The following is a 42,020-nucleotide window of genomic DNA, read 5'->3' as shown; positions in this document are numbered from 1 at the left end:
TCCGCGCACTGCCGCCGCTGCGCCGGCCCGCTCGCGCTGCCCGGCGGCTCCATCGACGGCCTGCCCAAGCCGCCCGCCTGCCGCTGGTGCGGCGTGCCGGACACCAACTTCCGTTGCGGCGCCTGCGGTTCCGTGCGACTGCGCGCCGTGGTGGTCGGCGCCAAACGGACCGCGGAAGAGCTCGGCCGCGCGTTCACCGGGGTGCCCGTGCGGACCTCCGGCGCGCAGGAGGTCCTCGCGACGGTTCCCGCCAAACCCGCGCTCGTGGTGTGCACGCCCGGAGCCGAACCAGTGGCAGTCGGCGGGTACGGCGCCGCTTTGCTGCTCGACGGCTGGGCGCTGCTGGGCAGGCAGGATTTGCGCGCGGGGGAGGAGACCCTGCGGCGCTGGATGGCCGCCGCCGCGCTGGTGCGCCCCGGTGCCCAAGGCGGCCGCGTGATCGTCGGCGCCGAGGCGGGGCTGGCCGTGGTGCAGGCGCTCGTGCGGTGGGACCCGGCTTGGCACGCGGCACAGGAGTTGTCCGAGCGGCGTGAGCTGGGGTTTCCGCCCGCCGTGCGGATGGCCAGTGTGGAGGGCACTCCGGATGCTGTCGCCAGCGTGCTCGGGGACCTGCCGTTGCCTGAGTCCGGTGAAGTGCTCGGGCCGGTGGCACTCGGTGAGAGTGATGATGACGGCAACTCCGAGCGGGAGCGGGCTTTGATCCGGGTCTCCCGGGCCGATGGGAAGGCGCTCGCGGCGGCTATTCACGCCGCGAGTGCGCGTCGTGATGCGCGGAAGGCTACCGAGCCGGTGCGGGTTCAGGTGGATCCGCTCGACTTGATTTAAGGGGCTTTTGGTTCCTTAGTGGTCGGTTTCGGAGGTTCTTCGGGGGTCTTGGTGATTTTTGTGTGTCCGAGCGTGGGACTCGCCCCCGTGAACGTGGAACTCGCACGCCCGAGTGTGGGACTCGCCGCGCGGCGTGCAGTTCCTCCGCGAGTCCCACACTCAGGGAGCCGAGTTCCACACTCAGGGAGCCGAGTTCCACACTCGAGCGAATCAGACCACGCTCCACCAACACCACCGAAGAACCTCCGAAAGTGACCACTTAGGTGCGGCAAGAAGCCTGTGTTTTTGGACGGCTCGCTTGCGTGCGCCGCTGGGTCGTTACTGGCAGTCAGCGGCGGTGCGGGTTTTGGTTGCGTCCTGAGGTGCGGTTAGAAGCCTGTGTTTTTTGGCCAGCGCGCTTACAAACTCGCGCCGCCAGGTCGCCCCGACTTCCAGCGTCAGTGCGGCTTTGTTTTTAGGGGGGCGACCTGCCGTCGCGAGTTGGGAGGCCCTGGCGGGCCTGAAAGAGGGCGCGCGGCGTGAAGTCTCCGCTCGCAGGGCTCGCGGAGACGCTGTGGTTGGGGACCACGCGGGGGTTGGGTTTTTGTGGTGGGTGTCGGGGGCGAGTCTGGAGTCATTCGTCTGGTTGGTGTCTTGATGACGCACGTCACGCGGGGCAGACTCTCGCCATGCCCGCGCACCGGATCGCCGTCGTCACCGCAGTCACCGCCCTGCTCGTCACCGCCGGCGCGGGCGCCGCGTCGGCCGCGCCACCGACGCCGGCCCAGACCCCCAAGTCCCCCGTCGCGGTGGGGTACCTCGGCGCGGTGTCCAGCATCGACGCCGACGCGACCGCGATCGGCACGAGAGTGCTGCGCGAGGGTGGCAACGCCGTCGACGCCGCGGTCGCCACGGCCGCCGCGCTGGGTGTGACGGACCCGTTCTCCGCCGGGGTCGGCGGCGGCGGGTTCCTCGTGTTCTACGACGCGCGGACCGGCAAGGTGCACACCCTCGACGGCCGCGAGACCGCGCCGAAGACCGCCGACGCGAACCTGTTCGTGGAGAACGGCAAACCGCTGCCGTTCGACGCCGCCGTCACCAGCGGCCTGGGCGTCGGCGTCCCCGGCACGCCCGCGACCTGGCAGGAGGCCCTGCGCAAATGGGGCACCCGCTCGCTGGCCAGGACCATCAAGCCCGCCGAGCAGCTCGCGAAGAACGGCTTCACTGTCGACCAGACCTTCCACGACCAGATCGCCAACAACGCCACCCGGTTCGCGGCCTTCCCCTCGACCCGCTCGCTGTACCTGCCCGGCGGCGCCCCGCCGGTGGTGGGCACCAGGTTCGCCAACCCCGACCTCGGCGCCACCTACGCCCAGCTCGCGGCCAAAGGCACCGACGCGCTCTACCGCGGCCAGCTCGGCGAGGACATCGCCAAGACCGTGCAGCGGCCGCCCGTCGACCCCGCCTCGACGCTCAAGGTCCGCCCCGGCAACCTCACCACCGGCGACCTCGCCGCGTACCGGGCGATCGAGCGTGACCCGACGCACACCGAGTACCGCGGGCTGGACGTCTACGGCATGCCCGCGCCGTCCTCAGGCGGGCTGACCGTCGGCGAGGCGCTCAACATCCTGGAGAACGTCGACGTCGCCAAGCTGAGCAAGGCCGACTACCTGCACTACTTCCTCGAGTCGACCCGGCTCGCCTTCGCCGACCGCAACCGCTGGATCGGCGACCCGGCCGTCAACGACGTCCCGGCCAAGGAGTTGCTGAGCCAGTCCTTCGCCGACACCCGCGCCTGCCTGATCAACCCGGACAAGGCGGGCACCAGCCCGCTCGCCCCGGCCGACCCGCGCAACCCGGCACCGTGCAAGGCGGGCACGACCGGCGCGCCGACGCCGTACGAGGGCGAGAACACCACGCACCTCACCGTCGCCGACAAATGGGGCAACGTCGTCGCCTACACGCTGACCATCGAGCAGGAAGGTGGCAGCGGCATCGTCGTCCCCGGCCGCGGCTTCCTGCTCAACAACGAGCTGACCGACTTCTCGTTCACCCCGGTCACCCCCGGTGTCCCTGACCCGAACCTGCCCGGCCCCGGCAAGCGCCCGCGCTCGTCCATGGCGCCGACCATCGTGCTCAAGCACGGCAAGCCGTTCTTCGCCACCGGCTCACCCGGCGGTGCGTCGATCATCACCACCGTCCTGCAGGTGCTGCTCGGCCGGATCGACCGCGGCCTGTCGCTCGAGGACGCCATCGCCGCCCCGCGCGCTTCGCAGCGCAACTCGGCCACGGCCCAGGTGGAACAGGCTTTCCTCGACCAGCCCGAGCTCGCCGCGTTGAAGGCGAAGGGCCAGGGCTTCTCGGCCGCGCCCGCCGAGATCGGCGCCGCGACCGGCGTCGAGCACCTGCGGGACGGCCGGTGGCTCGCCGCCGCCGAACCGGTCCGCCGCGGCATCGGCTCCGCCGCCGTCGTCCTGCCAGGGACGTGGCCCTGGGAGCGGTGATCGCCCGTGTCGTGAAGGCCGCCGCGTTCCGCCGGGGTGGCCTTCGCGGCACGTGCCGCGCGGCAGGTGGGGGCCAGGATTAGACTCACCGGCGATGTTCGCCCTGTCTGAGATACCCGTCCCCCCGGCCGAGGTGCGTTGATGCGCCTCGTCTTCGCCGGCACCCCCGAACCGGCCCTGCCCTCCCTTCGCGCACTGCTCGCGTCGGACAGACACGAGGTCGTCGCCGTGGTCACGCGGCCCGACGCGCAGGCAGGCCGCGGCCGCCGGGTCGTCCGCTCGCCGATCGGCGAACTCGCCGACGAGCACGGCATCGAGGTCCTCACCCCGCCCAAGGCGAGTGACCCCGCGTTCCTCGCCAGGCTGGCCGAGATCGCGCCCGACGCCTGCCCGGTGGTCGCCTACGGGGCGCTGCTCCCGCAGGCCGCGCTGGACATCCCGGCGCACGGCTGGATCAACCTGCACTTCTCGCTGCTGCCCGCGTGGCGTGGCGCCGCGCCGGTGCAGTCCGCCGTGCGTGCGGGCGACGAGATCACCGGCGCGTCGGCCTTCCGGATCGTGAAGGAGCTCGACGCGGGCCCGGTCTTCGGGATCGTCACCGAGAAGATCGCGCCGACGGACACCGCGGGCGTGCTGCTGGCCCGGCTCGCGGAGTCGGGTGCCGGGCTGCTGGTGTCCACGATGGACGGTATCGAGGACGGCACGCTCGTCGCGGTGTCCCAGCCCGCCGACGGGATCAGCCTCGCGCCGAAGGTCACCGTGGAGGACGCGCGAGTCTCGTTCGCGGACCCGGCGACCGCCGTGGACCGCCAGATCCGCGCGGTGTCCCCGGAGCCGGGCGCGTGGGCGGAGTTCCGCGGCGAGCGGCTGAAGCTCGGCCCGGTGACCGTGGTCGACGAGCCGGGACCGACGCCGGGGGAGCTGGTGATCGAGCGCAAGCGGGTACTGGTCGGAACGGCGACCAAACCCTTGCTGCTGGGTGAAGTGCAGGCGCAGGGCAAGAAGCGGATGGCGGCCACCGACTGGGCGCGAGGAACACGGATCGAGCAAGGGGAACGCCTGCGGTGAACGAGCACAGGGAACGACGGCCGTCCAGGCCGGGGAACGGCAGGCCCGCGCCGCGCAAGGAAAGTCCTTCGCGCCCGCCGGAGATCGATCCGGCCCGCCAGGCCGCTTTCGACGTCCTGCGGGCAGTCCGCGAGAAGGACGCCTACGCCAACTTGGCCCTGCCGGAGGTGTTGCGCTCCCGCCGGATTTCCGGCCGAGACGCCGCGCTCGCCACCGAACTGACCTACGGGACCTCACGCGCGCAGGGACTGCTGGACGCGATCATCGAAGCGTGCCTCGTGGACCGCAAACTGTCCAAAGTGGACGCGCTGGTGCTCGACGCGCTGCGCCTCGGCGCGTATCAGCTGCTGCGCACCCGCATTCCGCAGCACGCCGCCGTGACGTCCACTGTGGACCTCGTGCGCAACGAGGTCGGCACGTACATCACCGGGTTCGTCAACGCCGTCCTCCGCTCGATCTCCGAAAAGGATGAAGCGGCCTGGATGGAGCAGCTGACGCCGGACGTGGCGCTCGACCCGATCGGCGCGTACGCGCTGCAGACGGCGCACCCGCGCTGGGTCGCCCGCTCGTTCGCCGAAGCGCTGGGGGACAAGGGCGCCGAGCTGCTGGCGGCGCTGGAAGCCGACGACACCCGGCCCGAGGTGCACCTGGTCGCCAGGCCTGGTGAGCTCACCGCCGACGAGCTCGCCGCGATCACCGGCGGCGAAGTCGCGCCGTACTCGCCCTACGGTGTCCGCCTGCCCGCGGGCGCCGGTGACCCCGGCGACGCCGAGCCGATCCGGCAGCGGATCGCCGCGGTGCAGGACGAGGGCAGCCAGCTGTGCGCCATCGCCGTGACCAAGGTGCCGGTGACCGGCTCCGACGAGCGCTGGCTCGACCTGTGCGCGGGTCCCGGCGGCAAGGCCGTGATGCTCGGCGCGCTCGCCGCGATCGCCGGGGCGCGTGTCGACGCGGTCGAGAAGGCGCCGCACCGCGCGAAGCTGGTCGAGAAGGCCACCATCGGCCTGCCGGTGACCGTGCACGTCGCCGACGGCCGCGAAGCCGAGCTCGAGCCCGGCTACGACCGCGTGCTCGTCGACGCCCCGTGCAGCGGGCTCGGCGCGCTCCGCCGTCGCCCCGAAGCGCGCTGGCGGCGTCAGCCGTCCGACGTCGCGGAGCTGACCAAATTGCAGGGCCAGCTCATCGTCGCCGCGCTGGACCTGGTCCGGCCCGGTGGGATCGTGACCTACGTCGTCTGCTCGCCGCACCTGGCCGAGACCGAGGGCGTCGTCGGCGAGACCGCGCGCCGGGCCAAGGCCGAGGTGCTCGACGCGCGGGAGTACTTCCCCGGCGTCCCGCAGCTCGGCGACGGCCCGTACGTGCAGCTCTGGCCGCACCGGCACGGCACCGACGCGATGTTCTGCGCCGTGCTGCGGAAGCCGGAAAGCCAGGAGTGACCAGGGTTCTCGGCCTGGTGGCCAGTTCGTGCGGCGGGCTCGACACCAAGCTCGCCGCCGAGCTGGCCGGCCCGGCCGCCGAACGCGGCTGGCGCCTCGCCATCACCCTGACCCCGACGGCCGCGAGCTGGCTGGAGCACACCGGCGGGCTGCCCGCGCTGCGGGCGTTGACCGAGTTCGAGGTCCGCAGCGTTTCGCGCCTGCCCGCGCAGCACCGGCCGCATCCCGATCCGGACGTGTTCCTGTTCGCCCCGGCGTCGGCCAACTCGGTGGCCAAGCTCGCACTGGGCATCGCCGACAACCAGGCCCTGACCCTGCTGGGCGACGTGCTCGGCTCGCCCCGCGTCACGGTCGTCGTCGGCTACCAGGTGACCGACGACCGGATCCGGCATCCCGCGTGGCAGCACCACCTGGACGCGCTCGGCCGCGCCGGCGTCCGCACCGCACGCCTGCCGTGGGGCGGCTCCTGGACCGACGTCCTCGACCTGCTGCCCCCGGTCTGACCTCCCGCGACTCGTCGACGAGTCGTGGCGTCTCGCGCGAAAGAGACCACGAGTCGTCGACGAGTCGCGCTTTGGCTCTTGCTCAGCGCAGCCGGAGCGCGCGCTTGAGTGTGCCGAAGAGGTCGGTCTGGTTGGTCAGGCCGACGACGTTGGCCGCCTGCGGGCCGTAACCCGCGACGCGGATCTGCGTGCCGGTGTGCTCCTGCGAGCTGCCCGGCAGCGCGGTGCCGTAGTTGAGGGTCATGTTCGCGCCCTCGTTGGTGACGAGGGTCGCCGTCTGGCCGGGGCTGACCGCGCCGTTGCCGACGATCTGGCTGGTGTGGCCGTGGTCGCCGGTGACGATCACCAGGGTGTCGGGGTTGCCGCGCGCGAACGCCATGCCCGCCGCGACGGCCTGGTCGAAGTCGATCGTCTCACCGATCTGGCCGCACGGGTCGGCGGCGTGATCCTGCTTGTCGATGCTCGCGCCCTCGACCTGCAGGAAGAAGCCCTTGTCCGAACGCGGCTTGTTCAGCAGCTCGATCGCCTTGCGGGTCTGCTCGGCGAGCTTCGGCTGGGTCGCGGGCAGCGCCGGGTTCGGGGTGCAGCGGCTCGGCGGGGTGCCGCCCTGCTTCGCGATCGGGCCGACCCAGTTGGTCGGCATGTTGCCCTCGGCGAACAGGCCGAGCACCGGCTTGCCGGACTTGACGGCGGCGAGCTCCTTGGCCGTGCGCGCGACCTGGTAGCCGGCCGCGGTGGCCTGGTCCAGTACCGTCTTGCCCTGGAACTTCCCGGCCTTGACCTGCTGGTTGAAGTACTTCGCGCCACCACCGAGCAGCACGTCCGGCTTGGTCTGCACGAGCTGCTCGGCGATCGACCCGGCGCCGCCGTTCTCCTTGGCGTTCACCGCGCACTTCGCCGTCGTCTCGTCGGGGCCCTTGCAATCGCGGCCGACCACGTGCGCGCCGAGCACGGCCGGGGTGGCGTCCTGGACCTCGGCGGTGGTGACGTCGCCGGTGCGCAGGCCGCCGCGCTGGGCGAGCTCCAGGATGGTCGGCACGGGGTTGCCGTAGGCGTCCACCGAGATCGCGCCGTTGTAGGTCTTGACGCCGGTCGCCCAGCCGGTGCCGGACGCGGCCGAGTCGGTCACGTAGTCGGGCTTGGCCGGGTTGTTCTTCTCGACGGCGTAGGTCGTGTAGTCGCCGGTGAGCGGCAGCTCGTCCATCGCGAGCCGCCCGGCGGCGCCGCGCTCGTAGTTGCGCGCCGAGGTGATCTCGGACTGGCCCATGCCGTCACCGAGGAACAGGATGACGTTGCGGGCGCTGCCGCCCTGGATCGCGGCCCGGACGTCCTGGGTGCGGTCGCCGGTGGCCGCGCTGCGGGCCTGGGTGTCGCTCTGCGCCAGCGCGACCGGGGCCACGGCGACGAGCGCGGCGCCGAGCGCGCCCGCGGCCAGCCACCTACGCCGTCCTGAGAACAGCGAAGTCATGGGTCTCCTCATGAAGGTTTCTTGCCCTGGGGTTGGGGCGGGCTTTATTAATCAGTGCGCAGCTGTGCATCCGGGGGTCTGCGGGTGTGCACCGGATGGACGGCGGAAGAACACCCGCCCGCCCCGTGCACCGTTCGGCCGGTTAGCGAGCGTTAGCCGTCCCCTCCTACACTCGGTAACCGTGGCTGACCGACCTTTGATCGCACCCAGCATCCTGTCCGCGGACTTCGCCAGGCTCGGCGAGGAGATCCACGCCGTCGCCGGAGCGGGGGAGACCCGCGCCGACTGGATCCACGTCGACGTCATGGACGCGCACTTCGTGCCCAACCTGACCCTGGGCCTGCCCGTGGTCCAGTCGTTGCTCAAAGTCACCGACGTGCCGATCGACTGTCACCTGATGATCGAGAACCCGGACAAGTGGGCCATCGGCTACGCCGAGGCGGGCGCCTACAACGTCACCGTGCACGTCGAGGCGGCGAACGATCCGGTGATGCTGGCGAAGAACCTGCGGGCCGCCGGGGCCAAGGCCGGGCTGTCCCTCAAGCCGGGCACCCCGATCGAGGCCCACCTCGACACCCTCAAGCACTACGACACCCTGCTGATCATGTCCGTCGAGCCGGGCTTCGGCGGCCAGTCGTTCATCGCCGACGTGCTGGAGAAGGTCCGTACCGCGCGGCGGCTGGTCGACACCGGGCACCTCAAGCTGGTGGTGGAGATCGACGGCGGCATCAACGCCGACACCATCGAGCAGGCCGCCGAGGCGGGCGTGGACTGTTTCGTCGCGGGCTCCGCCGTCTACGGCGCGCACGACCCGGGCAAGGCCATCGCCGCGTTGCGGGAGCAGGCCGCCCGGGTTCGCGGCGCACACTGATCCCGTGGGCGGGGACCGCCAGGGTCGCCGCCCGTGAGCGGGTGTTGGATGAAGGGGCCACGCTGCCGATCCAGGGCGGCGCCGGGCACAGAGGGAGGCGGCAGAAGTGTTCACCGGCATAGTCGAGGAACTGGGCGAGGTCACCGCGGTCGACCAGGTCCCGAACGCGGCGCGGCTGACCGTGCGCGGACCGTTGGTGACCAGTGACGCCGGGCACGGTGACTCCATCGCGGTGAGTGGCGTGTGCCTCACCGTGGTCGCGGTGGCCGGTGGTGAGTTTACCGTCGACGTCGTGCACGAAACCCTCCAGCGCTCGAGCCTCGCCAAGGTGAACGTCGGCGACGTGGTGAACCTGGAGCGCGCGACGCCCGCGGGCGGCCGCCTTGGCGGGCACATCATGCAGGGCCACGTCGACGGCACCGGGGTCTACCTCTCCCGCGATCCTCAGGGGCTGACCACCTTCGCCCTGCCGGGCGCGTTGTCGCGGTACGTGGTCGAGAAGGGCTCCATCGCGGTCGACGGGGTGTCGCTGACTGTCGCGTCCGTCACCGGCGAGGAGTTCTCCGTCGCGTTGATCCCGACCACCCTCGACCTGACCACGCTGGGCCGCAACGAGCCCGGCGACCTGGTCAACCTCGAGGTGGACGTGGTAGCGAAGTATGTGGAAAAGCTGGCGATGCCGCACCTGCGCCGCCAGGGGGACGAGGGTGCCGTCGGTACTGAGGAGCAGGCGTGAGTGAGACGAGTGCGGTTCCGGACACCAAGGCGGAGTGGACCCCCTGCGGGAGCGGGGCGGTCGTCGACGCCGACCTGATCGAGGCGGCCATCGCCGACATCGCGGCGGGCAAGGCCGTCGTCGTGGTCGACGACGAGGATCGCGAGAACGAGGGCGACCTCATCTTCGCGGCCGAGAAGGCCACCCCCGAGCTGCTGGCCTTCATGGTCCGCTACACCTCGGGCTACGTCTGTGTCTCGCTGACCGAGGCGGAAGCGGACAGGCTCGACCTGCCGCCGATGTACCACACGAACCAGGACCAGCGCGGCACCGCGTACAGCGTCACGGTCGACGCCGCCGACGGCATCACGACCGGGATCTCCGCGGCGGACCGCTCGCACACCATCCGGCTGCTCGCCGACATCGCCTCGACGGCCAAGGACTTCCGCCGCCCCGGTCACGTCGTCCCGCTGCGGGCCAAGGAGGGTGGCGTGCTGCGCCGCCCTGGCCACACCGAGGCGGGCGTCGATCTGGCCAGGCTGGCCGGGCTCCACCCCGCGGGCGTGCTCTGCGAGATCGTGTCGCAGAAGGACGAGGGCGACATGGCGCGGCGTGACGAGCTGGAGGTCTTCGCCGCCGACCACGGCCTCAAGATGATCACCATCGCGGACCTGATCGCGTACCGCCGCCGCACCGAGAAGCAGGTGGAGCGCGTGGCGGAGGCGCGGATCCCGCTGGCCGCGGGCACGTTCCGCGCGGTCGGGTACGACAGCCTCCTCGACGGTATCGAGCACATCGCGTTCGTCTACGGCGAGGTCGGCGACGGCGAGGACATCCTGGTCCGCGTCCACTCCGAGTGCCTGACCGGCGACGTCTTCGGCTCGCTGCGCTGCGACTGCGGCCCGCAGCTGGAGGCCGCGCTGCAGGCGGTCGCCGACGAGGGCCGCGGCGTGGTCCTCTACATCCGCGGCCACGAGGGCCGGGGGATCGGCCTGCTGCACAAGCTGCAGGCCTACCAGCTGCAGGACGACGGTGCCGACACCGTCGACGCCAACCTCGCGCTCGGCGTCCCCGCCGACGCCCGCGACTACGGCACCGGCGCGCAGATCCTGTGCGACCTCGGCGTCCGGTCGATGCGCCTGCTCACCAACAACCCCGCCAAGCGGGTCGGTCTCGAGGGCTACGGCCTGCGTGTCTCCGGCCGGGTTTCGCTGCCGATCTCGCCGAATCCGGAGAACCTGCGGTACCTGCGCACCAAGCGGGACCGGATGGGCCACGACCTCGGGCAGCTGGAGCAGTACGAAGCGGGCGTCGCGGCCGAGCAGCCGGGCGCTGGTGGAGGCACGAAGTGAGCGGTGAAGGCCGTCCGGATCTCGAGCTCGACCTGAGCGACTGCAAGTCGCTCCGGCTGGGCATCGTGGCCACCCGGTGGAACACGAAGATCACCGACGCACTGCTGGCCCGCGCGCTGGCGGCGGCGGGCGAGGCCAAGCTGGAGAACGAGCCGACGGTCGTGCGCGTCGCCGGTGCCGTGGAGCTGCCGGTGGCGGCACAGGCACTGGCCCGCAACCACGACGCCGTCGTCGCGCTCGGCGTGGTCGTGCGAGGCGGGACCCCGCACTTCGAGTACGTGTGCGACGCGGTGACGGCCGGCTTGACCAGGGTCGCGCTCGACGAGAGCACCCCGGTGGGCAACGGCGTGCTCACCTGCGACACCGAGCAGCAGGCGCTGGACCGGTCCGGTATGCCGGGCGCCAAGGAGGACAAGGGCTACGAGGCGACCGTCGCCGCGCTGGACGCGGCGCACGTGCTCCGCAGCCTGCGTCAGCCGTGGACCGAACGAGGCTTTGTGTGAGCGAGGCGAAGGTAATGGCCGCACCGGAAGTCCTGGTGGTCCGCCCCCGGCGAGCGATGATCATGTCCAGCATCCTCGCCGTCGTCCTGCTGGCGGTGTTCGTCGTGGTCGCGGTGCTCCTGCGCGGCTCGAACACGGGCGTGCACTTCCAGTCCTCGGACCAGGCCGCGATGGTCGGCATCGGAATCCTGCTGGCAGCGGGCACAATGTTGTTCGCCACCGCACGGGTACGCGCCGACGCCGAGGGCATAGAAGTCCGCAACGTACTGGCCACCAAGCGTTTCGCCTGGAACGAAGTCCTCTCCGTGAGCTTCCCCGACGGAGCATCCTGGGCCCGCCTGGAGCTACCCGAAGACGAGTATTACTCGGTAATGGCAGTCCAGGCCGTAGACCGCGCCCGAGCCGTCGAAGCCGTCCGAGCCCTACGCCGCCTGCACAAAGCAGCCTGGACCTGAGCTTTGTGCGCCCGCGCCCCCAAGCCCGTCACCAGCCCACAGATCCCGACCACAGCCACAGCCACAAAAACCCAGCCACAACAGTTTTGCCCCCACCACAGCGTCTCCGCGAGCTCCGCGAGCGGAGACTTCACCGCCGCGCGCCCTCTTTCGCGGCCGCCAGGCCGCCCTGAATCGCGACGGTACCCCGGCCCCCTCCCTCAAAAACCGCACGTACGCCGGAAGCAGGGCCGGGGTGGCGGCGCGATTATGTGAGCGCGCTGGCCAATAAACACAGGCTTCTAGCCGTACCTTTGGACGCCACCACGGCTTTTACGCCAGGTCAAGGTCCACGATCACGGGTGCGTGGTCTGAGGCGCCTTTGCCCTTGCGGGCCTCCCGGTCCACGTAGGAATCCTTGACCGCGCTCGCGAAGGTGTTGTTGCCGTATACCAGGTCGATGCGCATTCCCTGGTTGTTGGGGAAACGGCCTGCGCGGTAGTCCCAGTAGGTGAACGGGTGGTCGTACTTCAGCGGGCGTGGGAAAACGTCGGCCAGGCCCGCTTCTCGCAGTACTGCCAGCGCTTGGCGCTCGGGTTTGGTTACGTGGGTCGAGTCCTCGAACGCCTCGATGTTCCACACGTCGGAGTCGGTCGGCGCGATGTTGAAGTCGCCCAGTACCGCGAACGGCCGGTCCGCCGCGATTTCCGCGTCGACCGTGGTCCGTAGCGCTTCCAGCCACTCGAGCTTGTAGGCGTAGTGCGGATTCTCGATCTCACGGCCGTTGGGTACATACACCGACCACAAACGTATCCCGCCGCACGTGGCGCCGACGGCCCGTGCCTCGGCCGCCTCGTCGAATTGCGGCTCACCCACCAGGCCGCGCGTGACGTCCTCGAGGCCGACGCGCGAAAGGATCGCGACTCCGTTCCAGCGCCCCAGACCGTATGCCCCGGCCTCGTAACCGAGTTCTTTCACCGCGTCGTACGGAAACGCCTCGGTGGTGCCCTTGAGCTCCTGCAGGCACAGCACGTCCGGCTGGGCGGAGCCGAGCCAGTCGAGCACCCTGGGCAGCCGGGACCCGATGGAGTTCACATTCCAGGTGGCGATACGCATACCCCGAGAATGGCATACTGCCCCTGAAGGCCACCATGACGGCGTTTAACGCCGTCATGGTGGCCTTCAGGGGCAGTCAAAAAAGAGCCCGGTCAGACGCCGGAGGTCGTGCGGATCCAGGAGCGGCTGGCCGCGACGCTGCCGTAGTTGTTGGTGCCGCGGGTGTTCGTGCCGTCCTGGTTCTGGACGGTCGAGGCCACGCCGACCTGTACGCCGTTGTCGATCTCGGGGCCGCCCGAGTCGCCCTTCCACGCGGAGCCGTTGACGCCGACGGTCTGGATCGCCGGGCCGCCCGCGGTGTCGCGCGACTTGCCGGTGACCTTGACGTTCGCGACCTTCAGCGCGGACGCGGGCGGGCCGGTCGGGGTGGTGCGGCCCCAGCCGTAGAGCTGGTTCGTCGCGCCGGTCTTCGGGTCCGCGCTGCCGAGCTTGATGTAGTCGGTGTCGACCGCGCTCGCGAGGTGGAGCAGGGCGATGTCGCCGTTGGGCGACTCCTCCTCCTGGTCGATCTCGACGTCGGTGCCGGAGCCGAGGGTGTTGCTGCCGACTTTGACGTGCATCCCGGAGCCGTCCTGGTCCAGGCAGTGGATGGCGGTGAGTACCCACTGCGGCGCGATGATCGTGCCGGAGCAGTTGAACCCGCCGAAGTCGCGGCCCGGGGTGTTCACGTAGACCTGCGCGCCCCAGCCGACGGCCGGCGCGGTGCCGCCGCCGATGATGCTCGGCTGCGCTCCGGCGGGGGTGCTGGCGTCGGCGATGGCGCCCGCCGACAGGGTCAGGGCGATGGCGGCGGCCGTCACGGCGCCGATGGTGCGGATGCGGCTCACAGGAGGAGTCCTTTCAAGGCATTTCCGGAGCGGGGTGCCGTTCGTGGGGCACAAGACGGAAAGTAACCACCGAACCACTCGACAGGGAACCAACGAAGGTCGCGAGCGGTCGGAGAGCAGACTTAGGGCGGTATACGTAGTGATAGGCACCCACGGAACGGGTGAGGTACCTACTGAAAGGGTGACGATGCCGCCCGCTACACCGGGGCCTCGCGAGACTGTCGGACCCGAGCCATAGGCTTGGTGGTGTGGCTGACCCGTCCACCTACCGTCCCTCGCCGGGGAGCATCCCGGATGCCCCTGGCGTGTACAAATTCCGTGACGCCACGGGGCGGGTCATCTATGTCGGCAAGGCGAAGAGCCTCCGCAGCCGTCTGAACTCGTACTTCGCGGACACCTCGGGCCTGCACCCGCGCACCGCGCAGATGGTGACCACCGCGGCGAGCGTCGAGTGGACCGTGGTCTCCACCGAGGTCGAGGCCCTCCAGCTGGAGTACAACTGGATCAAGGAGTTCGACCCGCGGTTCAACGTCCGCTACCGCGACGACAAGAGCTACCCCGTGCTCGCGGTGACGATGCACGAGGAGTTCCCCCGCCTGCACGTCTACCGCGGCCCCCGCAAGAAGGGCGTCCGCTACTTCGGCCCGTACGCGCACGCCTGGGCCATCCGCGAGACCCTGGACCTGCTGTTGCGCGTGTTCCCGGCCCGCACCTGCTCCACCGGCGTCTTCCGCCGCCACGGCCAGATCGGCCGCCCCTGCCTGCTCGGCTACATCGACAAATGCTCGGCGCCCTGCGTCGGCAAGGTCTCGGCAGCGGAACATCGCGATATTGTCAGCGACTTCTGCGACTTCCTCGCGGGCCGCACCGACGGCATGGTCCGCCGCCTGGAACGCGAGATGGCCGCCGCCTCCGACGAGCTCGAGTTCGAGCGCGCCGCCCGCCTGCGCGACGACCTCGGAGCGCTGCGCCGGGCGATGGAGAAGCAGGCCGTGGTGCTCGGCGACGGCACGGACGCCGACGTCGTCGCTTTCGCGCACGACGAGCTGGAGGCCGCCGTCCAGGTCTTCCACGTCCGCGGCGGCCGGGTCCGCGGGCAGCGTGGCTGGGTCATCGACAAGGCCGAGGAGATGGCCGTCCCGGACCTGGTGGACCACTTCCTCACCCAGTTCTACGGCGTGCAGGCCGAGCTGGCCGCCCAAGGCTCCGCGCCCGACGAGGCGTCGGCAGTCCCGCGCGAGGTGCTGGTGCCCGAGCTGCCAGCCGACGCCGAGGCCGTCACGGAGTGGCTGTCCGGCCTGCGCGGCTCGCGGGTCAGCCTGCGCGTCCCGCAGCGGGGGGACAAGCGCGCGCTGGCCGAGACCGTGCAGCGCAACGCGGCCGAGGCCTTCACCCAGCACAAGCTGCGCCGCGCCGGGGACCTCACCGCGCGGTCGGCGGCGCTGGCCGAGCTGCAGGAGAACCTCGCGCTCGACACCGCGCCGCTGCGCATCGAGTGCATCGACATCAGCCACATCGCGGGCAGTGACGTCGTCGCCTCGCTGGTGGTGTTCGAGGACGGCATCCCGCGCAAGTCCGAGTACCGCCGCTTCGCGCTGCGAGAGGCCGCGGAGGAGGGTGACGTCGCCTCGATCGCGGAGGTCGTCCGGCGTCGTTTTTCCCGCTACCTCAAGGAAAGCACAGAAACCGCTGACGGCTTCGATCCGTCGAAGCCGGGCATCGACCCGGAAACCGGCAAGCCGCGCAAGTTCGCCTACCCGCCGAACCTCCTGGTCGTCGACGGCGCCGGGCCGCAGGCGACGGCCGCCGCGGACGTGCTCGCCGAGCTCGGCATCACCGACATCGCCGTGGTGGGGCTGGCGAAACGGCTCGAAGAGGTGTGGCTGCCCAGCGACCCCGATCCGGTGATCCTGCCGCGCACCTCCGACGCCCTGTACCTGTTGCAGCACCTGCGTGACGAGGCACACCGCTTCGCCATCCGCTTCCACCGCGAGAAGCGGTCGAAGCGGCTGCAGGTGTCCGCATTGGACGGTGTGGCCGGACTCGGGCAAGCTCGCCGTACCGCGTTGCTCAAGCACTTCGGCTCGGTGAAGCGGCTCAAGCAGGCCCGCGTGGAGGAGATCGAGGCGTTGCCCGGCTTCGGCAGGCGCACCGCCGAGGCCGTCGCCGCCGCGCTGTCCATGGAGAACGGCACCGCCGGGGAAAGCCCCGCCGGTGCCCCGGCAGGGGAATCCGGTTCGTGATCGGGGAGAGTACGGAAATGACATCAGAGGACGAAGCTCGCGGCTCCGGGATGGAGGTCGCGGTCGTCAGCGGGCTGTCCGGCGCCGGCCGCAGCACCGCCGCCAAGTGCCTGGAGGACCTCGGCTGGTTCGTGGTGGACAACCTGCCGCCCGAGCTCATCGCCACCATGGTCGAGTTGGGCGCCCAGGCGCGCGGCGCGATCACCAAGGTCGCCGTGGTGATGGACGTCCGGTCGCGGGCGTTCACCGACGACCTCGCCTCGGTGATCAAGGACCTCGACGCGCGGGGCTACAAGCCGCGCGTGCTGTTCCTCGAGGCCACCGACGCGGTGCTGGTGCGCCGGTTCGAGGCTGTCCGGCGCGGCCACCCGATGCAGGCCGACGGGCGGCTCGCCGACGGCATCACCGCGGAGCGGGCCCTGCTGTCGCCGCTGCGCGAGGAGGCAGACCTGGTGCTCGACACCTCGTCGCTCTCGGTGCACGATCTGCGCGCCAAGATCGAGGACGCCTTCGGCTCCGAGGCGAGCACCCAGACGCGCGTGACCGTGCTGTCGTTCGGCTACAAGTACGGCCTGCCGATGGACGCCGACCTGGTGATGGACGTCCGTTTCCTGCCGAACCCGTTCTGGATCCCGGAGCTGCGCGAGCACACCGGCCTCGACGGCGACGTCCGCAACTACGTGCTCACCCAGGAGGGCGCGGACGAGTTCCTCGACCGCTACCACCAGCTCCTGCGCCTCATCGGCGCCGGGTACAAGCGCGAGGGCAAGCGGTACCTGACGCTCGCCGTCGGCTGCACCGGCGGCAAGCACCGCAGCGTGGCCATCTCCGAGGAGCTGGCCCACCGGCTGTCCGACGAGGACGGGATGGCCGTGAAGGTGGTGCACCGGGATCTTGGCCGCGAGTAACGTGCGCGCGGTCGCGCTCGGCGGCGGCCACGGCCTGCACGCGACCCTCACGGCTTTGCGCAGGGTGACCACCAGGGTCACCGCGGTGGTCACCGTCGCCGACGACGGTGGTTCCTCCGGCAGGCTCCGCCGGGAGCTCGGCCTGTTGCCGCCCGGCGACCTCCGGCAGGCCTTCGCGGCCTTGGCGGCGGAAGACGGCGGCACGCTGTGGGCGGAGGTGTTCCAGCACCGCTTCGGCGGTGACGGCGCGCTCGCCGGTCACGCCGTGGGCAACCTGCTGCTGGCCGGGCTGTTCGAGGTGATGGGCGACCCGGTCGCCGCGCTGGACGAGGCGCGGCGGCTGATCGGCGTGTCCGGTCGTGTGCTGCCGATGTCGCCGGAACCACTGGACATCGTGGCCGAGGTGACCGGGCTCGACAGCGAAAACCCCGAAGCGGTGCGGCGTATCCGCGGGCAGGTCGCGGTGGCGAGCACGGTCGGGCAGGTGCGCCGGATCAGCCTGCACCCGGCGGGCAGCACGGGGAGGCCGCCGAAGGGGTGCGCGGAGGCGATCGACGCGGTGCTCGGCGCGGACGTGGTGTTCCTCGGCCCCGGGTCGTGGTTCACCAGCGTGCTGCCGCACCTGCTGGTGCCGGACCTGCACGACGCGCTGGTCCGGACCAAGGCCACGAAGGTGGTCATCCTGAACCTTGTCCCCCAGCCGGGTGAGACAGGTGGGTTCTCGCCGGAGCAGCACCTGGAGGTACTGGCCGAGCACGCGCCCGAACTGCGGGTGGACGCGGTGATCGCGGATCGCGACTCGGTACCGGCGCCTGCCAGACTGCGGCGCGCGGCGGAAAGACTCGGCGGGCGGGCTCATCTGGGGGAGGTCGGCGACCCGGACGTGGCGGGACGGCATGATCCTGATGCGCTCGCCGGCTGTATGAGGGAGGCTCTCGGTCTCAGCGGGAGCGGGGCAGTCGTACGCGGGGGCGTAGAGGAAAGCATGGAGGGGCAGTAATGGCGATGACAGCCGCGGTGAAGGACGAGCTGAGCAGGCTCGAAATCACCAAGATCGGCCCGCGGCGCGCGGAGGTCGCTTCGCTGCTTCGCTTCGCGGGCGGGCTGCACATCGTCGCCGGGCGCGTGGTGGTGGAGGCCGAGCTCGACACCGGATCGGTGGCGCGCAGGCTGCGCAAGGAGATCCACGAGCTGTACGGGCATCACTCGGACGTGCACGTGATCTCGTCGAGCGGGCTGCGCAAGGGCACCCGCTACGTCGTGCGCGTGGTCAAGGACGGCGAGGGCCTCGCCCGCCAGACCGGGCTGATCGACCAGCGAGGCCGTCCCGTCCGCGGGTTGCCCGCGGCAGTCGTGTCCGGGGGAGTGGCGGACGCGGAGGCGGCGTGGCGTGGCGCGTTCCTCGCGCACGGCTCGCTCACCGAGCCGGGCCGCTCGTCCTCGCTGGAGGTCACCTGTCCCGGGCCGGAGGCCGCGCTGGCGCTGGTGGGCGCCGCCCGCCGGATGGGCATCCAGGCGAAGTCCCGTGAGGTGCGGGGCGCCGACAGGGTCGTGGTGCGCGACGGCGACGCCATCGGCGCGCTGCTCACGCGACTCGGCGCGCACGCGAGCGTTCTGCAGTGGGAAGAGCGCCGGATGCGCCGCGAGGTGCGCGCGACCGCGAACCGGCTCGCCAACTTCGACGACGCGAACCTGCGACGCTCGGCACGGGCGGCCGTCGCGGCGGCGGCCAGGGTCGAGCGCGCGCTGGAGATCCTCGCCGACTCGGCGCCGGACCACCTGCTCGCCGCCGGGAAGCTTCGGCTGTCGAACCGGCAGGCCTCACTCGAAGAGCTGGGCCAGCTGTCCGAGCCGCCGATGACCAAGGACGCTGTTGCCGGGCGCATAAGGCGTCTCCTCGCGATGGCCGACAAGAAGGCCAAGGAACAGAACATCCCGGACACCGAGTCCGCCGTGACCCCGGAGATGCTGGAAGAAGACGAAGAGGACTGAGCTGTGGCCGGGGTTGCTCACACTCCATAAAGGACAAACCCGCCGACCGGTTGTCTTGCGGTCCCTGAAGGCCACCATGACGGCGTTAAACGCCGTCATGGTGGCCTTCAGGGACTTCAGGTCAGCGTGGTGGGTGGATGCTTCATGAGGGCTACTTGTCAGCGGGTTTTCCTGTCGCGGTTCTTGGTTGCGGTGCGTGCGTGGGTTGTGTGGACGTTCAGAGGTACGGCTAGGAGCCTGTGTTTATTGGCCAGCGCGCTTCCGCTATTGCGCCGCCACACCGGCCCCGACCTTCGTAGGCGACTCGTGTTGGGCAGGCCGGGGGGCCGGTGTACCGTCGCAATAGCGGGGGCCTTCGGCCCGAAAGAGGGCGCGCGGCGGTGAAGTCTTCCCTCGCAAAGCTCGGGAAGACCTTGTGGCTGGGTTTCGGGCCGCTCGGGGGCGGCTGGGCTGGTTTGCGGGGGGTTGTGGCTCTGGCTGGCCGTGCACTTGAGAGGTGCGGGTCGCTTACGGTGGAGTTCGTGGCGTTAACAAGTCGGTGCTTGGGGGGCGAACTCGTAACGCAGCGGTAGCACGCCGGGGTGGTGATCGGAAACCTGCCCAGTCGACCGTGGGTCTCAGGCGACAGCCTCCCGAGGGAAGGGGAAACCCATGCGCACGAGCAGGACGAACGGGGAACGCGCGCAGTTGCAGGTTTCGGCCGAGGTCGGTTCCTGGCTCGCGCGGCGCAGCAGCCGGGCCGGGGACTGGAGTGCCGCGGAACTCGTCGCGGCGAAACGGGGTATGCGGGTTTCGGTCGTCATTCCCGCCCGCAACGAAGAAGCCACTGTCGGCGCGATCGTCACCGCCATCCGCACCCAGCTGGCCGAGGCGCTGCCGCTGGTCGACGAGATCCTCGTGGTCGACAGCCACTCCACCGACCGCACCGCCGAGGTTGCCGCCTCGGCCGGGGCGGACGTCGTCGCCCAGGACGACGTGTTTCCTGGGCTGGACGGCTTGGCTGGCAAAGGTGAGGCGCTCTGGAAGGGTGTCGCGGCGACCACCGGCGACATCGTGGTGTTCGTCGACGGCGACCTCTACGACTTCACCTGCGACTACGTCACCGGGCTGCTCGGCCCGCTGCTGACCGACCCGTCGGTGGCCTACGTCAAGGGTTTCTACCACCGCCCGCTGGTCGGCAAACACGGCACGGAGGCGGACGGCGGCGGCCGCGTCACCGAGCTGGTGGCCCGCCCGCTGCTCAACATGTACTGGCCGGAGCTCGCGGGTTTCGTGCAGCCGCTCGCCGGTGAGTACGCCGGACGGCGTGAGGTGCTCGAAAGCATCCCGTTCGTGGCGAACTACGGGGTGGAGGTCGGCCACCTGATCGACCTGCTGGAGCTGCGCGGGCTCGACGCGCTGGCGCAGGTCGACCTCGGCCATCGCGTCCACCGCCATCAGAGCACCCAGGCGCTCGGCCGGATGGCGGGCCAGATCATGCTCACCCTCGTCGACCGCCTGGAACGCTACGGCCGCCTGGTCTCGGCCCACCCACCGGCGACCCTGCTGGCCCAGTTCCAGCGCGGCGGGTCGGGCGACGGCGTCGAGCGCGAGCTGGTGCTCACCGACCTGACGTGCGCGCAGCGGCCGCCGCTGGTGAGCCTGGCACCGGAGATCCGGCCCGAGAACCAGCTCGCCTTACGCGACACCGCGTAGAAACCGCGTTGTGCTTTGTCCCCGGCGCCGTGAGGATCGGCGTCATGTCCAGCTACGACTACCGGCCGGAGACCTTGTCCTGGGACGAGGTCGATCCTGCCCGGACCTCCTTCGACCGGGCCGACGCGATGCGGGTCATCGCGGCGGTGCCGCTCACGCGTGGAAGCTCCTGCGCGACACCACCGTCCCGACCGTCGGCGGCATCGCCGCGGCCGCGCACGGCTACCGCACGAGGCTGGACGCGTTCGCGCTGCTCGGAGCCGCCCAGCTGCTGCGTGCGCGCGACCTGACTGAGCAGCGTGACATCGAAGCGCTCGCCCACGTCTGGACCGGCGTCGTCGACTCACTGATCAGCTGGTGGATCGACCGCCCCGAGGTCGTGGTCGAGACCTTCGTGGCGCCCTGGAAGACGTCGTACCCGGCGACGGTGCCGCCGTTGTCGGTCGAACCGTTCCAGGCCAGGCTGACGCTGTTGGCGGTGACGCCGGTCGAGCGCGGGTTGCCCGGCACACTCGGCGGGGTGGTGTCGTCGCTCGGCGGGGTCGTGACCCCGACGACGTTGCTCGGCTGTGACGGGTTGCCCGCGGCGTCGTAGGCCAGCACCGAGATGTCGTAGGAGGTGTTCGGCGTCAGGTTGTCCACCGTGGCCGTGGTCGTGTTCGCGTCGACGGTCTTGAGGATGTTGCCGCCGCGGTTGATCTCGTAGCGCGTGATGCCGACGTTGTCGGTCGCGGCTTCCCAGCTGAAGGTGGCCGCGGTCGGCAGGACGTTGCTCACCTTGAGGTTCTTCGGCGGCGTCGGCGGTTCGGTGTCGGTGGGACCGCTGAAGGTGTCGGTGAGCTTGTCGGCGTTCGGGCCGCCGCTGGTGGTGGTCGAGGTCGTGCGGACCTTGTTGACCCCCGCGGTGAGCTGCACCGTGGCGGTCGCGGTCTGCCAGTTCGTCCAGTCGGTGGTGCCGGGGAAGTTGACGATCCCCTTGTCGCCGCTGTCGCCGCCGTCGACGGTGAGCCGGACCGGCCGGTTGTCCGGCGTGCCGTTGGCGTAGCGGAAGGTCAGGGTGTGGGTGCCCGCCTGCGCGGCGTTCACCGAGTACTCGACGAAGCTGCCGACGACGTTGTCGTAGTTGACGAAGCCGGTGCCCGAGTAGCCGGCGTGGTTCGACTCGACGACGCCTTGGGAGATGGTGGCGCTTTCGGCTTCGTAGTCGGTCGCCACGGCGGCGGCGGCGGCCGGGGCTGCGGGTAACAGGGCGAACGTGATCGCCGCTGCGACGCACGATGCTGCCGTGCGCCGGGGAACATGCGGTGCCACTGAGGCCTCCAACGTGGGTGCGGGGACGGGAGGGAGCACGGCGGAAGTCGATTAAATAGGAAACTTTACTAACTACGTGACAGATCAGACACCCTTGCCCGGCCGGTGTCAATACTGGCAGGAAGCGCTTACCCGCAGTGAAAAAGAGCCCGCGTGAACGGGTTACACGGGCCCCATTCGCCGAGAGCTCCCCTTCGGCCTGCGCGTCCCCGTGTGAAGCCTCTGAAGGCCACCTTGAGGGACTCTAGGTCCCTCAAGGTGGCCTTCAGAGGCTATGTAAACCGGCGATAATGTCAGAAAAAGGACACTGTCAGTCGGCGATCCCGGCTCGCGCGACCACTCGGGTGATCTTCGCGCGCACGAGCGACTCGCCGGGGTCGGCGTTGCGCTTGCCGTAGTCCTCGGCCTGCTCGGCGCCCATGTACCTGCCACCGAGCCGGGTCGCCCAGTCGCGCATCTCGTCGAGGTCGTGGTGCAGGCTCGCCTCGGCGGTGAACTGGACGAACGAGTACGGCGGCAGCTGGTCGTCCACGCAGAGACAGAGCCGGGGGTCGCGCAGCAGCGCCTTGCCCTTGAGGCCCGCGGTGACCGTGGTGAAGATCAGCTCGTCGTGGCCGTCGGCCTCGTTCAGCAGGAACCAGATCGGGGTGACGTGCGGGGTGCCGTCCTTACGGGTGACCCCCAGCTTGCCCGTGCGGGTACCCGCGCTCGCGAACTCCCACCATTCGCCCCTGCTCATCTCGTGCATGGAGCAGACGCTAGCCGGTCACCCGAGCGGGCGCCCGGTGTGTGCGACTAGCCTTTCCTGCTGTGCGTGACGACGAGATGATGGGCGCGGGCCTGGCCGACGAGGGGCTGACCCGGCGGCTGAAGGCGCTCGCGTGCACCGCGCCCCTGCACGACCTGGACGCGCGCAAGGCCAAGCTGGACTGGGCCGACGCGACGATCTACCAGATGGCCGAGATCGCGCTGCACACGATCGACCAGGTCACCGTGTCGATGGACTTCGACACCGGGGCCGACCACGAACAGGTGATCGTGCGCCTCCTGCCCTTCATCGCGATGCAGGCGCCGGGCCGCGCGGCCGACGAGCACGTCAAGGTCGCCCGCTGGGTGCTGGACAACCTGATCAACGTCGGCACCACCGACCGCGGCTTCCGGCGGGTCTACGGCTCCATCGGGCCCGGTGGCGGCTACCAGCGGCGTCAGTTCGACTTCAAGCTGCTGGTCGAGCTGGCCGCGCCGGACGGCGAGGTCTACCTGCGCTCCACCGACGAGGCGATCAACGTGCTGGTCGGCGCCCTCGACACCGACGTCGAGTCGGCCCAGATCGCGGCCGAGGTCAAGCTGGAGAACCTGATCGCGCGGGGTCGTCTGGCCGACGCGAAACTGGCCGCCGAGCAGGCCCGCTACCGCACGGTCCAGTACGGCGAGACGCTGCGCGCGAAGCTGGACGCCACCCGCCGGGACGTCCGGGCCGTCGACTGGGAGCGCGAGGTCCCCGAGCTGCTGGACTCCGCGCTCACCCACATCGAGTCCCGCTTCCGGGCGGAGAACGCGATCCTCAAGAACATCACCGCCGCCCGCGACGAGGCGGAGGACCCGGACCGCAAGCGCCGCGCCGCCGAGCTGGTCGACATCGTCGGCGACTGCATCCGCCGCCACACCCGGCTCCAGTCGCGGCTGCAGGACGCCGGGGCGGTGTTCCGGGCCGAGCAGGACCGCCAGCAGTTCTCCGGCCCGCCGCAGCGCGCCACGCTCGACCTGTTCGGCCAGCTCCTGGTCCCGACGCTGGGCCTGCCGCTGGCCGACGCCGTCGCACCCGCCGAGTCGTTCTTCCACGCCGTCGCGGGGATCACCCCGCCGATCGTGCCTTCGCTGTCCTCGCTGGTGTCGCTGCTGCTGCGCCCCGCGCCCGAGCGTGACCAGCTCGTCGGGGAGATCCCCGAGCCCGAGTTGATGCCCGCCGAGGAGACCGACCGCTTCGGTGACGAGCAGTGGCGCCAGGCCGACGCGCTGCTCGACCTGCCGGAGGTCCCGCGCCGGCTGTCCGGCCTGCTGGAGGAGGCCCGCCGGATCGACCGCGGGCTCCCGGGCCTGGTCGCGCTGCGTGCGCTCTACGCCTACAGTCCCGAAGTCGGTGCCACGCTGCGCCAGGGCGGCCACCGGGTGCTGCTGGCCGTCGACGACGGCACGCTGCTGGAGGACCCGGAGTTCGGCGGCGCGGACCTGCTGCTGTACTCGGCCGGGGTCCAGCGGGCCGCTGGCGACGGAACAGACGAAGCAACCGAGGAGGTCGCGTGAGCGTGTCGTTCAGCTCGGGGGACGCGGAGGCCGCCGCCCGGCTCGTGTCGTTCGGGATGCGCCCGAAGCAGCTGCCCGCCCGTGACGTCGTCTACGGCGATCTCGTGCGGCGCTACGGCGAGGACAGCGCGTTCAAGCAGCTCACGCACGCGGTCGCGAGCGGCCTCGGGCTGATGGTCCTCGAGGTCAACATGCAGGCGGGCGCGGTGCTGGCGGCGACGGACGAGTCCATCTTCGAGATCAAGATGGACAGCTACGCCCGGCAGAGCAAGATCCGCGAGCGCCGGGAGACCGAGAAGGTCCTGCACGGGCTCATCCACCTGGCCGCCGCGGCGCTGGCGTACCCGCGCCCCGACGACCTGGCGAACGACACCTACATCGGCCGGGTCAGCGTCGAGCAGGTCGACGCGATGGTCCGCGAGGCCTGCCGCATCCTCGACGAGCGCGCGGCCGAGGCGGAGGGCAACGCCGACCCGCTGGCCGACGCCCCCGAGCTCGAACAGGCCTGGCGTGCCTACGCGCGCCGCCCGGCCGCGGCGGCCACCAAGGACGGCAGGCTCGCCTCGGACACCACCAGGGGCATGGTCGCGCGAGCACTGCGCTTCCTCACCGAACAGGGCTTCCTGGTGCAGGTCAGCGGGGAACAGGGCGGCACATACCGGACGACACCGCGCTATCAGATCCAGGTGCGCGAACTGGCCGCCGACGCGGCCTTCGACGACCTGCTGGCACTCGACGTCGTCTCGGTCGCCACCGGCGCCGGGACGCTGCGCGCGGCCGCGTCGGACATGCTCTAACGAGGGGATCGGATGTACGAGCTTTCGCGGGTACGCCTGCACTCCGTGGGCCCGTCGGGCGCGCGGTACCAGGACGTCGTGCTGGACCTCAGCGAAGTGGGCAAGGCGGTCACCGCGCCCAGCCAGGACGCCCTGTTCAGCGCCGGGATCCACCTGGCGGGCCAGAGCGTGCCGCGGCGGCCGTCCCCGGCGAGCGTGCTGTTCCTGGAGAACGGCGGCGGCAAGTCCGTGCTGATCAAGCTGATCTTCTCGGTGATGCTGCCCGGCCGCCGCCAGGTCGTCGGCACCACGAACACCAAGGTGCTGGAGAAGTTCGTCGCGGCCAAGGACGTCTCGCACGTCGTGCTGGAGTGGCTGCACGTCGAGACCGGGCACCGCGTGCTCACCGGCAAGGTCTCCGAGTGGCGCGGGCACGTGGTCTCCTCGGACTCCGAGAACCTGATCGACTCCTGGTACTGCTTCCGCCCGACGCCGACGCTGGGGCTCGACACCCTGCCGCTGACCGCCGACGGCCGCCTGCTCACCATGTCCGGCTTCCACGACCAGCTCAAGGACGTCCACGCCGCCGAGCCCGAGCTGGAGCTGTTCTCGACGCGCCGCCACCACGAGTGGACGTCCAGGCTCGACGGCCTCGGCCTGGACACCGAGCTGTTCCGCTACCAGCGCGCGATGAACGCCGGTGAGGGTGAGGCCGCCGACGCGTTCGCCTTCGGCACCGACGAGGCGTTCGTCGAGTTCCTGCTCAAGGCCGTGATCTCCGAGGACGAGCCGAAGGACCTGGCCGAGGTCGTCTCGACCTACGCGCACAACCTGGCCCAGCGCGGGGACCTGATCTCCGAGCGGGACTTCGTCGCGGGCGCCCTCGAACTGCTGGGCCCGCTGGCAGGCGAGGAGGGCGTCGCCGCCGCTTCCCGCAAGCTGGCCGCCGCCGCGAAGGCCGACATGCGCGAGCTGGCCGGGCGGGTCGCCGCCAGGGACAGGCTGGAGAACGACCGGCTGAGCGGGCTGGAACAGCACGTCGACGAGGTCAAGTCGGCCGAGAAGCTGGCCGAGGGGGACCACCGCAGGCTCGCCGCCGCGGTGACCGAGCTGCGTCGCCTGGTCGGTGCGCTGCGGCTGGAAGAGGCCAAGGAAGCCAAGAAGCGTGTCGACGCCGGCCTGACCGAGGCGAAGACGTCCGCCGAAGCTTGGCGCGAGTGCGCGACGGTGCTGAACCAGCTCAACGCGGCCCGCAAGGCGCGGGACTTCCGTGAGCTGGTCGGCAGCCGGGAGCAGAAGGCCCAGCCCGCGCTGGAGGCCCGCAACGCGGCCGCCAACGCACTGGCCCGTGGCCTGATGGCGCTCGCCGGGGACGCGCAGCAGCAGGCGGCCAAGGCCGAAGCGCACGTCGCCGCCTTGCGCGCGGAGGCGGAGAAGGCGCAGTCCGGGCGTGACGAGGCGGCCAACCTGTCCGCAGGCCGCCGGGCCGAGGCCCGGGGGCTGACCGGCCGGATCACCGAGGTCCGCGAGGAGATCACCGAGGCCGTCCGCGCGAAGACGCTCTCGGCCGGAGCTGACGTCGCCGAAGCGGCCAGGTCGGCGCGGACCGCCGCCGAAGCCGCCGCTGACGAGCTCGTCCGCCGCGAGCAGGAGCTCGAACGGGTGACCGAAGACCTCCGCGCGGCGCAGACGACCGTCAACGAGGCGCACCAACTGGCAGGCTCGACCGCGGACCGGCTCGACCGCGCCGCCGACGAGCTCGACAGGGCTCATCGCCGCACCGACGCGCTCGCCGTCGAGCCGCGGCTGACGGAGCTGCTGGGCGCCGAGGACATCTCGCTGGAGAACGACGTCCCGGTGTTGCTGGAGCGGCTGCGCGAGGCGCGGGCCGTGGTCGAACGCGAGCAGACTTCCCTGCGCATGGAGGAATCCGCCGACGAGCGCGCGCTCGCCGCGCTCGGTTCCGGCGGCTTGCTGCCGCCGCCCGAGGACGTCCAGGCCGCGCTCGACGCGCTGGAGGAGGCCGGGGTCACCGCCTGGTCCGGCTGGCGCTATCTGTCCAAAATGGACTCGCCTCGGCGCGACGAGGTGCTCCGGCGGGCGCCGCAGCTGGTGTCCGGGGTGCTGCTCAACGACCCGGCGCACGCGGGGCGCGCCCGGGAAATCCTGGCGCAGCGCCGATTGCTGCCGAGCGCGATCATCCCGGTAGGCACCACGGCCTCGATCAACGACGGCTCGCTGACCGAGGTCGCCGGGATCGAGTTCCTCGTGCCGCCGAACCCGGCGATGTACGACGAGGAGTCCGCGGACGCCGAGCGCGAGGCCGTCGCGAAGCGGCAGGACGAACGGCAGAGCCGCCTGGAACGGCTGTCGAACTCGCTGTCCGAAGACGGTTCCCTGTCCTGGAAACTGACCACTTGGCGCGAGGACTACCCGCCCGGCAGCATCGCCACGCTCGCCGAGCAGGCGCAGACGGCGCGTACCGCGGCCGAGGCGGCGCGGACCGCGCTGGATCAGGCGAACGCCGAGTCCGCCAGGCTCGGCGAGAAGACCGTGACTCTGCGCGAACGGATTCCCTTGCTGCGCAACACTTCTGCCGAGATCGGCGAGAAAGCGCGCAAGCTGGAGGCCCTCGCCGCCCGGTCGTCACGGATCACCGAGTGGACCGAGGACGTCGAGCGTGCGGCCGAGATCGCCGAGCGCGCCGACGCCACCGCCACCGAAGCCGCGGCGAAGGCCTCGCGCCTGCGCGAGCAGGCGGGGGAGGAACAGCGCACCGCCGACGGGCACCGCCGCACGGCCACGACCGCGAAGGCGGAGTTGGCCGAGGTCCCGGGCGCGGGCGACCTCTCGCAGGACGCCGACGCGCCCGCCGAGCCGGTCGACGCGCTGCGCCGGACCTTCGCCTCCGCCTCGGAGGCGTACGCGAAGGTCGAGGTCGGCAGCGACTTGCGGGCCGAGCTCGAACAGGCCGAGACCGCCGAAGCCGCCGCGCGGTCCGCCGTGGAAGGCCTCGACGACGCCGTGCGGGCGCGGGCCGCCGAGCTGTTGGAGACCCCCGACGGTTCGGACGCTTCGGCGCGGGCGGCGGCCCAGTCGCGCGCCAACCGGGCGGTGGCGGTGCTCGAGGACGAGCGCGCCGAGGTCATCGGCCTGGTCGCGACGCGCAAGGCGGAGCTGGACGTGCTCCCGCAACAGCCGAGTTCGGTCGCCCCGGCCGAGCGGCCGCGCGACATCGAGCACGGCCTGGAACTCATCGACGCGGCGAGCCTGGAGGCCTCCGGCGCCGCGCGGAAGTGGGAGGAACTGCGGGAACGCCGCGCCGCCGCTGAGTCCACTTTGGACTCCGCGCGGATGTCGGCGTCCGGTTTCGGGGTACTGGCCGAGTCGATGGCCCACCTGGCCCCCGAGGCCGAACCGGACCAGGTCTTCGACGGCGACGTCGAAGCCGCCCGCACCCAGCATTCCCGGCTCAACGCGGTGTTCACCGAAGCGCAGGACGCGGCCGACGCGGGCGACCGCCGGGTGCGGGCGGCGGCCGACCAGCTGGCCCAGTACGCGACCGAGAAGCGGTTCGAGAAGCTGAGCACCCCCGTGCGCCAGCAGGTCATCTCGGTGCGCCGCGACCAGCTGCCCGCGCACGCCGCGGAATGGGCCGAGGCCCTGCGCCCGCGCCTGCGTTCGCTCACCGACGACCTCGCCCAGATCGACCGCCACCGCGGCGGCATCATCACCCGCCTGCAGGGCATGGTCGACGGCGCCCTGCGCACCCTCCGCTCGGCCCAGCGCGTGTCCCGGCTGCCGGACGGCCTCGGTGACTGGTCGGGCCAGGAGTTCCTTCGTATCCGGTTCACCGAGCTGGAGGACAACGTTCTTGCCGAGCGCCTCGGCGAGGTCGTCGACGAGGCGGCGATCGGCAAGACCGCGGACGGCCGCGACATCAAGCGCGACGGCCTGTCCCTGGTGTTGCGTGGCGTGCAAGCCGCGGCCCCCAAGGGTTTCCGCGTGGACATGCTCAAGCCGGACTCGGTCCTGCGCACCGAACGCCAGCGCGTCTCGGAGATCAGGGACGTCTTTTCCGGCGGCCAGCAGCTGACCGCGGCGATCATCCTGTACTGCACCCTGGCGGCGTTGCGCGCCAACAACCGCGGAAAGGTCCGCAACCGGCATTCCGGCGTCCTGTTCCTCGACAACCCGATCGGCCGCGCGTCGGCGGGCTACCTGCTGGAACTGCAGCGCGCGGTCGCCGAGGCACTGGGCGTCCAGCTGATCTACACCACCGGCCTGTTCGACGCGGGCGCGCTCAGCGAGTTCCCGCTCATCGTCCGCCTGCGCAACGACGCGGATCTGCGAGCCGGCCGGAAGTACCTGTCCGTGGACGCGACCATCCGCAACTCCGTGGACGAGCTCGGCGACCCCGACGGCGTCGCCCGCCTCTCGGCGACCCGCCTGTTCTCCCGTCCCGCCGAGGAGCCGGACCCCGCCGTTTCCACCGCCTGAGCCACGGGATCCGGACCCGGCGACCCCGCCGGTTGGTGGCGGCCTGGTATCGGGGTCCCTGAAGGCCACCATGACGGCGTTAGACGCCGTTGCGTGGGGGCGCCATCAAGAGTGGCCTTCAGGGACAGTCGGAGTTGTTGCGGCGTGAGGCGTACTAGTCCTTGCGGCCGGTGAAGGCCAGTGTGGTGCCGAGGCCGATCATCATCAGCCCGCCCGTCCCGCCGACCAGCTCCAGCCGCCGCGGTGACCGGGCGAACCAGTCCCGCGCCTGGCCCGCGACGACCGCCCAAGCGCTGTCGCAGGCCAGTGCGATGACCGGCAGGCAGAGGCCGAGCAGCAGCATCTGCGCCGGGACCGAACCGGCCGAGGAGTTCACGAACTGCGGCAGGATCGCGGCGAGGAACACGATGGACTTCGGGTTCGCGAAGCCGACCACGAACCCGTCGCGCACCACGGCGGGCGCGCGGCCCGGGGTCGTGCGGACCTCCGAGGTGAACGCGGCGGTCAGGCGGTGGCGTTTCCGGATCGCCTGTGCCCCGAGGTAGACCAGGTAGAGCGCGCCGGCCAGCTTGATCGCGGTGAACACCGCGGCGGACTCGCTGACGATCGCGCCGAGCCCGAACGCCACGGCCACCACCTGGGTGTACACGCCGATCGCGTTGCCGACGACGGTGAGCAGCGCGTCGCGCCTGCCGATGGTGAGCGCGCGGCTGATCGTGAACAGCACGCTCGGGCCGGGCACGATGACCATCAGGAACGTGAGCGCGGCGAAGGCCGCGAAGTGACCACCGGAAACCATGCGCCGAGCGTAGAACCGCCGGCGCGCGAAGCCCACCGGTTTTTGTCGGTGCCTGCTGGTAGGAAGATCCGGTGACCCTCAAGATCAGTGTCGAGCAGCGCCGGGCCAGGCTGGCCCGCCGCCACTGTCTCGCGTCTCCCGCGGGCTCCGTGGTGGAGGCGGCCGACGGGGTGGTCGCCCTGCACGCGACAGACCCGGCGACGGTGTACCTCTCGGCGCGGGCCCGGCGTGGGCACTCCCCGGTGGGGGAGCTCGAAGCGGCGCTGTACGACGAACGCGCGGTGCTCCGCCTCCTCGGCATGCGCCGCACCATGTTCGTCGCGAGTCGTGAGGTCGCGGCGATCGTCCAGGCCGGTTGCTCGGCCGATGTCGCGGTGCGGGAGCGTCGTCGCTTGGAGCAGCATCTCGGGACACAGGGTCATCCCGAGGACTTGCCCGATCCGGGCGGCTGGCTCGCGGAGGTCGAGGAGTCCACGGCGCGGGCGCTGAAGGCCCGCGGCTCGGCGACGGCGCAGCAGCTGTCCGAGGACGAGCCGAGGCTGCGTCAGCAGCTGCTCATGTCCAAGGGCAAGCCGTACGAGTCGATCGGGAACATCACCAGCCGGGTCCTGCTCCAGCTGGCCGTGGACGGCCGCATCGTGCGCGGCAGGCCGAGGGGCTCGTGGATCAGCAGCCAGTACCACTGGGCCCCGCTCGAGGGCTGGCTGCCCGGCGGCCTGAAGGCCTGGGAGCCCGGCGCCGCCCGCGTCGAGCTCGCGCGCCGATGGCTCTCGGCCTACGGCCCCGCCCCGGTGGCCGACCTGCGCTGGTGGACCGGCTGGACGGCGGGACAGGTGAAGAAGGCGCTGGCGGCGCTCGGCCCGGTCGAGGTCGATCTCGACGGCGTGCCCGGGGTCGTGCTGCCCGAGGATGTCGAGCCGGCCGGGCGGCCGGAGCCGTGGGTCGCGCTGCTGCCGGGCCTCGACCCGACGCCGATGGGCTGGAGCGAACGCGGGTGGTTCCTCGGCGAGCACCGGGACGCGCTGTTCGACCGCAGCGGCAACATCGGGCCGACGGTCTGGAGTGACGGGCGCATCGTCGGCGGCTGGGCGCAGCGCCCCTCGGGTGAGGTCGCCGTCCGGCTGCTGGAGGACGTCGGAGCGGCCGCGGAAGCGGCCATAACGGACGAAAGTGTCAACCTCACGGAGTGGTTCGGCGAAGTGTGTGTGACGCCACGATTCCGGACGCCACTCGAGCGGGAGCTTTCATCTTGATCGATTCTTGACCAGGTGGGCGCAGGGGTGCAAGTCTCTTGGGGCAGTCAAGTAGGTGCAGGCCAGCACGCTAGTGTGAGCCTGAGTCCAGAAGTCTTCCCGGGATTTCCCGGTCGAGTCTCCAAGGAGTGACAGCAGTGACGGTTCGCGTAGGTGTCAACGGCTTCGGCCGGATCGGCCGCAACTTCTTCCGCGCCGTTAAGGCCAGCGGTCACGACATCGAGATCGTTGCCTTCAACGACCTCGGCGACGTCGCCACGATGGCCCACCTCCTGAAGTACGACTCCATCCTCGGCCGTTTCCCCGGCGAGGTCAGCGTCAGCGACGAGGGCATCGTCGTCGACGGCAAGACCATCAAGGCCCTCGCCGAGCGCGACCCGGCGAACCTGCCCTGGGGCGACCTTGGCGTCGACGTGGTCGTCGAGTCGACCGGCTTCTTCACCAAGGCGGAGGCCGCGAAGGCCCACCTCGCCGGTGGCGCCAAGAAGGTCATCATCTCCGCGCCCGCCTCGGGTGAGGACCTGACCGTGGTGCTCGGCGTCAACGACGACCAGTACGACGGTTCGCAGAACATCATCTCGAACGCCTCGTGCACCACGAACTGCCTCGGCCCGCTGGCCAAGGTCCTGAACGACGCCTTCGGCATCGAGCACGGCCTGATGACCACGATCCACGCGTACACCCAGGACCAGAACCTGCAGGACGCGCCGCACAAGGACCTGCGCCGCGCCCGCGCCGCCGCGCTGAACCTGGTGCCCGCCTCGACCGGCGCCGCGAAGGCCATCGGCCTCGTGCTCCCGGACCTGCTGGGCAAGCTCGACGGCTACGCGATCCGCGTCCCGGTCCCGACCGGTTCGGCCACCGACCTCACGGTCACGCTGAAGAAGGCCGCGACGCTCGAGGAGATCAACGCCGCCTACAAGGCCGCCTCGGAAGGCGCGCTCAAGGGCTACCTGCGCTACAACACCGACCCGATCGTGTCCTCGGACATCGTCACCGACCCGGCGTCGTGCATCTACGACGCGCCGCTGACCAAGGTCATGGGCAACACGGTCAAGGTCGTCGGCTGGTACGACAACGAGTGGGGCTACTCCAACCGCCTCGCGGACCTGATCAAGCTCGTCGGCTCGAAGCTCTGAGCATGACCGTCAAGACACTCGAAGACCTGCTGGGCGAGGACGTTGCAGGCCGGTACGTGCTCGTGCGTTCCGACCTGAACGTCCCGCTCGACGGGGAGACCATCACCGACGACGGCCGCGTCCGCGCGGCCCTGCCGACGCTGAAGCGGCTGGCCGAGGCGGGTGCCAAGGTCGTCGTCACGGCGCACCTGGGCCGTCCCAAGGGCGAGCCGGACGCGAAGTACTCGCTCAGCCCGGTCGCCCAGCGGCTGTCCGAGCTGCTCGGCGTGGACGTCCCGCTGGCGGGTGACCTGGTCGGCGAGTCGGCCAAGAAGGTCGTCGGCGAGCTGGCCGAAGGTCAGGTCGCGCTGCTGGAGAACGTGCGTTTCGACGCCCGCGAGACCAGCAAGACCGAGAGCGAGCGGGCCGAGCTGGCCGCCGAGCTCGCCGCGCTGGTGCCGGGCGGGGCGTTCGTCTCCGACGGCTTCGGCGTGGTGCACCGCAAGCAGGCCTCGGTCTACGAGGTCGCGCGTGCGCTCCCGGCGTACGCCGGTGGCCTGGTGCTGGCCGAGCTCGAGGTGCTCAAGAAGCTCACCGACGAGCTCGCCCGGCCCTACGTCGTCGTCCTCGGCGGCGCGAAGGTCTCGGACAAGCTCGGCGTGATCGCCAACCTGCTGACCAAGGTCGACAGGCTGCTCATCGGCGGCGGCATGGCGTACACCTTCCTCAAGGCCCAGGGCTACGAGGTCGGCCAGTCGCTGCTCCAGGCCGACCAGCTGGACCAGGTCAGCGGCTTCCTCGCGGAGGCGGAGAAGCGCGGCGTCGAGCTCGTGCTGCCCGTCGACGTGCTGGCCGCGACCCACTTCGCCGTGGACGCCGAGTTCGAGGTCGTGGACGCGACCGCGATCCCGGCCGACCGGCAGGGTCTCGACATCGGCCCGAAGACGCGTGAGCTGTTCGCGGGCAAGCTGGCCGACGCGGCCACGGTGTTCTGGAACGGCCCGATGGGCGTGTTCGAGTTCGAGTCGTTCGCCGAGGGCACCCGCGCGGTCGCCGAAGCGCTGGTCGCCAGTGACGCGTTCACTGTCGTCGGCGGTGGCGACTCCGCGGCCGCGGTGCGGCAGCTCGGCCTGCCCGAGGACGGTTTCTCGCACATCTCCACCGGCGGCGGAGCGTCGCTGGAGTACCTCGAGGGCAAGGAACTGCCCGGCGTCGCGGTACTCGACAACTAACCCGGTCCGGTAGTTCTCACCACGTATCCGCCGCGGGCTCGCCGAGCCCGTGGCGGATACGCCGTCTGACGGAGAATTCATGGCTCGCAAGACGTTCATCGCCGGCAACTGGAAGATGAACAACAACCACCTCGAGGCCATCGCGCTGGTGCAGAAGATCTCCTTCGCGCTGCCCGAGAAGTACTACGCCAAGGTGGACGTGGCGGTGCTGCCGCCGTTCACCGACATCCGCACGGTGCAGACCTTGACCGACGGCGACAAGCTCCTGCTCTCCTACGGTGCGCAGGATCTGTCCGCGCACGACTCCGGCGCCTACACCGGCGACGTTTCGGGCGCCATGCTCGCGAAGCTGGGCTGCAGCTGGGTCACGGTCGGGCACTCGGAGCGTCGTGAGTACCACGCCGAGACCGACGAGCTGGTCAACAAGAAGGTCAAGGCCGCGCTCAAGCACGGCATCTCGCCGATCCTGTGCGTGGGGGAGAAGCTCGACGTCCGCGAGGCGGGCGAGCACATCGCGCACACCACGAACCAGCTCGTCGAGGGCCTCAAGGGCCTGAAGGCCGAGCAGGTGAAGGACGTGGTCGTCGCCTACGAGCCCGTCTGGGCCATCGGGACCGGCCGCGTGGCGACCCCGGCGGACGCCGAAGAGGTCTGCGCGGCCATCCGCGCGACGCTGGCCGAGAAGTACGGCGCCGAGGTCGCTTCCGTGGTCCGGGTGCTCTACGGCGGCTCGGCGAAGGCCAACAACGTGAGCGAGCTCGTGGCCTGCGAAAACATCGACGGTGCACTCGTCGGTGGCGCCAGCCTGGACGGCGAGGAGTTCACCAAACTCTGCGCACTCGCCGCCGGTGGCCCGCTGCCCTGATCGGGGCCACTACCGGGTAACCTGGGTATTCGGTCCGTCACACAGCAGTGGGCGAGTCCAGGGTACTGTGTGTGATCGAGCGGCAGCTCACAAGCGCATTCGGTCCGCATTCTCCTAGAGCACAGAGGATGACATGAAGCTGTTCCTGCAAATCCTGTTGATCGCCTCCAGCGTGCTGCTGGTGGTGGCCGTGCTGCTGCACCGCGGCCGGGGCGGCGGCCTCTCGTCGCTGTTCGGTGGCGGCATGCAGTCCAGCCTGTCCGGTTCCAGCGTGGCCGAGAAGAACCTCGACCGCATCACGCTGCTCCTGGGCGCGATCTGGCTGATCAGCATCGTGGGGCTTGGGCTGCTGCTCAAGGTCTGATGGACTTCAGTGATTCGGCGTGCCTATGGGGGGCGCGCCGCCGATTCCTAGGTGTGAGGGTTCATGGTTGGCAGTAACGCGATTCGGGGCGCCCGGGTAGGTGCGGGTCCTATTGGAGAATCGGAACGCGGTGAGTCGGCGCCCAGGCGCCGGATCTCCTACTGGTGCGCCAACAGGCACGAGGCGCAGCCGTCGTTCTCGATGGAGGCCGAGATCCCGGACGAGTGGGATTGTCCTCGCTGCGGGCTGCCGGGCGGGCAGGACGAGAAGAACCCTCCTGCCGCACCACGGACCGAGCCGTACAAGACCCACTTGGCTTACGTGAAGGAGCGGCGCAGCGACGCCGACGGCGAGGCCATTCTCACCGAAGCGCTGGAGCGTCTCCGCCAGCGCCGGGAGATCTGAGCTTCCCGCTTCTGATGTAAGAAGGGCCGTGCACCGCCAGTTTCGATCAGGCGGCGCACGGCCCTTCTGCGTCCGGACACCCCGCAACTCGTCGTCGAGTTGCGGGGTGTCCGGGGTTCAGCGGTCCAGCGGGTAGCGGGCACGCACGCGGAAGCCGCCGTCCGCGGTGTCCGCGGTTTCGAAGCTCCCGCCGAGCAGCCGGGCGCGCTCGGCGAGCCCGGTGAGCCCGTGTCCTCCCGAGGGGAGCATGGTGCCCGCGCGTGACGCGCGTTCGTTCCTGACCTCGACCTTCAGCGCGCCGTGATCTCCCTGGATCCGGATGGTCGCCGTCGCGCCGGGTGCGTGCTTGTGCACGTTGGTCAGGCACTCCTGCACGGTCCGGTAGGCCGCGGCGGACACCTGGCTCGGCAGTGCCTCGGGCAGGCGCTCCACGGTGAGGTGCACGGGCATGTCCGAGTTGCGGATCAGCCGGTCCAGCTCGTTGATACCCGGCCGTGGGCCGTCGTCCTCGGCGCCGGAGCGCAGCACGCTCACCAGCGAGCGCAGCTCTTCCAGGGTTCTGGTGCTGAGCTGGCGGATGACCTGGGCGGTCGCCAGGGTCTGGGCCTCGGCGGATTGCGCCTGGAGTGCCCCCGCCTGCATGGCGATGAGGGTGATCTGGTGGGAGACGACGTCGTGCATCTCCCTGGCGAGCCGGGCGCGCTCCTCGGCGCGGACGACGTCGGCGTGGAAGCGGCGTTCGCGGTCCCGGCTGGTGGCCAGCTCGGACAGCTTCTGCGAGATCTCGCTGCGCGCCCCGATGAGCAGTCCGATGGCGATGGGCATACCGGCGACGATGACCCCGTAGATCGCGTTGAGCAGGTGCTCACGCCAGGTCAGCTGGACGAAGTCGGCCAGCGGCCACTGCACGAGACGGCAGGTGAAGACCAGCGCCGCGCCGACCCAGGTCTGCCAGTGCATCTGTTTGCGAGTGGCCAACATGCCCAGCGCGATCATCGCGGCCAGCTGTGACCAGCCTGCCAGGAAGCCCGGCACGGTGGCGATCACGGTGAGGAACGGCAGCTTGCGGCGCGCGGTGAGCGCCAGGCAGGCGAAGCCGCAAAGGTAGATCGAGTAGGGCTGGGCCTTCTCGGGGAAGACCAGCCAGACGTCGAGAACAGCCAGCATGATCGCGACGGCGTCGACGACGTAGCTCAGTACCGCCGGTCGCCGCCAGGTACCGAAAATGCTGGTCGAGATGGTCTTCCTCGTCCGATCGGCAACCCCCGCGCCGGGGTTGCCCACCGAGATTCGTGGAATGGAGAGTCCCTCTGTGCTCATGGCTCGGACCTCACTCGTCTTGTGGACTTAGTGGTGAGATGTGCTTGAGGCCCGAACGGGACGCGCAACAACGAACAAATGTGCGGATGCTAACGAGGAGGTGTACAGCGGCGGTTAGTTTCCTGCAGGTTCACTACATCGGAGCGCGCTTCTTGTCCGATCCCTGTCCGATCGTCACACGCGGTCCCCAAGCCCATGACAACGTCCTCCTTTAGGTTCGTGGGAGGTCATCACAAACGCGCTGAAGGCCACCTTCACGGCGTTAGACGCTGTGAAGGTGGCCTTCAGGGGCAACTCAAGCAGGCGGCTGGTAGGCCTTGGTGAGCTTTCCGGCCGCTGCGCGGTCCAGCAGCCAGAGGGTGCGCCGCTGGCCGCGGGCGCCTGACACCGGGATCTCGGCTTCGGGGGCTCCGGCCAGTGCCTGGGCCACGGCGTCCGCCTTTTCGGCGCCGCCGGTCATCAGCCAGACCTCCTGCGCGCGACGGATCGTGGGCAGGGTCAACGAGACGCGGGTCGGCGGGGGCTTGGGGCAGTCGCGCACCGCCACCACCGGACGCGTGATCTCGTGCACCGCGGGCGAGTCGGGGAACACCGACGCGGTGTGCCCTTCGCCGCCGAGGCCGAGCAGCACGATGTCGAACGACGGCACGTCTTCGAGCACCTTGGCGTAGGCCGCGGCCGCCGCGTCGGGGTCGTCGCCGAACTCGCCGTCCGACGCCGCCATGACGTGGATTCGCTCGGGGGCCAGCGGCACGTGGTCCAGCAGGGCCTCACGGGCCTGCTTTTCGTTCCGCTCATCGCTGTCCGCCGGGACGAACCGCTCGTCGCCCCAGTAGATGTCGAGGCGCGACCAATCGATGGCGCCCCTGGCGTGGGACTCCCGCAGCTCCTTCAGCGTCCCGATCCCCGTGCCGCCGCCGGTGAGCACCAGTGACGCCGAGCCCTTCGCCGCCTGGACGTCGACGAGCCTGGTCACCAGCCGGGCCGCCGCGGCCGCGGCCAGCAGGCCGGGGTTCTCGTAGACGACGACCTCGGTGCCGCTCACGAGCTGCTCTTTTCCGCCACCTTCGCGGACTTCTTCACCGGAGCCTTGGTAGGTCCCTTGCCCCGCACCGGAGCGTCGGCCGCCGTGACCGTCTTGTCCGTTTTCGGCGCCGGCTTGGCCTCTTCCGCGGCCTTGGCGTGCCCGGAAGTGATCTTGCCGAGCCCGTGCAACGCGGTTTCGTAGACCTCGTCCGGGTCCAGCCGGCGCAGCTCCTCGATGAGGCAGTCCTTGTTGTCCCGCCGCTGCAGCGCGATGCGCCGCGTCGGCTGGCCGGGCTGCGTCAGCGTGCCGACCCGGCCGTCGGGCCGGGTGAGGTCGATGTCGCCGGTGCGGCGCTGCAGCGTCACCGAGATGATGCCCTGGGCGCTGGAGCTCTTGACCCGCTTCACCGGCACCTTCAGGCACTCGGCGAGCCAGCCCGCGAGCAGTTCGGTCGACGGCGAGTCGGCTTCCCCGACCACGGTCGCGCCGGTGATCTTCTCGTAGGGCGGCAGGTCCAGGGCGGAGACGAGCTGGGCACGCCAGTACGTCAGCCGGGTCCACGCCAGGTCGGTGTCACCCTCCACATAGGACTTACTGCGGGCGGTGAGCGCGCGGACGGGGCTCTTTTCGGCGGCCGAGTCGGTGATCCGCCGCTGGGCGAGCTCGCCGATCGGGTCCTCGGCGGGGTTCTTCGGGCCCCCGCCCGGCCACCAGGCGACGATCGGCGCGTCGGGCAGCAGCAGCGGCACGACGGCGCTCTGGCCCTGCGAGGCGAGCTGCCCGTAGAGGCGCAGCACGATCACCTCGCTGGCGCCCGCGTCGCCACCGACCCGGATCTGCCCGTCGATGCGGGGAGCCGCGGTGCGCGCGCCCTTGGCCACCACGATCACCCGCGAGGGGTGCTCCCGGCTGGCCTCGTTCGCCGCCTCGATGGCGTCTTCGAGCTTGTCGTCGTCGTCGGCCACGATGACCAGGGTCAGCACCCGGCCGAGCGCGACGGCTCCGCCGCGCTCCCGGAGTTCCACGAGCTTCTTGTTGAGGTGCGAAGTCGTGGTGGACGGCAGGTCGATGATCACGGACGCCTCCATTTCCGGCCGGTGCGCTCCATCATGTGGTCCGCCGACGGCGGCCCCCATGAGCCAGGCGGGTACTGCTCGGGTGCGCCCTGTTTCGCCCAGTGGTTGATGATCGGGTCCAGGATCTCCCACGAGAGCTCGACCTCGTCGTTCACCGGGAAGAGCGAGGGCTCACCCAGCAGCACGTCGAGGATGAGGCGCTCGTAGGCCTCGGGGGAGGACTCGGTGAAGGCGTGGCCGTAGCCGAAGTCCATCGTGACGTCGCGGACCTCCATCGTGGTCCCCGGCACTTTCGAGCCGAAGCGCAGCGTGATGCCCTCGTCCGGCTGGACGCGGATGACCAGCGCGTTCTGCCCGAGCTCCTCGGTCGACGTCGAGTCGAACGGGAGGTGCGGCGCCCGCTTGAACACCACGGCGATCTCGGTGACGCGGCGGCCGAGCCGCTTGCCGGTGCGCAGGTAGAACGGCACCCCGGCCCAGCGGCGGTTCTGCACTTCCAGCGTCACCGCGGCGTAGGTCTCCGTGGTGGAGTCCTTCGCGAAGCCGCCTTCCTGAAGCAGGCCGGGCACCTTCGTGCCGCCCTGCCAGCCGCCGTCGTACTGCCCCCGCGCGGACGTCTTGTCCAGCGGCAGCATGGGTTTCGTCGCCGCCAGCACCTTCGCCTTCTCCGAGCGCAGCGAGTGCGGCTCGAAGGACAGCGGCTCCTCCATCGCGGTGAACGCGAGCAGTTGCAGCAGGTGGTTCTGGATGACGTCCCGTGCCGCGCCGATGCCGTCGTAGTACCCCGCGCGGCCGCCGAGACCGATGTCCTCGGCCATGGTGATCTGCACGTGGTCGACGTAGTTGGCGTTCCAGATCGGCTCGAACAGCTGGTTCGCGAAGCGCAGCGCCAGGATGTTCTGGACCGTCTCCTTGCCGAGGTAGTGGTCGATGCGGAACACCGACGACTCCGGGAAGACGTCGTTCACGATCCCGTTGAGCTCCTTGGCGCTCTTGAGGTCGTGCCCGAACGGCTTCTCGATGACCACGCGGCGCCAGGTGCTCTCGTCGGCGTTGGCCAGCCCGGAGCGGGCGAGCTGCTTGGTCACCACCGGGAACGCGCCCGGCGGGATCGACAGGTAGAACGCGGTGTTGCCGCCCGTCCCGCGTTCCTTGTCGAGGTCGCTGACGGTCTGCGCGAGCCGGTCGAACGCGTCGTCGTCGTCGAACGTGCCCTGCACGAAGCGGATGCCCTCGGCGAGCCTGTTCCAGACGGACTCCTTGAACGGCGTGCGCGCGTGCTCCTTGACGGAGTCGTGCACCAGCTCACCGAAGTCCTGGTGTTCCCAGTCGCGGCGGGCGAAGCCGACCAGCGAGAACCCGGCCGGCAGCAGGCCGCGGTGCGCGAGGTCGTAGATGGCGGGCATCAGCTTCTTGCGCGCCAGGTCGCCGGTGACCCCGAAGATCACCAGGCTGGACGGCCCGGCGATCCGCGGCAGCCGCTTGTCCCGCTCGTCGCGCAGCGGGTTTCGCCAAGTACCAGTCACTCGCCGACCTCCTGTACCGCGCGGACGAGCTCGGCCAGGCCCGCGGCCCGGTCGGTGAGGTGCAGCCGCAGCACCGGGCGCCCGTGGTCGGCGAGCACCTGCCCGTCGCCGAGCGCCTGCGCGTGCTGGAGCTGGCCCAGGGTGTACGGCCGGTCCGGCACGTCGAGGTCGGTTTCGACCCCGCCGGTGAGCTGCAGGAAGACGCCGTTCTGGTGGCCGCCCTTGTGGTACTGCCCGGTGGAGTGCAGGAACCGCGGTCCCCAGCCGAATGTGGTCTGCAACCCGGTCGACTTGGCGACCTGACCGCGCAGCAGCGACGTCGACGCGTCGTCGAGGCGGTCGAGGTACGCCTGCACCGCGATGTAGCCGAACTCGGGCGCGGAGCCGAAGAACGCGCGGAGCACGTCCGTCAGCTTTCCTTCGGTGACAACGCCTTCGGAGCCGAAGATCTCGACCGATCCGTCCACATTGGACGCAGCCCCGCCACCCTTGAGGGCGTCGGGGTTGTCCAGGAGCGCGCGGGTGGCCTGCTTCGCGGTCTCGACGTCCGGCTGGTCGAACGGGTTGATCCCGAGCAGCCTGCCGACGAGCGCGGTGGCGAACTCCCACAGCAGCATCTGCGCGCCGAGCGGGCCGGTGGTGGAGATCTTCGCGGTTCCGGCGGCGGGTCCGACGGCCACCGGGGTGGCGTCGCCCTTCGCGTCGGCGAAGCCCGGGGCGTCCGGTCCTTCGACGGCCACGGGCAGCAGCCCGGTGCCCAGCTTGCCGGTCGACTCCGCGATCAGCTGCTCGGCCCAGTCGGCGAAGCCCTTGATTCCGGAACCGGTGTCGCCGAGGACGACCTTCTCCGCGCCTTCGGTGTGCTGGGCGCCCAGAGCGGCGGCCAGCTTGACGGCGGGGTTGTCGGCCGAGTCGGTGCCCAGCACCTCGGCCGCCGAGGCGGCCGAGTCGAGCAGCCGGGCGATGTCCGCCCCGGCGAGCCCGGCGGGCACCAGCCCGAACGCGGTCAGCGCCGAGTAGCGGCCGCCGACGTTCGGGTCGGCGAGGAAGGTCTTGCGGTAACCCTCCTCTTCGGACAGTTTCGACAGCGGGGAGCCGGGGTCGGTGACGACCACGATCCGGCTCTTCGCGTCGATGCCCGCCTCGGCGAACGCCTTCGTGAAGATGCGCCGGTGGCTGTCGGTCTCGACGGTGCCGCCGGACTTCGACGACACCACGAGCACCGTGCGCTGCAGGTCACCGGCCAGCGCGTCGGCCACCTGGCCGGGGTCGGTGGTGTCGAGCACGGTGAGCGCGACCCCGGCCGTCCCGGTGATCACCTCGGGCGCCAGCGAAGACCCGCCCATCCCGGCGAGGACAACGCGATCCACGCCCTCGGAGCGGAGATCCGTGCGCAGCGCCTCGATCTCGCCGATCAGTGGCCGCGACGACTTGTGCAAACTCGTCCACGACAGCCTGATCGATGCTTCGGACTCGGCGTCAGGTCCCCAGAGTGTGGCGTCCTGCGCGGCCAGTTTCGATGCGACCTGATCGGTGACCAGCTGCTCCGCGAGCGGAGCGGCCTTGCCGGCCAGGTCGGCGTCCACGATCTCGACGCCGAGTGTTTCCCCTGCCATGGTCTGAGTTCAGTCCTTTGCTTTGTCGAGCTGGCCGGTGACGGTGTCGAGGAGTTCTGTCCAGGACTTCTCGAACTTCTCGACGCCCT

34 protein-coding genes and 2 pseudogenes (1 of these 36 only partly in view) are annotated in these 42,020 nt (G+C 70.6%); 24 read left to right on the top strand and 12 right to left on the bottom strand.

Annotated features, from left to right (window positions below; all coding sequences use genetic code 11):
- From QMK34_RS15585 to QMK34_RS15565, 5 genes and pseudogenes are all read left to right on the top strand, one after another.
- A pseudogene (locus QMK34_RS15585) lies at positions 1 to 825 on the top strand (primosome assembly protein PriA); the annotation flags it as partial.
- 668 nt (positions 826 to 1,493) lie between these two features.
- Positions 1,494 to 3,308, top strand: a complete 1,815-nt coding sequence (gene ggt / locus QMK34_RS15580) for a gamma-glutamyltransferase (protein WP_326414671.1) — start codon at positions 1,494 to 1,496, stop codon at positions 3,306 to 3,308.
- A 141-nt stretch (positions 3,309 to 3,449) separates the two neighbouring features.
- Complete coding sequence (fmt, locus tag QMK34_RS15575) at positions 3,450 to 4,376, top strand: methionyl-tRNA formyltransferase (protein ID WP_326414670.1); 927 nt, start codon at positions 3,450 to 3,452, stop codon at positions 4,374 to 4,376.
- On the top strand, positions 4,373 to 5,812 hold the full coding sequence (locus tag QMK34_RS15570) for an RsmB/NOP family class I SAM-dependent RNA methyltransferase (RefSeq protein WP_326414669.1): 1,440 nt from the start codon (positions 4,373 to 4,375) through the stop codon (positions 5,810 to 5,812). Before fmt ends, QMK34_RS15570 begins: the two co-directional genes overlap by 4 nt.
- On the top strand, positions 5,809 to 6,315 hold the full coding sequence (locus tag QMK34_RS15565) for a flavoprotein (protein ID WP_326414668.1): 507 nt from the start codon (positions 5,809 to 5,811) through the stop codon (positions 6,313 to 6,315). Before QMK34_RS15570 ends, QMK34_RS15565 begins: the two co-directional genes overlap by 4 nt.
- 82 nt (positions 6,316 to 6,397) lie before the next feature.
- Here QMK34_RS15565 and phoA read toward each other — a convergent pair whose 3' ends face one another.
- On the bottom strand, positions 6,398 to 7,783 hold the full coding sequence (gene phoA / locus QMK34_RS15560; protein WP_326414667.1) for an alkaline phosphatase: 1,386 nt from the start codon (positions 7,781 to 7,783) through the stop codon (positions 6,398 to 6,400).
- Between the two features lie 196 nt (positions 7,784 to 7,979).
- Here phoA and rpe point away from each other — a divergent pair, with 196 nt between their 5' ends.
- The 5 genes from rpe (at position 7,980) to QMK34_RS15535 (ending at position 11,679) form a co-directional block, all read left to right on the top strand.
- Complete coding sequence (rpe, locus tag QMK34_RS15555) at positions 7,980 to 8,654, top strand: ribulose-phosphate 3-epimerase (RefSeq protein ID WP_326414678.1); 675 nt, start codon at positions 7,980 to 7,982, stop codon at positions 8,652 to 8,654.
- Positions 8,655 to 8,760: 106 nt separating this feature from the next.
- Entirely contained in the window at positions 8,761 to 9,390 is a 630-nt protein-coding gene (locus QMK34_RS15550) for a riboflavin synthase (protein ID WP_326414666.1), read from the top strand.
- Positions 9,387 to 10,721, top strand: coding sequence for a bifunctional 3,4-dihydroxy-2-butanone-4-phosphate synthase/GTP cyclohydrolase II (locus tag QMK34_RS15545; protein WP_326414665.1), 1,335 nt, complete (start codon positions 9,387 to 9,389; stop codon positions 10,719 to 10,721). Before QMK34_RS15550 ends, QMK34_RS15545 begins: the two co-directional genes overlap by 4 nt.
- Complete coding sequence (gene ribH / locus QMK34_RS15540) at positions 10,718 to 11,224, top strand: 6,7-dimethyl-8-ribityllumazine synthase (RefSeq protein WP_326414664.1); 507 nt, start codon at positions 10,718 to 10,720, stop codon at positions 11,222 to 11,224. The genes QMK34_RS15545 and ribH overlap by 4 nt, the downstream gene beginning before the upstream one ends.
- A 14-nt stretch (positions 11,225 to 11,238) precedes the next feature.
- Positions 11,239 to 11,679 (top strand): PH domain-containing protein, encoded by a 441-nt coding sequence (locus QMK34_RS15535; protein ID WP_326414677.1) that lies wholly within the window; start codon positions 11,239 to 11,241, stop codon positions 11,677 to 11,679.
- A 312-nt stretch (positions 11,680 to 11,991) separates the two neighbouring features.
- On the opposite strand, the gene QMK34_RS15530 is transcribed toward QMK34_RS15535, so the two are convergent.
- Together QMK34_RS15530 and QMK34_RS15525 are read right to left on the bottom strand one after the other, a co-directional pair.
- The gene (locus tag QMK34_RS15530; RefSeq protein ID WP_326414662.1) at positions 11,992 to 12,774 is read right to left on the bottom strand and encodes an exodeoxyribonuclease III; all 783 of its coding nucleotides are present in this window, start codon (positions 12,772 to 12,774) and stop codon (positions 11,992 to 11,994) included.
- A gap of 92 nt (positions 12,775 to 12,866) precedes the next feature.
- Positions 12,867 to 13,601, bottom strand: a complete 735-nt coding sequence (locus QMK34_RS15525) for a S1 family peptidase (RefSeq protein WP_326414661.1) — start codon at positions 13,599 to 13,601, stop codon at positions 12,867 to 12,869.
- Between the two features lie 248 nt (positions 13,602 to 13,849).
- Between QMK34_RS15525 and uvrC the strand changes: the two genes are divergently transcribed.
- From uvrC to QMK34_RS15500, 5 genes are all read left to right on the top strand, one after another.
- On the top strand, positions 13,850 to 15,844 hold the full coding sequence (gene uvrC, locus QMK34_RS15520; protein WP_326414660.1) for an excinuclease ABC subunit UvrC: 1,995 nt from the start codon (positions 13,850 to 13,852) through the stop codon (positions 15,842 to 15,844).
- A gap of 17 nt (positions 15,845 to 15,861) precedes the next feature.
- Entirely contained in the window at positions 15,862 to 16,752 is an 891-nt protein-coding gene (gene rapZ / locus QMK34_RS15515; RefSeq protein WP_326414659.1) for an RNase adapter RapZ, read from the top strand.
- Between the two features lies 1 nt (position 16,753).
- Entirely contained in the window at positions 16,754 to 17,752 is a 999-nt protein-coding gene (locus QMK34_RS15510; RefSeq protein ID WP_326414676.1) for a gluconeogenesis factor YvcK family protein, read from the top strand.
- The gene (gene whiA, locus QMK34_RS15505; RefSeq protein WP_326414658.1) at positions 17,752 to 18,744 is read left to right on the top strand and encodes a DNA-binding protein WhiA; all 993 of its coding nucleotides are present in this window, start codon (positions 17,752 to 17,754) and stop codon (positions 18,742 to 18,744) included. The genes QMK34_RS15510 and whiA overlap by 1 nt, the downstream gene beginning before the upstream one ends.
- A 651-nt stretch (positions 18,745 to 19,395) precedes the next feature.
- Positions 19,396 to 20,439 (top strand): glucosyl-3-phosphoglycerate synthase, encoded by a 1,044-nt coding sequence (locus QMK34_RS15500; RefSeq protein ID WP_326414657.1) that lies wholly within the window; start codon positions 19,396 to 19,398, stop codon positions 20,437 to 20,439.
- A gap of 372 nt (positions 20,440 to 20,811) precedes the next feature.
- Here the strand turns inward: QMK34_RS15500 and QMK34_RS15495 are convergent.
- A pseudogene (locus tag QMK34_RS15495) lies at positions 20,812 to 21,699 on the bottom strand (fibronectin type III domain-containing protein); the annotation flags it as partial.
- A 361-nt stretch (positions 21,700 to 22,060) separates the two neighbouring features.
- Positions 22,061 to 22,498, bottom strand: a complete 438-nt coding sequence (locus QMK34_RS15490; RefSeq protein ID WP_326414655.1) for a PPOX class F420-dependent oxidoreductase — start codon at positions 22,496 to 22,498, stop codon at positions 22,061 to 22,063.
- A gap of 77 nt (positions 22,499 to 22,575) precedes the next feature.
- Between QMK34_RS15490 and QMK34_RS15485 the strand changes: the two genes are divergently transcribed.
- The 3 genes from QMK34_RS15485 to QMK34_RS15475 are packed head-to-tail and all read left to right on the top strand — an operon-like array spanning position 22,576 to position 29,330.
- The gene (locus QMK34_RS15485; protein WP_326414675.1) at positions 22,576 to 24,054 is read left to right on the top strand and encodes a hypothetical protein; all 1,479 of its coding nucleotides are present in this window, start codon (positions 22,576 to 22,578) and stop codon (positions 24,052 to 24,054) included.
- Between the two features lie 56 nt (positions 24,055 to 24,110).
- A complete protein-coding gene (locus QMK34_RS15480; RefSeq protein ID WP_442785156.1) occupies positions 24,111 to 24,851 on the top strand; it encodes a hypothetical protein in 741 nt (246 codons plus the stop codon).
- Positions 24,852 to 24,863: 12 nt separating this feature from the next.
- Positions 24,864 to 29,330 (top strand): hypothetical protein, encoded by a 4,467-nt coding sequence (locus tag QMK34_RS15475; RefSeq protein ID WP_326414652.1) that lies wholly within the window; start codon positions 24,864 to 24,866, stop codon positions 29,328 to 29,330.
- A 154-nt stretch (positions 29,331 to 29,484) separates the two neighbouring features.
- Here the strand turns inward: QMK34_RS15475 and QMK34_RS15470 are convergent, their stop codons facing one another.
- Positions 29,485 to 30,129: a LysE family translocator gene (locus QMK34_RS15470; protein ID WP_326414651.1), complete on the bottom strand. Its 645-nt coding sequence runs from the start codon at positions 30,127 to 30,129 to the stop codon at positions 29,485 to 29,487.
- 71 nt (positions 30,130 to 30,200) lie between these two features.
- Between QMK34_RS15470 and QMK34_RS15465 the strand changes: the two genes are divergently transcribed.
- From QMK34_RS15465 to QMK34_RS15440, 6 genes are all read left to right on the top strand, one after another.
- A complete protein-coding gene (locus tag QMK34_RS15465) occupies positions 30,201 to 31,382 on the top strand; it encodes a winged helix DNA-binding domain-containing protein (RefSeq protein WP_326414650.1) in 1,182 nt (393 codons plus the stop codon).
- 137 nt (positions 31,383 to 31,519) lie between these two features.
- Positions 31,520 to 32,521, top strand: coding sequence for a type I glyceraldehyde-3-phosphate dehydrogenase (gene gap / locus QMK34_RS15460; RefSeq protein WP_326414649.1), 1,002 nt, complete (start codon positions 31,520 to 31,522; stop codon positions 32,519 to 32,521).
- A gap of 2 nt (positions 32,522 to 32,523) precedes the next feature.
- Entirely contained in the window at positions 32,524 to 33,732 is a 1,209-nt protein-coding gene (locus tag QMK34_RS15455; RefSeq protein WP_326414648.1) for a phosphoglycerate kinase, read from the top strand.
- A gap of 79 nt (positions 33,733 to 33,811) precedes the next feature.
- On the top strand, positions 33,812 to 34,597 hold the full coding sequence (tpiA, locus tag QMK34_RS15450) for a triose-phosphate isomerase (RefSeq protein ID WP_326414647.1): 786 nt from the start codon (positions 33,812 to 33,814) through the stop codon (positions 34,595 to 34,597).
- A gap of 133 nt (positions 34,598 to 34,730) precedes the next feature.
- Positions 34,731 to 34,961 carry a preprotein translocase subunit SecG gene (gene secG, locus QMK34_RS15445; RefSeq protein ID WP_204090114.1) on the top strand — a complete coding sequence of 77 codons (231 nt, stop codon included), beginning with the start codon at positions 34,731 to 34,733 and terminating at the stop codon, positions 34,959 to 34,961.
- A 63-nt stretch (positions 34,962 to 35,024) separates the two neighbouring features.
- The gene (locus tag QMK34_RS15440) at positions 35,025 to 35,366 is read left to right on the top strand and encodes an RNA polymerase-binding protein RbpA (protein WP_326414646.1); all 342 of its coding nucleotides are present in this window, start codon (positions 35,025 to 35,027) and stop codon (positions 35,364 to 35,366) included.
- 117 nt (positions 35,367 to 35,483) lie between these two features.
- Here the strand turns inward: QMK34_RS15440 and QMK34_RS15435 are convergent, their stop codons facing one another.
- The 6 genes from QMK34_RS15435 to tal all read right to left on the bottom strand — a co-directional run.
- Complete coding sequence (locus QMK34_RS15435) at positions 35,484 to 36,533, bottom strand: sensor histidine kinase (RefSeq protein WP_442785155.1); 1,050 nt, start codon at positions 36,531 to 36,533, stop codon at positions 35,484 to 35,486.
- Positions 36,534 to 36,981: 448 nt separating this feature from the next.
- A complete protein-coding gene (gene pgl / locus QMK34_RS15430; RefSeq protein WP_326414644.1) occupies positions 36,982 to 37,731 on the bottom strand; it encodes a 6-phosphogluconolactonase in 750 nt (249 codons plus the stop codon).
- The gene (opcA, locus tag QMK34_RS15425) at positions 37,728 to 38,789 is read right to left on the bottom strand and encodes a glucose-6-phosphate dehydrogenase assembly protein OpcA (RefSeq protein ID WP_326414643.1); all 1,062 of its coding nucleotides are present in this window, start codon (positions 38,787 to 38,789) and stop codon (positions 37,728 to 37,730) included. Before opcA ends, pgl begins: the two co-directional genes overlap by 4 nt.
- Entirely contained in the window at positions 38,786 to 40,315 is a 1,530-nt protein-coding gene (gene zwf / locus QMK34_RS15420; RefSeq protein ID WP_326414642.1) for a glucose-6-phosphate dehydrogenase, read from the bottom strand. The genes opcA and zwf overlap by 4 nt, the downstream gene beginning before the upstream one ends.
- Positions 40,312 to 41,931 carry a glucose-6-phosphate isomerase gene (locus QMK34_RS15415; RefSeq protein ID WP_326414641.1) on the bottom strand — a complete coding sequence of 540 codons (1,620 nt, stop codon included), beginning with the start codon at positions 41,929 to 41,931 and terminating at the stop codon, positions 40,312 to 40,314. The genes zwf and QMK34_RS15415 overlap by 4 nt, the downstream gene beginning before the upstream one ends.
- 9 nt (positions 41,932 to 41,940) lie before the next feature.
- Positions 41,941 to 42,020 carry the 3' end of a transaldolase gene (gene tal / locus QMK34_RS15410; RefSeq protein WP_326414640.1) on the bottom strand. The gene runs 1,036 nt beyond the window's last position, so only the last 80 of its 1,116 coding nucleotides appear in the window; the start codon falls outside the window, past its right edge; it ends in the stop codon at positions 41,941 to 41,943.

Source organism: Amycolatopsis sp. H20-H5 (assembly GCF_035828755.1).
GTDB lineage: Bacteria > Actinomycetota > Actinomycetes > Mycobacteriales > Pseudonocardiaceae > Amycolatopsis.
The sequence above is the reverse complement of the archived record's forward strand: the minus strand, read 5'-3'. Positions and strand labels throughout refer to the sequence as shown.

Excerpts from the sequence above, each read along its gene's own strand:
- ggt (WP_326414671.1), top strand. The coding sequence starts at position 1,494 with ATGCCCGCGCACCGGATCGCCGTCGTCACCGCAGTCACCGCCCTGCTC.
- fmt (WP_326414670.1), top strand. The coding sequence starts at position 3,450 with ATGCGCCTCGTCTTCGCCGGCACCCCCGAACCGGCCCTGCCCTCCCTT.
- phoA (WP_326414667.1), bottom strand. The coding sequence starts at position 7,783 with ATGACTTCGCTGTTCTCAGGACGGCGTAGGTGGCTGGCCGCGGGCGCG.
- QMK34_RS15535 (WP_326414677.1), top strand. The coding sequence starts at position 11,239 with ATGGCCGCACCGGAAGTCCTGGTGGTCCGCCCCCGGCGAGCGATGATC.
- QMK34_RS15530 (WP_326414662.1), bottom strand. The coding sequence starts at position 12,774 with ATGCGTATCGCCACCTGGAATGTGAACTCCATCGGGTCCCGGCTGCCC.
- rapZ (WP_326414659.1), top strand. The coding sequence starts at position 15,862 with ATGACATCAGAGGACGAAGCTCGCGGCTCCGGGATGGAGGTCGCGGTC.
- whiA (WP_326414658.1), top strand. The coding sequence starts at position 17,752 with ATGGCGATGACAGCCGCGGTGAAGGACGAGCTGAGCAGGCTCGAAATC.
- QMK34_RS15500 (WP_326414657.1), top strand. The coding sequence starts at position 19,396 with ATGCGCACGAGCAGGACGAACGGGGAACGCGCGCAGTTGCAGGTTTCG.
- QMK34_RS15490 (WP_326414655.1), bottom strand. The coding sequence starts at position 22,498 with ATGCACGAGATGAGCAGGGGCGAATGGTGGGAGTTCGCGAGCGCGGGT.
- QMK34_RS15485 (WP_326414675.1), top strand. The coding sequence starts at position 22,576 with ATGATGGGCGCGGGCCTGGCCGACGAGGGGCTGACCCGGCGGCTGAAG.
- QMK34_RS15480 (WP_442785156.1), top strand. The coding sequence starts at position 24,111 with ATGCGCCCGAAGCAGCTGCCCGCCCGTGACGTCGTCTACGGCGATCTC.
- QMK34_RS15475 (WP_326414652.1), top strand. The coding sequence starts at position 24,864 with ATGTACGAGCTTTCGCGGGTACGCCTGCACTCCGTGGGCCCGTCGGGC.
- QMK34_RS15470 (WP_326414651.1), bottom strand. The coding sequence starts at position 30,129 with ATGGTTTCCGGTGGTCACTTCGCGGCCTTCGCCGCGCTCACGTTCCTG.
- QMK34_RS15455 (WP_326414648.1), top strand. The coding sequence starts at position 32,524 with ATGACCGTCAAGACACTCGAAGACCTGCTGGGCGAGGACGTTGCAGGC.
- tpiA (WP_326414647.1), top strand. The coding sequence starts at position 33,812 with ATGGCTCGCAAGACGTTCATCGCCGGCAACTGGAAGATGAACAACAAC.
- secG (WP_204090114.1), top strand. The coding sequence starts at position 34,731 with ATGAAGCTGTTCCTGCAAATCCTGTTGATCGCCTCCAGCGTGCTGCTG.
- QMK34_RS15440 (WP_326414646.1), top strand. The coding sequence starts at position 35,025 with ATGGTTGGCAGTAACGCGATTCGGGGCGCCCGGGTAGGTGCGGGTCCT.
- QMK34_RS15435 (WP_442785155.1), bottom strand. The coding sequence starts at position 36,533 with ATGCTGGCTGTTCTCGACGTCTGGCTGGTCTTCCCCGAGAAGGCCCAG.
- QMK34_RS15415 (WP_326414641.1), bottom strand. The coding sequence starts at position 41,931 with ATGGCAGGGGAAACACTCGGCGTCGAGATCGTGGACGCCGACCTGGCC.